Here is a 57,202-nt window from a genome sequence, read left to right as displayed (position 1 = left end):
AATGACGCGGGGTGGAGCAGTCCGGTAGCTCGTCGGGCTCATAACCCGAAGGTCACAGGTTCAAATCCTGTCCCCGCAATTAATCTGGAACCGTGGTGTAGGGGTTAACATGCCTGCCTGTCACGCAGGAGATCGCGGGTTCAAATCCCGTCGGTTCCGCCATTAATTGCTTAATAACTAGTATCAACTCACTACATTAATAGATGGTTCTCATCATGATTGAGTAGAAGAGTCGACACACAGCAATACATTAGACTACGGCTCGGTAGCTCAGTCGGTAGAGCAGAGGACTGAAAATCCTCGTGTCGGCGGTTCGATTCCGTCCCGAGCCACCATTTAGATTAATGTATAACACTTGCCGGTGTAGCTCAGTTGGTAGAGCAACTGACTTGTAATCAGTAGGTCGGGGGTTCAAATCCTCTCGCCGGCACCATCTTTTTTTTGTTTAATGTGGAGGCTTAGCGAAGTGGCCAAACGCAGCAGACTGTAAATCTGTTCTCTCCGAGTTCGGTGGTTCGAATCCATCAGCCTCCACCAGTTTTGAAGGGGCATAGTTTAAAGGTAGAACAACGGTCTCCAAAACCGTTAGTGTGGGTTCAATTCCTGCTGCCCCTGCCAATATAACATTAATGATTCATTTTATAGCATGGCGATCGTGGCGAAGGGGTTAACGCACCGGACTGTGACTCCGGCATTCGTGGGTTCAAGTCCCATCGGTCGCCCTTTTTATTGGGGATTAGCCAAGCGGTAAGGCAACGGACTTTGACTCCGTCATGCATAGGTTCAAATCCTATATCCCCAGCCATTATTTACTTCTACTTCAATCAAGTGTAAGCGGACGTGGCTCAGCGGTAGAGCATCGCCTTGCCAAGGCGAGGGTCGTGGGTTCGATTCCCATCGTCCGCTCCATCTTTCATAATATAATATGGCGCCATAGCCAAGTGGTAAGGCACAGCTCTGCAAAAGCTCTATCCCCAGTTCGAATCTGGGTGGCGCCTCCAGTTATTTTTTAAAATTCTTGCGCCCTTAGCTCAGCTGGATAGAGCGTTTGACTACGAATCAAAAGGCCAGGAGTTCGAATCTCTTAGGGCGCGCCATTTTAGCTCTTATGTTCTAAATGGAAGCAACAAAAAAATAGTATCATTTTTAATTAGCCGGTGTGGCGGAATTGGCAGACGCGCGCGACTCAAAATCGTGAGGGAAACCGTGGGGGTTCGAGTCCCTTCACCGGCATACACAAAGAAAAGCACTAGATCATTTGATCTAGTGCTTTTTTTATTGTCTTTTAAAATAGATCCTCACAATTAGTATGAAGTATGTGCTTAATTCCTATTACATTGATTTATTTGTAGGTTAATTCGATAATGCACAAGTAGTCCCCGTCTAAGGTCTAGGATAAAAAACCACCTGTAGTCCATTTTGCAGAATCAATTTCTACTTTACAATGTGTATATAAGGCAAACACAACATTTGCTACAGCCAGATATGAAAGTAACATGTTAGATGCTTTGCAGTCTTGAGGTATTGAACATCTCGTCACGTATGAACATCTAAGAATATGGATATTAAAAATGCTGAATACAAATATCTAAGTAAAGGAGGTGGAGCATTTGCGCATGAATCGTAAAAGTATAGCTGCTTTTGCATTGATTATCATTGGTGTATTAATGGTTTTCGGCAAATTTGTACCGGTGTTACATAGTCTGCTCGGTTATCTCATTGGACTATTAATCCCAATCGCATTACTTGTACTTGGTTATTATGCATTACAAAGTGGACGTCGATTTTTGGGGATTACATTATCGGTTATAGGTGCTTGTATCCTATTTGCTAAGTTATCTTGGATTATTGGCCCTGTAATTGGAATTGCGTTGGTATGGTGGGGTTATTCGATGCTGAAGAATCGTCATCATCAGCAACGACAAGATCGAATGTTCTAAATATAGATACATTCTTTATTTAAATCATCGAATCTTGTTGGTGTAGAGGTTGTGAATGGGTAACATTCTAATAAAGCAGTTGGAATGTTACGATATAAATATAGTAAGACATTATTATAAAGTAGTGTGGTTCATTACAAGTATAGTCATCTATTACACTACAAAATAATAGGATATCGTTGATCTTCGATTTCATCTGTTAAGCATACTTTTTCGATAGAATGAAAGTAAGATATACGTAGATATCAAAAAAGATCACTTGTGATCAAGCAAGGGAGGGAGCAATTATTCATGAACGTTTTTAAACGTGTACGTGATATTACAGTGGCTACTTTAAATGAAAGATTAGAACAGAGTCAAGACCCTGTGAGAATGATTGACCAATTTCTTTTAGAGACACGGCGTGCTATTACAGAAGCTGAGCAATTACAGCATCATGTGACTCAACACACACGTCAATTGAAACAACATGTAGATCAAGCATCAGCAATGCGTCAAAAACGTGAAGAACAAGCGATGTTAGCTCTACAAGCAGAAGAGGAAGAATTGGCTCGCATGGCTTTGCAAGAAAAAGTAATGTATGAAGAAAAAGAAAATCAGTATACTGAATTGTTGGATCAAAATACTGAAGCTTTACGAGAAGTACAGCTTCAACTCAATACATTAAAATCCGAGTACCAAGCAGTCTACAGTAAACGTGAGTATTATTATGCTCGTATGGAGACACTTCGTCTGCAACAACAAATGAATCGCCGTTTTGGTAATGCTGTTCAAGGTACACCGCAAGCATTTGGACGTTTGGAAGATAAAATCTCCGATTGGGAGATTGAAGCCAAAGCTTTACGGGATTTGAGAAACGGTGATTCTTATTCGTCTTCTTCACATACAACTAATGGTGTATCGTTAGATGAAGAATTAGAGCGTTTAAGACGTAAGCTTGATCCAGATCGTAAGGAGGAGTAGTATGCGCCCGAAGTTATATCGTTCCAATCATGATCGGATTCTGAGTGGGCTGAGTGGAGGTCTTGCTGAGTATTTTCAGATCAATCCAACGTTGTTACGGGTTCTGTTAATATTAAGTATTCCTTTTACAGGAACAACTACAGTGCTAATCTATCTTATTGCAGCACTCATTGTACCTAAGCAACCGCCAGTTTATCGTCCTTTTGAACAGAATCCTTTTCATGAGGAACATCAAGAAGATCGTTATGGCCCACGCCAAACCTATGGTGGATATTGGGGAACATCGCAAAATGCGTATGAACCTAATACGTATGATGCTCCACATCAAAGCAATTCTCGTTACTTTGGTAAAAATCGCCCTCCACAACAAGCACCTGATCAGACATCCAAATCAAAAGGTGATCTCGATTCAATGATGGAAGGTATTGAAAATAAAGCACTACGTAAAGAAGTAGAACAATTAAGAAAAAAAGTCGCTCAATATGAGAAGGGAGATTTATAATATGGGAGTTTTTAAAAGATTGAAAGATATGACTAAGGCATCGGTGAATGATTTACTAGATAAGGTAGAAGATCCAATTGTAATGCTTAACCAGTATCTACGTGATATGGAAGCAGAGATTCATCAAGCAGAGGTTACTGTTGCTAAACAAATGGCAAATGAACGTCGTATGAAGCAACGTTTTGATGAAGCTGCACGTGTAGGTATGCAACGTGAAAGCCAAGCAACAGCTGCACTTAAAAATGGTCAAGAAGAAGTGGCTCGTAAATTGCTAGAAGAAAAGTTGTATTTTGACCAAAAATTCACTGAGTATTCTGAAATGCACAGCCAAGCTAAAGAACAAGTAACTGATATGATGAACCAATTGCACGAAATGAAAGACGAGTTCTATAAAATGCGTAACAAACGTAATGAACTGGTGTCTCGTGCTCAAATGGCAAAAGCTAAAAAACAAATGGCTCAAGTGAGTTCTGTGAATTCCATCGATAAAGGTGGCGCTTCTCTAGGATTTAACCGCATGGAAGAAAAAATCATGCAAATGGAAGCAGAAGCAGATGTAATGCGTGCTCCTTACCGTTCTGGATATGGATCTAATGCTTATATCAGTGGAGAAGATGCAGAAAAACAACTTAGAGTGGATGAGCAATTGAATTTATTGAAAAGCAAATTAGCACCTAAAACGATCGAATCTAATTCGTCTGAAGGTCCATCTCTTTCTAAAGATGAAGGTCCACAACACTAATTGATTTTAGTAGATAAGTGTAGATTAATACAATATAGCTAATCATCGATGTAAATTATAGTTATTAAAATGACAATATGATATGCTAGAACAGGCGAAGCCATACAGCGTATGTGTCATCATGCGGGTATGGCTTTTCTCTTATTAGAAATAAAGGAGGTGCGGTTATGGGAAGAAAACGAAAAGTGTTTGCTGTGTTATTGATCGGAATTGGATTACAAGTTTTATTAGGACCGTTGTTTGGCTTCTTTACGATTGCCGCACTTCTTTTGTTGCTAATCGGAATGATGCGTTTACGTAGTGGTGCTATGAGGCAAGGGTATATTTTGGGTGGTATCGGATTAGGCTTGTTGCTGTTAGATCACTTGATGATTGTGATTGGAATTACTTTGATATCATTAGGATGGTTTTATGTACGTGCTAATAAAGCACATCGGGGGCAGCCATATCGTCTGAAACAAGGATTTATCACAAATGTTCGTTATGATCGGGAACCGTGGATGATGCAAAGTTCCAGTTCATGGCATGCTATCGGAGATATTGATTGTGATCTTGCGCTAGCGATACCGGATGAAACAGAAACTGTTCTGTATTTTCAAGGGATATTAGGAGACTTAGACTTCTCTATACCGGAAGATTACGGAGTAGAGATTGAAGCTTATTTATTAGTTGGTCAGATTGGCTTCGAATCGAATGGCTATCCTGTTGCTGAACGTCAACAAGGCATACAGAATCGTTTGCAATGGAGATCCGCTAATTATCTTACAAGTACGCAAAAAGTGAAGTTGGTTATTTCGTATATTGCTGGTGATCTGAATGTTCGTTTATCTTCTTAGTACAGGTGTGTATACATTAAAGTCAGATAAGCAGGAGGACTTGATACGTGAAAAAGAGAAAACCTGCTGACTTGATTGTCCGCAGTATGGGTGAAGGTATTTTATTAGCCTTCTTATTACTGGTTATTATTATCTATGTACTCTATACGTCGGGTCACTTGAGTGTAGAATTATCATGGCCTTCTTTATTACAGACTGGAGCAGCATTATGTGTTCCGGTTATTGTTGTAGGTAGTCTATATGGGTTGTACCATGCACTCCGGCTCAAAATGCGTTTGGATAAATTGCGAGATACGTTATTAATGTGGGAAAAAGGGAATTGGTCACAAGCTGCTCCGCAATGGGGAAGTGATGAATGGTCAAGGCTAGGTGAACAAATTGATCGAATCGGTAAAAAATGGGAAGATCAGATTAGTAGTCTTCAACGATTATCCACTAATAATGCGCAGTTAGCAGAGCAGGCTAGAATTACAGCTATTATTGAAGAACGTCAGCGGTTAGCTCGTGAACTGCATGATGCCGTTTCTCAGCAATTGTTTGCCATCTCAATGACTGCAACAGCTATTGGACGTACATTTGATAATAATCCTGCACGTGCCAAACGTCAGGTGGAGTTAATTGAAGAAATGTCATCTGTTGCTCAATCAGAGATGAGAGCGCTACTATTACATCTTCGTCCTGTTTATCTGGAAGGAAAACGCTTGTCTCAAGGATTGCGAGAATTGATTCGTGAATTACAAGCCAAAATCCCGATGGAAATTACGCTAGATATGGATGATGATCTCAGATTATTAAAGGGTGTCGAAAATCATATTTTCCGGATTGTACAAGAGTCGTTATCCAATACACTTCGTCATGCCAAAGCAGAACGGATGGAAATTCGTATTATTCAAAAAATAGATTCTGTGCGTGTGACATTAAAAGATGATGGCATCGGGTTCGAATTAAATGAAACGAAACAAGCTTCTTATGGCTTATCTACGATGAGAGAACGAACGAATGAATTGGGAGGTACGATTCAATACATAACAGCTCCTGGAAAAGGAACACGTATTGAGATTGTCATTCCGATTGTGACTTTAAATACGGAAGAAAGCAGGTGGGCATAATACAATGGAAAACGATGAACAATCAATCAAAGTATTATTAGTCGATGATCATGAGATGGTCCGGATTGGACTTGCAGCTGTATTAGATACAGAAGATGGGATTGAGGTTGTTGGTGAAGCAAGTAACGGAGAAGAAGGTATTCGTCTGGCTCAAGAATATAAGCCTGATGTGATCTTAATGGATCTGGTCATGGACGGTATGGATGGTATTGAGACCACAAGGCGTGTATTGCAGATTAATTCCGACTGTAAAGTGATTGTATTGACTAGCTATTTAGATGACGAAAAAATGTATCCTGTGATTGAAGCAGGTGCGTTTAGTTATTTGCTCAAAACATCCCGTGCTAGTGAAATAGCAGATGCTATTCGTGCGGCTGCCAGAGGACAATCGGTATTAGAATCGCAAGTGGCTTCTAAAATGATGAGTCGTTTTCGTGAACCTCTTGAACGTGCATTACACGAAGAATTAACAGATCGTGAAATGGATGTACTACGTCTATTAGCCAAAGGGAAATCCAATCAGGATATTGCGGATGAATTGATTATTGGGATCAAAACGGTGAAGTTTCATGTGACTAATTTGCTAGCCAAGTTAGGCGTAGAAGATCGTACACAAGCGGCAATCTATGCTTATAAAAATGGACTAGCCGAGTAATTCACCTGTGGATTTAACGTATCAATTTTATTTGGCAAAGATATAAGTACTTCTTATAGTGGTCAGATAGCGATAGATAGGGTAATTATGGTAGAATACGTTTACCACATTACAGATTTTACATAGAAAGTTGAGGAGCTATGACTGAAAAACAAAATCTTGAGACATTGCAGACACCAAGTGCGGTATTTTTCATTTTTGGAGCAACCGGGGATTTGGCAAGACGTAAATTGTTTCCTGCTATTTATAGTTTGTATCGTGAAGGTAAACTTGCAGAGGATTTTGCAGTCATTGGTGTCGCGCGTCGACCGCGTACCAATGAAGAATTTCGGGAAGATCTCCATCAGTCTATCATAGAGTTTTGTCGCTACAAGATCGGAGCCGAAGAAGATTGGAACCGTTTTGCAGAACATTTTGAATATAAATCGTTAGATATTAATAATGTTGCAGGTTTTCAAGAGTTGAAAGAGCAAACTGAAGTGATTGAGACCAAGTATGGTATTCCGGGCAACCGCTTCTTTTTCCTAGCGCTCGCACCTGAGTTATTCGGTAGTGTATCCCTTAACTTACGTGCAGGCGGCATGATGGATGGAACAGGCTGGAATCGTCTTGTGATCGAGAAGCCTTTCGGTTATGATCTTGAATCTGCTCGTAAGCTCAATGCAGAGATTAATGAAGTATTTAAAGAAGATGAAATTTACCGCATCGATCATTATTTAGGTAAAGAAATGGTGCAAAATATCGAAGTGATTCGATTTGCTAATGCGTTCTTTGAGCCGTTATGGAATAATCAACACATTTCTAACATTCAAATTACACTTAGTGAAACGGTTGGTGTAGAAGAACGTGGTGGATATTATGATCATTCAGGGGCTTTACGCGATATGGGACAGAATCATATGCTACAAATGTTAGCGATGATTGCTATGGAACCGCCAAGTCGTCTGCTTCCTGAAGATATTCATGATGAGAAAGTAAAAGTACTTCGTTCACTACGTGCTTATATGACACCTGAAGAAGTGGATAAAAATGTAGTACGTGCTCAATATGGTGAAGGTGAATCCAAAGGTAAAACATTACCGGGTTACCGTCAGGAAGACAAAGTAGATCCTGCGTCTAATACTGAAACGTATTTTGCTGCAAGACTATTTGTAGATAACTTCCGCTGGTCAGGTGTACCTTTCTATATTCGTACGGGTAAACGTCTACCTGTGAAAACGACTGAAATCATTGTCGAATTCAAGCGTACCCCTACGAATGTGTATCTAGGGCAACGTCATAATCTAGAACCTAATCTATTGGTTATTCGTGTAAATCCAATGGAAGGTATCTATATCAAAATTAATGCTAAAAAACCAGGTTCTGATTCTGAAATCCAGCCTTTGGCAATGGACTTCTGTCAAAGTTGTATGATCGGAATTAACTCCCCTGAAGCTTATGAAAGTTTGATCGAAGACGCTGCACAAGGAGATTCAACCTACTTTACCCGTTGGGATGAAGTATCAGCAGCTTGGAGCTTTATTGATCATATTGCGGATGCTTGGGCACAGAATCCTACGGATGTTAAATCATATCCTGCGGGTTCGTGGGGACCTGATGAAACTCATTTATTACTTCAACAAGATGGATATCATTGGTGGCCGGTAAATGGTCAGGATGAAGATGATGTGATCTGGCAGGTTGGAAGTAGCAATTAAATATCATTATTGAGCAGAAAACACTCTTATGAGAGCATTACATAAGAGTGTTTTTGTCGTGAATATGATACAATGGATAAAGCCTATTTTAAGTGATGAAGGGAAAATGATAATGAGTAAAACGATAGATCAAGCTTTACAAAATGAAGTGGACAAACGCAGAACATTTGCGATTATATCTCACCCGGATGCCGGGAAAACAACGTTAACAGAAAAGCTATTGTTATTCGGGGGCGCTATCCGTGAAGCAGGTTCGGTTAAAGCTCGTAAAGCGAACAAACACGCGACAAGTGACTGGATGGCGATTGAGAAGCAACGGGGAATTTCGGTAACTTCTTCAGTAATGCAATTTGATTATAATGGACATCGTATTAATATACTGGATACACCGGGTCACCAAGATTTTAGTGAAGATACGTATCGTACGTTAACTGCAGCAGATGCAGCAGTCATGTTGATTGACGTCGCTAAAGGTGTAGAAGCACAGACGATTAAACTATTTAAAGTATGTGCTCAACGTGGAATTCCGATTTTTACTTTTATTAATAAATTAGACCGTGAAGGACAAAGTCCATTCGAATTGATGGAAGAATTGGAGCAAGTGTTAGGTATTCGTTCTGTACCTATGAACTGGCCGATCGGAATGGGACGCGAACTATCCGGTGTCTATGATCGGATGAAAACACAGGTTGAATTATTTAATGGTAAAGATCATTCTACGATTCAAGTGCAAAAAGTAGAAGATTATCGTGATCCAATTATCAAAGAAATGGCAGGCGAATTTTTATATGATCAGCTTTGTCAGGATATTGAGTTGTTGGATGTAGCGGGTGATCCTTTTGATTATGACAAAGTATTACGTGGTGAATTAACACCGATCTTCTTCGGTAGTGCAGTCAATAACTTTGGTGTACAGACGTTCTTGGAAAACTTCTTAGAACTTGCGCCAAAACCTGAACCACGCCGCAGTACAGTCGGTATGATTGATCCGATGAATGATAAGTTCAGTGGATATGTATTTAAAATTCAAGCGAATATGAATCCTGCTCACCGTGATCGGATTGCCTTTTTACGTGTAGTATCAGGTAAGTTCGAACGTGGGATGAGTGTACGCCATGTACGTGCAGGTAAAGAGATCAAATTAGCACAACCACAGCAATTTTTGGCACAGGATCGTGATATTGTACAAACCGCTTATCCTGGCGATATTGTCGGATTGTTCGATCCGGGTATTTTCCGTATTGGTGATTCTTTAAGTCAGGGTTCTGATATTGTCTTTGACGAATTGCCTACCTTCTCACCTGAAATATTTGCTAAAGTTACCGTGAAAAATGCGCTTAAACACAAGCAATATCAAAAAGGAATCGATCAATTAACTGAAGAAGGTACGATTCAAGTATTTAATACAGTAAGCTTTGATGAAACGATTCTGGGTGTAGTTGGACAACTGCAATTTGAAGTATTTGAATATCGGATGAAAAATGAGTATGGTGTAGATGTACAGCTTCAACGGATGCCATATCAATTTGCGCGTTGGATTGTCACTGATAAAGTGGATGCTTCCAAATTCCGTATTAACTCTACACTGGTTAAAGATAAAAAAGAAAACCATGTGGTTCTGTTTGAAAATGAGTATGCGATGCGTACAGCAATCGATAAAAATCCAGATGCTCAATTTTTGGAAATGGCTCCTTAATATCAAATACAGTATATGCTTATGAAAAGCTTGGAGGTTACAATATGCCTAGAAAGCAGTATGCCATTATCGGCATCGGACGCTTTGGTTCTAGCATTGCCAAAACATTGAGTGAAATGGGCTTTGACGTATTAGCTATTGACTCAGATGAACACCGTATTCAAGAAGTATCCAAAATTGTAACTCAAGCCGTAACAGCTGATTCAACAGATGAAGAAGCTTTGCGCTCACTGGGATTACGTAACTTTGATGTAGTAGTTGTAGCGATTGGAGAAGATATTCAATCGAGTATTCTGACCACATTGATTCTCAAAGAAATGGATATTCCAACGATTCTGGTTAAAGCACAAAATGAACTGCACGGTAAAGTATTAACACGGATCGGTGCAGATAAAGTCATTTTCCCTGAACGTGATATGGGGGTACGGGTAGCTCATCATTTAACATCACCTAATGTACTGGATTATATTGAAATTTCAGAGGAATACAGTATTGTGGAAATGAAAGCATCCGAAGCTATGATCGGCTCTAACTTAAAAGAACTTGATATTCGTGTTCGATATAGCTGTAATGTGATGGCTATCAAACGAGGAAATCAAATGAATATTGCGCCTTCACCGGATGAACGTCTCAAACCGGATGATATTCTTGTGATTGTTGGACAAAAGAATGATCTGCTTAAAATGGAATTAGGTCTGGAAGAATGACCGAAATTCTATCGACCCAGAATGCGAAAGTCAAGGAATGGGCGCAGTTGCTTGAGAAAAAGCATCGGGATAAGCAAGGGAAATTTATAGTAGAAGGTATTCATCTGGTCAGTGAAGTTCTTCGTAGTGATTGGGATATCGACTGTATTGTCTACGATACAGAAAAAGGGATTCCTGCTGAATTGCGTGAAGATATTGATCATTATTCAGGTGGAGCACAGTATATCGCTGTATCCGAAGCAGTACTGTCTAAATGTACCGATACAAAGACACCACAATCTGTTTTTGCAATTGTATACAAACGAAATTCACTTACTGAGCGTTTACTTGAAATCAATCACAGTCTGGTTATGGTATTGGACAATGTTCAAGATCCGGGCAATGTAGGAACGATTATTCGTAGTAGTGATGCGGCAGGAGCAACCGGTATTGTACTCGGTAAAGGTTGTGCGGATCTATATAATCCCAAAACGATTCGTTCGACGATGGGTTCGTTATTTCATTTGCCTGTGATTGAAAGTGATCTCAGTGAACTATTACCTGTTGCCAAGCAAAAAGGGCATCTAGTGCTAAGTACATCGTTACAAGCGAGTCAATCTTGTTATGAGTTTGATTTTACAGCAGGAGCTTGGATCGTGATTGGTAACGAAGGTAAAGGGATATCGGCAGAAGTAGCAGAATTAGTGGATCAGCATATTTTGATTCCGATGCAAGGGCAAGCAGAGTCGCTTAATGCGGCAATGGCATCGACGATCCTTTTATTTGAAGCGATGCGTCAGCGGATATCTTAGTAATCAGATATATAGGCTATAACAAAAAGGAACTTCTCTTATACGATGAAGTTCCTTTTTGTTATAACTATGTTTTCGTATTAGATATGATGGAGCTAATTCTAGTAAAGACTGTGTAAGCCTAACAACTATACTTTTGCAGGTTTTCTCACCAAGCCGATAAAGCACAGCACAGCGAACACTTCTGCGGCCAAAATAACCACACTCATCGGAACAGCAGTGAGTCCACTACCAAGTCCTACTAATGGAGAAGCGGCACCACCTAACAGAAGCGGAAGTAAGCCGAGTAGAGCTGAAGCACTTCCTGCGGCATTACCTTGGCTTTGCATCGCCAGAGAAGTCGACGTAGCGCCTACAGAGCCTACACAAGATACAACAAAGAACAACATCATCGCAATCGGTAACAATCCACCGCCTGCTAGAGCAATAATTAATAACAATAGAGCCGCGGTAAAAGCAATTCCTAGACTGATTTTCAATATAGCCAATTCGCCGTATTTGCCAGATAAACGACCTGCCAATTGAGCGAAAATAATAATGCCCAGACCATTCAAAGCAAAAAATAAACTAAAGCCTTGGGCAGATACACCGAATATCGTCTGCACGACAAAAGGAGAACCTGCAATATAAGCAAACATCGCCGCAGTGATAAATGCTTGGGATAAAGCGAAACCGATAAAATGACGATCTTTTATCAATCGTCCAAATGTACGTAATGTTGAACTCAGTCCACCAGAAGCTTTGCGTTCATTGGATAATGTCTCTGGTAAACCAAACAACACCATAAATAACATGATAGCGCCGATTACCGCAAGTACGACAAAGATGCCTTGCCACGGTACAAATTTGAGTAAAGCACCACCGATAATCGGAGCAGCAATCGGAGCCACTCCATTAATCAACATCAGCAGCGAGAAAAATTTGGTTAATTCATGCCCCGAGTAGAGGTCACGTACGACAGCACGCGAAATTACGATACCAGCGGCTCCTGTAACCCCTTGTATAAAGCGTAGAACAATAAGTAGCCCGATACTTTGAGTTAAAGCACAACACAGCGATGCCACCGTATATAAAATCAATGAAATGATAAGCGGTGTACGTCTACCTTTGACATCACTAAGAGGTCCGACAACTAACTGTCCGAATGCTAGACCTAGCAGACAAGCGGTTAGACTAAGCTGTGCAAGAGAAGCATTGGTATGTAGATGCTCTGCTAGCGTAGGCAGTGCAGGTAAATACATATCGATCGATAATGGAGCAAATGCAGATAATGAACCTAAAATTAAAGCGATCCATAACCGTTTAGAACGAGTTAGAGAATCCGCAGTTAAAGGTGCATGAGATGAAGATTTGTTCATGAATACGTTCATTCCTTTCTGGTAGATCGTTAAGCTGTATACGTGACTTTATTTGGATCTTACTTGATTGATGTTCAGACAACTATGTCTCTTCAATCAGCACAACCGTATTTAGTGTAACCGAATAAAGTACAGCTGGAAAGCCTAATATTTCGGTCTGCACCAATTCGTGTTATAATAAATCCCAAAAGATTGTAACAATCCTGGAATCTAATTACACCCGAGGAAGGAAGGTCAACTATCTTGTCCACTAAAGCCAAACAACCGAAACCTGAATGGATCAAAATCAAGATGACCAATGACAGTAACTATCAGGAAATTAAAAGTATGATGCGTTCCAAAACTCTTCATACCGTCTGTGAGGAAGCGCGTTGTCCCAATATTTATGAGTGCTGGGCAAATCGTACAGCGACTTTTATGATTTTGGGAGATATTTGTACACGTGCTTGCCGTTTTTGCGCAGTCAATACGGGGATGCCTACGGAGCTTGATTTACAAGAACCAGATCGGGTTGCGGAAGCGGCTGAAAATATGGGGCTTCAACATTGTGTAATTACCAGTGTAGCTCGTGATGATTTGAAAGATGGTGGAGCAAATATTTTTGCGGAGACGATTCGTGCGGTTCGCAAGCGTTTGCCACTTTGTAGTGTCGAAGTATTGATCCCTGACTTTATGGGAGATATCGATTCACTAAAAATTGTAATGGATGCTAAACCAGATATTCTGAATCATAATATTGAAACAGTGGAACGGATGTCTGACCGTGTTCGAGCCAGAGCCAAATATCCTCGTTCTATGGAATTGTTACGTAACTCTAAAATACTACAACCTTCGATTCCAACCAAGTCTAGTATTATGCTAGGTGTAGGGGAAGAATGGGATGAAATTTTAAAAACAATGGATGACCTTCGTGCCATGGATTGCGATATTATGACGATTGGACAATATTTACAACCTTCTCCAAAACATTTGGATGTGGCTAAATATTATACTCCTGATGAATTCGCTATTTTAAAAGAAGAAGGATTAAAGCGTGGATTCAGTCATGTTGAGTCTGGTCCGCTTGTCCGTAGTTCCTATCATGCGCATGAACAGGTTCAATCCGCATCGAAGTCGAAGGAAACCTCGACGGTCTAAATGCTGAAAGGCGGGAGAACCTTGATTCAAATCGGCGGTAAAACATACGAGATTATTAAACAGCATCGTGATGGTTGGAATGCAGAAATATTCCGTGAACGATATAGTGAAGTGTTGGATCGGTATGATTATATTCTAGGTGACTGGGGTTATAATCAATTGCGTCTCAAAGGATTTTATCGTGATGGACATCCCAAAGCAGGTAAAGATACTTCTTTATCCAGCTTGACTGAATATATTAATGAATACTGTAACTTTGGCTGTGCTTATTTTGTATTACAAAAAACAAAAGAAGTCGCAGAACCACCCAAGCCAGCGAATGGAGAAAAAGCAGAAAAGCCTGAGAAATCCGAGAAATCGTCAAGAGGGCAAGGAAATCATTCCAAAAAAGACAAACAGGATAAAACAGCAGCTTCCAAAGCAGTTCCTGCGTCTGCTCCAACGCCTGTAGCTCCAGTAGTCCCTGTTGTACAACCTACAGAAGCACCAACGACAATAAGTCCGGTAGAGCCTTCTATAGAGCCTGTTCAACCTTCACCTGTAGAACCACATCCGACAGAGGTTGAAGTGAAACCAAGTGAAGAAAGTTCCAAGTCTTAACTCTTTTATGTATATCAAAAAGCTTCCAAGTCCACTATCACAGTGGCATTTGGAAGCTTTTTTTGATATGGCTAAGTGGTTAGACTTCTGATTGCATCCGTTATCCCAAAAACGATTGACGTACTCGATTCCAAAATGGATAAGGGCGATAACGGGCAAAACTAACTTGATGTTTGGACACCTGACAACGAATCGAAATCAGATCATCAAATGACATATTCAAATGATCCATTGTCAATTGTAGTTTTTGCGGTTTGCGTGAATGAATATCACAATGATGATGTTTTGGTAACATTAAAGAAGATCCAAGTGTACGATAAATCCGGTTATTGATCGAAGCAATCTCAGCGATCTGAAGAGCTTCAATCGTCGGATGTACCATAGCCCCACCAAGCGCTTTGTTATACGCAGTACTTCCTGAAGGGGTCGATACACAAATTCCATCTCCACGGAACATTTCAAAAATCTCATCATTGATATCCACTTGAACCACGACAGTTGTACCATCGGTTCCTTTTAAAGTGAATTCGTTAAGCACGGTATGGTGAGTGGTGCCGCTTTTGGTCTGAATATCCAATTCAATTAATGGATATTTTACAATTTTGGGATGACGATCTGATGTAGAAGACTCGCCTGCCATAAATTTAACCAAATCTGCAAGTTCATCTGCTTTCCAGTCTGCATAAAATCCTAAATGTCCGGTATGAATACCGACAAACGCTACATCTGGAATATGATCAATAAATGTGTGAAAAGCATGAAGCATGGTTCCGTCTCCACCAATAGATACAACGATCTCTGGTGATTCAGCATCTAGCTGAAATCCGCGTTCGGCAGCAAGCTTATGAAATTGCTCACTAAGTTCGATAGATAATTGATCTCCACGATCAAGCACATAGTATCTCAAGTTTGGAAAGCTCCTTTGTCCTTTATCGTTAAATCCTTTGTAAATATACTCACCTTCGATGATAATCAATTCTTGAGCGGAACACAATGTTTAAAGGTAAATCTATTTTAAAATAAATAGCGTTTGGTCATCTTACTGATACATAACCGACATAATGTAGGGTTCTGTAAAGAGTTTGTAATCTAATTGTTAAAGTAAGCGCTTGCAAAAAGGGTTATATTCTCGGAAAAGGTGTGCTAAAATAAAGATATAAATGGTCGTCGGAATTGTCAATGATTGTTAGTACACAATTAGAATGGAGTGATGAACATGACTACAAGCATTCTTGCCGGTATTCTCGTATGTCTATTCGTGTACGTCATTCGTGCTTCCTTTGTTCAATCTGGTGAAGAGGATCGAAGCATGTATTGACTTAGACCGCATGTATTTTTACATTACTTTTTTTATACTATATACATTGATTAGAGACGCTAAAGAAATCTTTAGCGTCTTTTTTATGATATAATTTGAGGCATGACGTATCGAAAGAAAGTTGGCGAGCGATAGTGAAATTTGATCAATCTTTGTATGTATTGCTAGGCGAAGCAGATGGAGTTAGACGCTTAGTTGAAGCCTTTTATCCAAAAGTACAGCGTGATCCGTTAATTGGTCCGCTTTTTCCAGAAGATATCAATCCTGTGATGGAGAAACAATATATGTTTCTTTCGCAATTTTTTGGAGGCCCAGCGCTTTTCTCTGAAGCTTATGGTCATCCGATGATGCGAGCACGTCATATGGGTTTTGAGATTACCGACGAAAAAGCAGATGCCTGGTTAGCCTGTATGAATGAAGCTTTGAAAGAGCTTGAGATTGAAGACGAATTGCGTGTGTTTGTAGTAGATCGTTTATCAGGACCGGCTCATCATTTTGTAAATACGCATTAATTTGATTTGGGGGAAGTGGGTTAGATGGAGGGGACAACAGAGTTAGAGCCGTTATATACGATAAAAATCACCTGTCCGCAGTGTGATGCAGAATTTAAAACCAGTCGTGTACGTCCGAGTATGAAAAGAGCTTCACGGCGTGACTCTGACTTTTGTGCTTATTATCAACAGGAGAATCCTGACTTTTACGTTGTACGCATGTGTCCACATTGCGGGTTTGCTTCAACTGAGAATTCGCAGGCTACACTGACAGATCGTCAACGTGATCTCTATATGGAGCAGATTGGCAATCGGTTAATCAAACGTGATATGGGTGGACATCGTACGAGAGAACAAGCACTGGAAGCTTACAAATTTGCTTTGATGTGTGCACAAGCGATTGGAGATCGGGAACGTATTATTGCTAGCTTTCTTCAGCATATTGCCTGGATTCACCGGTATGGTGGTGAAACCGAGCAAGAACTTCGCTTTCTTCGCTATTGTCTGGATTCTTACATCAAAGTGTATCAGATTGAAAGTGTGAGTGGTGGGGATGCCAAATTGCTATATCTGATTGGTGAACTTCATCGCCGACTTGGGGAATTTAATGAAGCGGTGAAATGGTTCTCGCGTGTTATTCATGATAAACGCATTACAGATTCAGCTATGATCCGAGCTTCTCGTGAACAGTGGGCACTGCTTCGGGAACAAATGTTATCTAAAAATATGGCGCTACCAGACGAAATGAAAGAATCTTAATATAAAAAATAGCGGGCACTCTAAGTAGATATAGAGTGATCCGCTATTATTATATTATTGAGCATACTGCCGATAAGCAGTAATCAATGACGAAGAATCGTGTCTGCTAGCAAATAATCTGAATCGGTATCTAATAAAGTGACTCGATTACTGCAACAAGGGAACACCAGTAATTTTTTTTTGCCTTCTCGAATCGAAATTAATTCTTTCGGTTTGAGCGGTAAAATTATATTTTCTGCCTGACAAAACGGACATTCATGAACATAAATATCATTCATAATAATGTCGTATGGCCAGGTCTGATTAAAAGGAATCATAATTATTCGTTGCCGCCTTTGTCGTCTTCTTTTGCCAGTTCAGCAATTTTTTGAAGCAGGATATGCTTGGGCATATGCATCAGTTGTTCTAATGGTACATTTAGCTTTTCCGCTAGCTTAACTGCGGTATCTGCCGAGATCTGTAGTGGTTGCATAAAGCTTCCCTCCTATCTTGGAATATGATGATTTAGAGTATACTATACTTATACCCACTTGACGATGGGGGAGCTAATCATGAATGGGACAATGGAACGAAAATTCATGATTGTTGATGCATCCATTTGAAATTATAATCAATAATCGGCATACTTGTAGCTACAAGCAAAATAATTAATCATTCCAACATATGTCTATTTACAGGCAGATACAGAAAGGTGTGCTATGATGAACCATCCTATTCAACCTACATGGAATTTAGAAACGATTTTTGCTGGAGGTTCCAGTTCTGAAGAACTGCAATCTTTTTTACAAACGTTATCCCAAGATATTCAAACACTATCTCAACAATTGAATACGATGGAAGCACCTCAACATGTTACTGAAACGGAACGATATGATGCATTACTGGATCAATTGCAAGATACACGTATTCGTTTGCGCGAAGCGTCTTCTTTTGTCGGTTGTCTGAGTGCGCAAGATCAAAGTGATAAAGAAGCGAATCGTCTAGGGTCATTGATTTCAACAATGTCTGCTAATTTACAAGGATTATTTGTACGTTTCCATAGCCTATTGGCGACTACAGCAGATGATATATTTGAGCAATGGATAAGCCGTTCTGAGATTGTTCCGATCGCATTCTATCTGACTGAAAATCGTTCACTGGCCCGTGAGAAAATGACTCCTGAACTGGAAGGATTAGCTCTAGACCTTGGTGTCGATGGTTATCACGGTTGGAGTAAAATGTATGATACGATTGTAAGCCATATCCAGATTCCTTTTGAACAAGATGGTGAAACGATCCTTTTATCCGCAGGACAAGCAGCTAATAAAATGAATGATACGAATCGTGAAGTACGTGAAGAGATGTTCCGTAAATGGGAAGAAGCGTGGGGCAATGCTGAAGATTATTGCGCAGACACTCTTAACCACCTTGCAGGATTCCGTCTCAAATTGTATGAACGTCGTGGCTGGGATCAAGTCTTAAAAGAACCTCTTGCTATTAACCGCATGTCTGATCAAACATTGAATGCAATGTGGGATGTTATTGTTAAAAATAAACCGGTATTCGTCGATTATTTGAAACGAAAAGCACAAATTCTAGGTGTTGATCAATTAAGCTGGAATGATGTCGATGCACCGATCAGTACAGTAGATAGTCATGTTGATTATGATGATGCTGCCAAAATTATCGTGGATCAATTCCGCAAATTTAATCCTGAGATGGCTGACTTTGCAGAACATGCTTTTGAACAGCGCTGGATCGAAGCTGAGGATCGTGCTGGTAAGCGTCCAGGTGGATTCTGTACGTCGTTACCTATGAGTAAAGAAACACGTATCTTTATGACTTACAGTGGCACAGCATCCAACGTATCCACGTTAGCGCATGAGCTAGGACATGGATATCATCAACATGTGATGAATGATTTGCCTGCTTTTAGTCAAGGATATGCGATGAATGTGGCAGAGACAGCATCTACATTTGCTGAAATGATCGTAGCGGATTCTTTAGTCAAACAAGCCCAAAATGACGAAGAAAAAGTTTCTTTGTTAGAAGATAAGATTCAGCGTAGTATTGCATTCTTTATGAATATTCATTCTCGCTTCTTATTTGAAACTCGTTTTTATGAGCAACGTCGGACAGGAACGGTAGGCACAGACGAGCTTAACCGCCTTATGGAAGAAGCGCAACGTGAAGCCTATTGCGATACACTATCTTCATACCACCCGCATTTCTGGGCGTCTAAGCTACATTTTTATATTACAGGTGTTCCTTTCTATAACTATCCGTACACATTCGGTTATATGTTCAGTACAGGTATCTATGCGTTAGCACAACAAGAAGGTGCAAGCTTTGCTGCAAAATATGATGCGTTGTTGCAAGATACCGGACGGATGTCTGTAGAAAAATTGGCTCAAAAACATCTAGGTGTCGATTTGACTCAGCCTGATTTCTGGCAAAATGCTATGAATGTAAGTATTGCGGATGTCGAATTATTTATGAATATGACTGTAGAACAAGTGAAAAAATAATTGGTTAACAATATATACGTAATCGATCCTCATTGATCTATTAAAAACGATATTCATTTTGTATTCTTACTCTCAGAATGCAAGTGGATATCGTTTTTTTAAATTTTTAAATAAACCTAGTAAAATCCAATTATTCTATTAAATAGCGAATGAAAGCGTAGGTAAATATAGGAATAATAATCGAAATTTGTCGAATAGTAGTAAAAAGTACCTAATTGTTAAAAATAGTATTGATCAGACACTAAATAGGTTCTATAATGAGTCAGAAGTCCTAATTTAATATGTTTTTTAGAGAGAGGAAGGGGAAAAAATGCCTAAGAACGATCTAGTTTCTCTTACGAGACAACTCGACATTGTGTTCAAGGAGCTTGAAAACGAGTTAACCCATTTGGATTCTGGAACAGTATTTATTCAGATTCGTAACAACACAGTGGGGAAATTTGGTATTAAACACAATCCAATCGCAGGAAGAAATGGGGAGTGGAACGGTCCAGAAGAAGGATTGAACATGATTCAGATCAAATCGTTTCGACAAATGGCAATTGAATCGCTAAAATTCAAAAACCATTGGACGCATGGGGAAATCAGTTACGAATTTGCTATTCGTAAAGGAATGATTGCGGTCGATACCACGATTGAATCGAACTATAATATGGCTAACCATATGATTCGCTATCCAAGAGCTACATACAGCGAAGTACAATCAGAGTTATCCTAAGTATAGACAAAGCAAGATTACAGCAACATATTCCCATTTTTATGTAGATCATCTGTTTACTGCACTCATACCTTATATTTTTATATCGAACTCTTAAGCACCACGACGTGAATCTGCACGTCACTATATATACGATGAATCTTAAGTAAGAAGGAATAGCAATCTAATAGCAAAACGAAAAAAGATGACTCCGATAAGAGTCACCTAGGCGTGTAGATGTGTATCTCAGGATATGACATCTGCACGTTTTTTCGTTATTACAAAGTTGTTGTGAAGTGGTTAATGTCATCCAAATATTTGCCTTTATTTCAGTTGGGTATATTTTTCGATCACATCGATTTGTAGACTGAATTCAACAGGTTGTTCTGGAGCAACATCAATCAGACCTGTGAAATCTTGTGAATGCGTAGAATTAGCTGCATCCGGTAGCGTCGTATACGGTTCAATACATAGATACTGATCACTTTCACCTTTGGTATACAGTACCCAATATTTGAAATAATCCGGATCAGCTGAATAACGAATACCATAACCATCATCACGTGTTAATTCTGCACTTACCGGACGCTTATCTCCGATTCGAAGCAGATTATCCCAGTTACGATTTGCCATATTCATACCCGTATTGAGTTCTTCCCATTCTTCTAAAGGAACCACTTCGCCAGTAGGAATCTGTTCTGCATCTTGAAGCAGTTGATCGCTCACTGGAATATTTAAGGTCCATCGTTGTGGTTCACCATCTAATAAGAACCACGTATGTAACCCGAATCCAAAGGGAGCAGATGTATCTCCTAGATTGGTAATTTTCATACGTTGCATCAGTGAAGTACCTTGTAATTGTAATGTCATTTCTAATTGAAGTGGAATCGGATATTGACGCATCCAGTTCGGATCATCTGCTGTTAATAATTCGGTCGTAATCGTGCAACCTTCATCATTTTCATCAATATCAGATACACGCCATGCTTGCGTACGATGTAATCCATGAATATGATTATCGTTGGCTGTATTTTGATCGAATTGATAGGTCGTTCCACTGTATTCGAAATGTCCACGACGAATTCGTCCAGGCGGCATCAACATAGGCATCCCAAAGTGATAAGGTTTTTGCAAATAAAAATCAAGATCGCTTTCTTCTGGACGACGCAAAATCTCACGATCTTCTTGTAAGTCGCGAATGCCGATCACATTGTTACCGAGTCTTGGCAGCAACGTAACTTCTAACTGCTGACTTTTCAAAATATATGTGTCATAACCGTTCCATGTTCCTTTGGTTACTTTCATGGCGCTGCTCCCTCTTTCTGCATCGAAATATACATCCATGATAACAGATTTTGAGTCCAATTGGGATTTGACAATGTTACATTTGCCAATTATGATGAGATTCAAGAATACGATGACAGAGAGTAGTAAGCAAAAAGAGCTTCTTCAGAAAGCTGATGGATGATGAGAATCAGCGTAGAACTTTTGCCGAATGGACTTTGGAGTGCTGTGCCCAACCAGACATCTGTGATATGTAGGATGCGTCTGTAGTAGGTAGGTCGGTGGTTCGCCGTTATCCGAACACATTCAAGATTGGAATAAGGAAAATAGAGTGTACGAAGATGCTCTATGTTATTTCGATGAATAAGGGTGGCACCACGGTCACACGTCCCTTGCAGGATGTGGGCTTTTTTTGTTTTCTAAAAAAAGGAGGAACAATAGATGAAAACAGTATTATCGGGTATTCAACCCAGTGGTTCATTAACAATTGGTAACTATATTGGTGCGATGAAAAATTTTGTTGCCCTACAAGAAGATTACAACAGTTACTTTATGGTGGTTGATCTACATGCGATTACAGTAGCGCAAGAACCAGCTGCACTACGTGAAGCTTCAGAATCTGTAGCCGCATTATATTTAGCCGCAGGACTTGATCCGGCAAAAGCTAATATTTTCTTACAATCTCATGTTCCTCAACATGCTGAATTGGGATGGATTATGACTACGCTTGTAGCGATGGGCGAATTAGAGCGAATGACTCAATTCAAAGATAAATCCGAAGGTAAAGATTCAGTGGGCGCAGGATTATTTGTATATCCAGCACTGATGGCGGCTGATATTTTGCTATATAACGCAGATTTAGTTCCTGTGGGTGACGATCAGAAGCAACATTTGGAATTAACACGTGATTTAGCAGGACGATTTAATCACCGATTTGGTGAATATTTTACAGTGCCAGAACCGTTTATTCCTAAAGTGGGTGCACGGATCATGTCACTGGATGATGGTACGAAAAAAATGAGTAAAAGTAATCCCAATGCAGGTAGCTTTATTGCTTTGCTTGATCCACCGGATGTGATTCGCAAAAAGCTCAGTCGGGCCACAACCGATTCGGGTCGTGAAGTGATGTATGATCCGCAGAATAAACCGGAGATCAGCAATCTAATGAGTATTTATTCTCAATTCTCGGGACTTAGTCTGGATGAAATAACAGCTAAATATGAAGGACAAATGTATGGCGGATTCAAAAAAGAATTAGCAGAGGTCGTGGTTGCAGGTCTAGAACCGTTGCAACAACGTTATCATGATATTCGTGAGTCAGGAGAAGTTCATCAAGTTCTCCGCCAGGGTGCAGAAAATGCACAAGCCGCAGCGGAGAAAACATTGATAGCTGTAAAAGAACGCATGGGCTTTTTACCAGCTCAGCGTTAATATACAGGCACATCTGAGGATGCTTTATAGATCAGCTAAATAGTAGGTGTTCCTGATTGACGTTGACGTTTGGCTTTGGTAACAAATCCCCAGCCGATATTACCGATAGCGACAACACCAAGCAATATCGCTAACCATGCTGAATAAGAGATAGCGATTGCACAAAACATTAACAAAACAATAGAAGAGACGGCAAACCACAGCGAAAGACCTTTACTCATGATGGATAGCCTCCTGAATGATATGGTCCGATCAAGCGGACATATGCTTAAATAATTACTACTTTCTATTGTGCCTGAGCATACTATAAGGGTCAAGTCTCATTCTGAAATGAAATACAATATATTACCAATAGTCAGATAAAGTCATACTTGTAAAAGCCTGTGTTTCGATAGAAATGTCGAACAACAGGCTTTTTTAATTTCTAATTGATTATTATTCTCAATTGTGTTGAAATAAGAAAGTGTTATGGAGGATAAACCAATGATTTATGCCGTATAGGAGGTTTGTGCAGATACGATTATGAATAACATGAAAAGCGTACGTGCCAGTTTCTCGTTTCTACTCGCACTGATTGTGTTGGTGCTATCGATATTTATCGCTGTCTCTTATGGAGCTAAAGAATTAACGATGGGAACAGTCTGGGATGCTGTATTTCATTATGATACAACCGTTACTGCTCACCAAATTGTGTATGATATCCGATTGCCACGTGTATTGGGCGCTGTGTTTGTAGGGATAGCTTTTGCTGTTGCTGGTGCTTTGATGCAAGGGGTCACACGTAATCCGATGGCCGATACGGGGATACTGGGAGTAAATGCTGGTGCAGCGTTTGTAGTGGCATTATGTTTTGCTTTTTTACCTCAATTATCGTATTCGTATCTGATGTTATTTTCGTTTGTAGGAGCAGCAATAACTACCCTACTGATTGTAGTGTTGGCTTCATTTACACCAGGGGGACTGAACTCATTAAAGCTTACGGTTGCAGGTGCAGTGATAGCGGCGATGCTGCATTCATTAAGTACAGGGATTGCGCTTTATTTTGGATTGAGTCAAGATCTGGCTTTCTGGTATGCAGGGGGTGTGTCCGGTGTAACATGGGAACATCTTCATCTATTGATTCCGATTGTATTGATTATGATGATCTGGAGTATCACAATGGGACGTTCGATTAGCTTTCTAGCACTTGGGGATGAGACCGCTACGAATCTAGGGGTACGTACGACATCTGTAAAAGTCATGGCGATGATCGCAGCTGTTATATTAGCGGGTTCTTCTGTAGCTGTTGCAGGGTCGATTAGTTTTGTAGGATTAGTGATTCCTCATATAGCACGGCGCTGGATAGGGGTAGATTACCGATTGGTGATTCCGTTATCTGCTTTGTTAGGAGCGATTTTGCTAGTATGGGCAGATTTTGCTTCACGAATGGTAAGTCCTCCACAAGAATTTGCGATTGGTGCTATGGTGGCTTTGGTTGGTGTGCCGTTCTTTCTTTATTTAGCACGTAAAGAAGGAAGGGGGTTATAAGGATGGATATTCAGCAGTTAAATGTTCGCAAACAACGTCGTGCGATCTGGATCACAGGTTTGATGGTGGTCATAGCGATCGTAATCGTCTTAATTAGTCTCAATACAGGCTCTATTAGATTATCCCCGTTACGTGTGATGTGGACATGGCTAGGACAAGGATCAACCGTCGAAAATTTGATTATGTTTCAGTATCGTCTGCCACGTATTCTGATTACGATTTTAGCAGGTATTGGTCTTGGTGTTGCTGGAGCTGTTCTTCAAGGAGTCTCTCGTAATTCTCTGGCTGATCCCGGGATATTAGGCATTAATGCAGGAGCAGGATTTGGATTGATCATTTTTGTGTCTTTTTTTCGTACGATGGAAGGGCCAATAGCTTTATTGATTCCTCTGTTCACATTTGGCGGAGGTGTATTGATTGCGCTAGTGATCTTTATGTTATCGTATGACAGACAGCGAGGATTACTTCCGATTCGCTTAATTTTAGTAGGAATAGCTGTTGCCGCTGGCGTAAGTGCGATTACATTATTATTGTCTTTGAAATTAGATCCAGATACCTATGCTTTTGCAGCAACATGGTTAGCTGGAAGTGTATGGGGCAGAGAATGGGTGAATGTGTGGGCGTTACTTCCATGGATCGCATTATTTGTCCCATGGGTGTATCTACGATCCAGAACATTAGATATGTTCGTTTTGGGTGATGAGATTGCAGCCAGTCTAGGGAACTCTACCACCAGAAGCCGAATAGTCCTTCTATTATTGGCTGTTGGGTTGGCTAGTTCCAGTGTTGCTATGGTAGGTTCGATTGGATTTATCGGATTAATTGCTCCGCATATTGCAAGACAGTTAGTAGGTGCTCGTCATCAACACTTTGTTCCGGTAGCGGCAATGATCGGGATGATCATGTTGCTTAGTGCCGATACGATAGGGCGCTCGATTTTCCAACCGAACTTTGTACCCGCGGGTGTGGTGGTAGCATTGATTGGTGGACCTTATTTTATTTATATTTTATTTAAAAAAACAGTCTGAATGATATAACGGAGGCAATACAGTATGAAAATAAAAAATAGTCTAGTTATGATGAGCTTAGTATTTATGATCGTTTTATTAGTAGCATGTGGACAACCTGCGGCTTCAATAACGTCTACATTATCTACATCATCTTCCTCAGGTATGGTCAAAGAAGAAAATGGTGTGATTATACATGATGCCAAAGCCAAAGTCGCTTCGATGTCGATTCATATTACCAATAACTTGCTGGCTTTGGGGATTCAACCTGTAGGTTCAGTAATCGGTGGAGATGTGAAAGACTTTTTACCGCATGTTGCTGATCAATTAAAAGGAACGCAAAAGTTAGGTGTAGTGACTGATCCGGATATGGAAGCACTGCTTGCGCTTCAACCGGATGTAATCTATATTGATAAAGAATATTCAAGTAAAGACCTTGCCAAATTTGAACAAATAGCACCGACTATTGTGATCGATATGGATCAAGGAACATGGCAAGATCAATTGAAAGAAATAGCTACTCATATAGGGCTTGAGAAAAAAGCAGATACGTTTATTGCAGACTACGATACAAAAGCAGCACAAGTCAGCACATTGATTCATAGCCGATTAGGAGCAGATGCAAAAGTGATGGCGATTCGAATGACTCCTAAAGAATTGCGTGTGATGAGTACAGCACGTCCACTAGGACCGATTATGTTCGAAGATCTAAAGCTTCAGATGGCAGATGGTATCGATAAAATCTCCAAAGACGAGCCATATCAAGTCATTTCCAAAGAAGTATTACCTGATTTCAATGCTGATGCGATCTTCGTTATTATTAGTAAAGGTAATGATGCTCAGACGAACTTTGATGAATTGGAAAAAAATCCATTGTGGCTTAATCTTAAAGCTGTGAAAAATAAACATGTCTATGTATTGGATGGACAGAAGTGGCTCGATTATTCTTCTCTCGGTCAGCAAATGGCGCTTGAAGATGCCACTCAACTATTTAGTAAATAATGAGCAGATATAGTTTATAAAAAAATATAAAAGAAACCCCTGATCGGTATAGCGTACACAGCATGTTCGGCTGATGTCGCTATACACCTGATCAAGGGTTCTTTTTGTTAAAGTGATATAGGTTTGGATTTCATTAACTGATATGAAGACCTAGACGATCATTCATTTTGTCAGGGCTTAACCAGCCTACATAAGAATCGATGGCATTGTAATGATGATCCATCACAACTACACCAACAAACGGATATTGACGACGGTGACGATAACGAACATCTGCCCAACGTACAATATAACCCGTTGCTGTTTCTTCTACTTCAGAAACGGTATACGATGAAAAATAAAGCAATGCCTTAATATCACGATGTTTGCGAGAAGCTTCAATAGCCGGGTGATCCATTGACTCAATATAGTCTGCCCAGATCAAACGGTCTGGACTGTACCATCCCATTCGATAACTGCCATCTTTTTTGGCATGAACCACATGCCAGCGACGTAAAGAAATCGTCGGAATCAATATATAATGTCCATCCGGTTCAGGAGAACGTCCATTTTCGATATCTAATTCTTCTACTTTTTTCGTTAAAATAAAATGAGTGGCAGTACGCCATACATAATAGAGTGCAATCACTACATAAAGGGTAATAAATAATGGAGCAGGTGCAACTAAACCTGTGATCCACAATAACAGAGCAAGGATATGCGTACTGAAGATAAACGGATCAAAAATATTAATAATATTCCACGATATCCACTTATCACTAAACGGTCTGACCGCTTGTGTACCATACGTATTAAATAGATCGGTAAACACATGAACCATCACCGCAATAGCCGTCCAGAGCAGAATGTGCCCGATACCTGCGGGATGAATCAGCAAGGATGTACCTACACCAATCAATAATATCCATAACGCCATAAAAGGAAGGGAGTGTGACATTCCCCGATGATTACGAATATAAGTAGCATTGTCTTTAAATCTCAAAACCGTATCAAAATCGGGTGCTTGTGAACCTACAATCGTCGCCACCATAACCGCGATAGCTAATCTTGGATCAGAAGCGACAACGGGATCAACATAAGCAAGCCCGGCAAGCCCGAATCCCATAGCAAAATGGGTAGCAGTATCCATTACAAATTCTCTCCTTTAGCGCTTGGCAATTAAAGCGCGACATCTTCTAGTGCAGTCAAACGTGATTTTTGCAAAGCAAAATATCTTACGATAAGCGCTTGGCAATTAAAGCGCGACATCTTCTAGTGCGGTAAAAAAGATCCATCTTTTATTGATATCGGCAACATTATCGAATGGATTATAGCTATTTTACATGATATACGTAATAATTGCCTGTTCAGATTATGATAAACCAATTGCAAAAAGATGAATCTTAGTTAGCTCATTTGATAACAAAATGCGCTTGCCAAAGTAAGCGCTGGGGAGGAACTTATCAACGTGGACAATCCATTCAGTCAACCTACTCCTTCAGAGGCTACAACAGTCTCTACAGAACCTGCTCTTCCAGATCAACCAGTGACCTGGAGAGACTTTGTGACATTAGCGAAGCCCGGGATTTTAAGATCTAATCTGATCGCTACATTTGGTGGGTTTTGGTTAGCGTCCGGCTGGGATGTCAATTATATTCATTTAATATGGACATTGCTGGGAACCATGTTGGTCATGGCATCTTCCTGTGTATTTAACAATTATTTTGATCGTGACCTCGATACCAAAATGACACGTACCCAAGACCGTGTGCTAGCAACACGCCGCGTCTCGCCTCATATCGTGCTTTGGTATGCGATCATATTAGGCGTACTTGGAATTGCTGTACTGACATTATTTGCAGGATTACTGGCAGTAGCATTCGGTATACTTGGAATGTTTGTCTATGTGGTGCTCTATACGTTATGGTTAAAACGTTCATCGACATGGAGCACCTCACTTGGTGGTATATCAGGAGCAATGCCACCGGTTATTGGTTATGTAGCCGTTACACATCAAGTGGATCTAGGAGCATGGTTATTATTTGCAATGTTATTCTTATGGCAACCTCCTCATTTTTGGGCACTCGGGATTCGTCGTGTAGAAGAATACCGTGCCGCAGGATTTCCACTTTTACCTGTTGTCAAAGGTATTAAACGCACAAAGTATCAAATGCTTCCTTATATTGCACTGTTGATTCCTATTCCTATCTTGATGTATGTCTACAATTATACAGGTATTATTTTTATGATCGTCTCGCTTGTTTTATCTGTACTATGGTTCGGGATGGCAGTCGCAGGATTTAAAAAACAAGATAATGATAAATGGGCGAAAACGGCTTTTATTTTTTCCATTAATTATTTGACGATTAGCTTTATTATGATGATTATAGATACCGTTCATCACTCCTAAACATGTATTAAAATCATAAAAAAGAACACCACAAGAGGAATATCTCTATGCGGTGTTCTTTTAATATAGGATGGGATAAATAATGTATTCTTCTAAGCCTGCTTTCTCTAATTGAGCCACTAGATATTCATCCGGTGTGCCTTCAACCCCTGCATAACCTCGCCGGGTATACATATGAACAGCATCCGGGAAAGTATCACGTAACACACCACGAATTTTTTTGCCTGCGGGGTCATTGTCCATAAATAAGTAAACTTCATCATGCCCGATTTGTTTGCGAAGTTTTTCTAACTTTAAGGCGTTAAGTGTTCCAAATGTGCATTCGATCTTTACATCTTCTTTTAACAATCGACGTAATCGACTACGATCATTTTTACCTTCAACAATAATATACATCGTATCGTTCTCCTTCCATTTATTATAATATATTCGAAGTGGATGTTATAAAAGTGATGATATCGGGCGTTTGCTGACATATCGTCTATACATCTTGTATAATGAACAAAGGTTATCAGGTAGGGTATGTATTATTACACAAATGGATTCATCATGAAAAATGAAAGTTGGAGGTTATATGTATGGATTGGCAAGTATGGGGCGAGTTTTTTAAACAAAATTGGCTAATCATTTTGGTTGCCTTAATTATACTCTTTCTCGTTATTAATCTGGTCAAAACGGTGATCAAATGGTTGATTGTTATTATTATTGCTGTAGCTTTATTTATATACAGCGGGATTTCAATGGATCAAATTAAAGATACGGTATCTGGAGTAACGGAACAGACGATTTCAGCATTACAACAAGAAGCAACAGAAGTGATGAAAAAAGAAGCCGCTGATGCGAAGTTTGAAAAAAATCAAGATGGCAGCTATACGATTCGTACCACTAATCTTCAAGTGCTAGGAACGCCTGGCAAAAATACAGTGGGTGTTACTTTCCGTGGTGTGTCTTTAGGGGAATGGGATGTGAAGGGAACGATGAAATCTTTTATTGATGAAGCTAAATCGAACGCTGGCACATCAGGTAACCCTTCTTAAACCGTGTGATCAAAATGTAGGGGGACCTGTATGACATTCAATGAGCTGTCCACGTTTTTCGATAGCAGTCCAGTATCGGTTTTGATTTATGTGATCGTGTTATTTTCGATTATTCAGGGAATACGTCATGGAGCTGTACGTTCAGCAGGAAGATTATTTTCGTGGGCGGGTCGTACGTTATTAACAGTACTTGCACTTGTACTAGCCGCTCCGTTTGCTTTGTGGGCATCGCCTCATGTTCAAGCATGGGCGCAAAGTGTATCTTCGGTTACACCAGAAGGTGAATTGAAATGGTGGACTGAAATGTATTATTCAGCCATTTATTTAATTTCTGAATTTTCATTATTGCGTTTTATTGTGCTATTTGTACTGAGTTATGTAGTAGCTAGTATTGCTTTTTCATTGCTAACCGTATTGCTTTTACCTGAAAAATGGCGTAGAGGAACAATCGTAGTGAATGAGGAGCGTTCTTCATGGATCAATCGTCTAGCAGGTGGAGGAATTGGGCTTCTGAATGGAGCGATTCGATCCGTAATAGTGATTTTAATTTTATTTATCGTGGTCAGCCTGTATCCAAGTACAACAGTGACTGCTTATGTAGAAGGTTCTTCCCTTTATCAAAAAAGTGTATCTACTGTGATTAAGCCGTTAACTGGTTCGTTTGTAGCAGATACTTTACCTGTGTTCACCAGTGCAGTGGAAAAAGAATTGACCGGTATTTTTCAACGTAAATATGATGTCGTTGATCGCAGTATCCCTTCTGATATCGAAGATGCGGCGGCAGCGATTGTAGCCAAAGGAACCAGTACAGAAAGTAAAGCTCGTCTGCTCTACGAATGGGTAGGATCTCGAGTAACTTATGACTATAGTAAAGTCGAAAATTATGAACAGCGTGGAATCTGGCATGAGCAGAATCCTGAAGAAACCTTTGCGACTCGTAAAGGGGTATGTATTGATTATGCCCGCTTATATGCGGTGATGGCTCGTTCTCAAGGTATAGATGTAAGAGTCGTCACAGGGCTTGGTTATAACGGACAAGGTGGTTATGGTCCGCATGCTTGGAATCAAGTGTATTTGCCAGATTCAGAGCAATGGGTTCCACTTGATCCAACATGGGCTTCAGCGGGTGATTGGTTTAATCCTCCCAAATTTGCAGAAACACATATCGAGCAAAGCGTGTTGTAAAAGAGCGAAAATATTCAACAGCAGGTTGTCTATGGTATGATAAAAAAAGTTCAAAAGTCGTCTCGTTTTATAGTTGATGTACAGAATGACAGGCCTCATGTAGTGCCGTAAGAGAAAGGGAAATGTTACAACATGAATAAATCGGGTATGGACGATCCGTCAAAGCGCGAGATTAAAAATCAGCGTCAGTTTTCGATTCGACTGAATGTATTTTTTTTCGCGACCTTTGTCATTTTTAGTGTGTTAATTGTTCGTCTGGCGGTCTTGCAGTTTGTTGAAGGTCCAACGTTGAAAGAAAAAGAAGCAAGTATTTCTAGTAAAAGTACCCCAATTCCACCGATCCGTGGCAATATTATGGATGCTTCCGGTGAAAAAATTGCTTATTCTACGTCGTCTCAGTCACTTTATTTTACATTGGAAAAAAATTATTCTTTAGCTAAAAATAAAGATGAATTGTACGGCATCGTAAGCAAACTCAAAAAAGTATTCAATCAATATGGAAGTAAAGATGAAACAATGACAGCGGATCAGATTATTGAAGCGATGGATATTACATATCGCAAAAATTTCGGTTACACTCCGCGCCGTGTCAAAAAAGATTTAACCAATGAAGAGATTGCTTATTTCCTTGAACATAAAGATCAATTTCCAGGGATTGAGATTGTAGAAGAAAGTGTTCGACATTATGATACGGATCGTGTCGCTGTGCAGACTGTCGGCTACTTGTCTTCTTTTGCCGGTGTACGTAATACGATGGATCATTATAAAAACAAAGCGAGATTAGAAGATGCTCAAGAAAAATATCTAGATACAGAGTTTGTCGGTGTCGATGGTATTGAGTATGCGTATCAAGATGATCTACGCGGTAAAAATGGTCTTAAAACAACCCCTGTTAATGCAATGAATATTGCAAGCGGGCGTACTGAATTGACTGCTCCTGAAAAAGGGAACAACGTCTGGATGACGATTGATAAAAATGTACAAAAAACAACGCAACAAGCGATTACCGATCAATTGTCATTTCTTCATTCCTACCGTAGCGGTTCATCCTATGCGCCTAATGCACAAACAGGATATGCAGTAGCGATGGAAGTCGATACAGGAAATATTGTCGCTATGGCAAGTATGCCTGATTATGATTCTAATGTATGGGAAAGTATGACAGACGATAAATATAAAGACATTCAGCATTATTATGCGAACGGAGCGATTCGTGAAGTGTATCGTGAAGGGCATGCTTCTTCAATGGTGTTGATGGGTTCTGTTATTAAGCCTTTGAGTGTTCTAGTAGGGCTTAAAGAAGGATTGTTTACACCTTATAGTGGTTATCAAGATATTGGATTTGCACAGTTTGGTAAAGCAGGATACGAGACCAAAGTACGTAATTCCAGTAATCATGTATATGGCTATTTAACTCCTTCTACAGCGATCGAACATTCATCAAATGCTTTTATGGTCGATATGGTCGGTAAAAAGTTATACACCAAATACGGTGGCGAATCGATCAATGTCTGGGATAAATATATGAAAGAATTCGGTCTGGGTGTTTCTACGAAAAGTGGGCTTCCTTACGAGAGTGATGGTTCAGGGGAGTATATGAATCTTAAAGCCGCAGGTAGTGCGCAAGCAGCGATGGCATATGCTTCTTTTGGACAACAGGGGAAATATACCACATTGCAATTAGCGCAGTATGTAGCGACGCTAGCTAATAAAGGTACACGTCTCAAACCTCAATTGGTAAGCAAAATTACAGATTCAGAAGGTAATATTGTACAGAAAACCAAAGCACAAGTAGTTAATCAAATTGATTTCCCTGATTCTTACTGGTCTGCGATCAAGTCAGGAATGAAGAGTAAAGTATCTGGATTTGATGGATTCCCGTACGACTATGCTCGTAAAACAGGTACATCTCAGCAATCAGTATATGGTCATCTTGTGGATAATGGTGTATTTATCGCTTATGCTCCACGAGATAATCCGAAATTGGCTGTTGCCGTAGTGATTCCAGAAGGTGGCTTCGGTGCGCAAAGTGCGGCTCCAGTAGCTCGTAAAATCTTTGATGCTTATGATCAAGAATATGGCTTAGATGGTATTCCGAAAAAAGTATCTGAAGCAAAAACAACAGATCAAACCGCAGCTACAAGTAATAATTAATTGTAAACGTAGATGTGTATGTTCCAAATATGTGTCAGCAGGTTCCTTTCGATAAGGAACCTGCTTTTTTGTTATCTTTTTGTAGTCTACATAGCGCTTACATATGTTAAAATGAAGAAAGAACAACATTATATGGAACAAAATACATAGGAGGTTCAACAACCCGAATGAAAAAGTGGAATGAACAATCATCAGAGGACCTCGAAGTCAGTCATCGTAAGCAATTTTCGGTGCGTTTGAATATATTCTTTTTTTCTGTATTTGTTATTTTTAGCGTGCTTATTGTACGTTTGGCTATTTTACAATTTGTAGAAGGTCCAACGTTGAAAGAAAAAGAAGCCTATGTTGCCAACGATATCACTCCGATTGTACCGACCCGTGGGAATATTTATGATGCTACAGGAACCAAAGTTGCTTATTCCCTTTCGATGCAATCGTTATATTTTACATTGAGTAAAGATTATCGCTTGGATAAAAATAAACCAGAATTATACCAAATTATTGGTGACCTCAAGCGTGTATTTAATAAATACGGTGATCCTGATCGTAAAATGACAGCCGCAGAAATTGAAAAAGAGATGGATATTAAATATATTAAAAACTATGGCTTTACACCGCGCCGAATCAAAAAAGATTTGAGTAACAGCGAGATTGCTTATTTTCTTGAACATAAAGATCAATTCCAAGGGATTGAAGTTAGAGAAGAAAGTGTGCGTGAGTACAGTAAAGATCAGTTAGCTGTACAGACGGTAGGTTATTTGAAAGCCTTTTATGGTGTGAAAACTTCAATGAATAAATATATAAATCGTGCTCGACTATCAGATGAGGAATCTCGTTATATTGATACCGAACTAGTCGGTGTCGATGGTCTTGAATATACGTATCAAGACGAACTTCGTGGAAAAAATGGTGTGAAGAAAACGCCAATCAATGCGTTAAATCGTGTGAATGGACGTGCTACTTTAACACCACCAGTTAAAGGGAACAATCTCTGGATGACGATTGATAAAAATCTACAGTTGGTTGCTCAACAAGCAATCACTGATCAGCTTTCATACTTGCATTCTTATAGTAGTGGTAATGCTTATGCACCTAATGCTCAAACGGGTTATGCAGTAGCGATGGAAGTCGAAACAGGCAATGTAGTGGCTATCGCAAGTATGCCAGATTACGATTCCAATATCTGGGGAAATGCACCTAGTCAAGACCAAATCAACGAGATCCTATCTCGCTCTGCTAATGGTACGATTCGAGAAGTATACCGGGGTAAAGGAGCTTCATCTATGGTCTTGATGGGTTCTGTTATTAAGCCTTTAAGTGTATTGATCGGAATGGAAGAAGGACTATTTACGCCGTATGCAGGATACTCTGACCGCGGATATGCTGAATTTGGTAAAGCAGGTCATGAGACTCGTGTACGTAATGCATTAGGTGAAGTTCTAGGCTATTTAACACCGACTGAAGGGATTCGAAAATCCTCCAATGCTTTTATGGTCGATATGGTCGGCAAGCGTTTGTATAACAAATATGGTGCCGAATCCGTCAACGTCTGGGACAAATACATGAAAGAATTTGGTCTAGGTGTAACTACAGGAAGCGGACTTCCTTACGAGAATGAAGGTCGGGGAGAGTATCTAAATCTGGAAGCCGCAGGTAGTGCGCAGGCAGCGATGGCTTATGCTTCTTTCGGACAGCAAGGTCGTTATACTACACTTCAATTAGCACAGTATGCAACAACACTCGCCAATCGTGGTAAACGTCTCAAACCTCAATTTGTAAGTAAAATTACAGATGCTCAAGGAAATCTAGTGAAAAAGATCGAGCCTGAAGTATTAAATACTGTAAACTTTCCAGACGAATATTGGAATACTGTTATTCAAGGGATGAGAAGTAAAGTACCTGTATTTGAAAATTATCGTTATGATGTAGCACGTAAAACAGGTACATCCCAGCAGTCGATTTATGGAAAATTAGTCGATAATGGTGTATTTATTTCTTTTGCTCCTCGTAATAATCCGAAGTTAGCTATTGCTGTAATGATTCCTGAAGGTGGCTTTGGTTCTCGAAGTGCAGCTCCAGTCGCCAAAAAAATATTTGATGCGTATGATCAATACTATGGTTTGGATGGAGTCCCTAAAGGTAAAGCTGTAACTGAAGAAACAACAACAGAATAAACACAATTGATAAAAGGTGGATATCTATGAATTTGAATAAAAGTCCTGCTCATGAAAATGAGCAGGAAAAACACCGTAAACAGTTCGCTATTCGACTCAATATTTTTTTCTTTATAACGTTTGCTGTATTTTCAGTGATTGTTGTTAGATTAGCTATTATTCAATTTGTTGAAGGGCCAGAATTACGTAAAGTAGCAGAAGGCGATATTGTTAAAGAAGTCCCTCTTTTACCGACACGAGGAACGATTTACGATTCAAGTATGCATCCGATTGCTTATTCAGAACCTACGCAGTCTTTATATTTGACCCTAGATAAAGATTATAATCGAGCAGATCGTATTCAAGAAGCGAAGCAGTTAGCAAGAAAGTTACAGAAGATATTTGATCAATATGGCGATCCAAATACTAAGAAGTTAACAACAGTCGATATTTTTAAAGCGATGGATACTACATATGCTAAAGGAAATGGCTACACACCTCGACGTATCAAAACAGGATTATCTGATAAAGAAATTGCCTATTTTTTAGAGCGTAGAGATGAATTCGAAGGTATAGAAATTGTAGAAGAAAATATACGACATTATGATACAGATACGGTTGCTGTTCAGACGGTAGGATATTTGCGTCCTTTCGTATCTTCTATGAGTCGAAATAAATATAAAAATATTCAACGCAATTCAAGTGAAGATCCAGCTATGAAATATTCGGCTATCGAAAATGTAGGCTTTGATGGATTAGAACTGTTATATCAAGATGAATTAAGAGGGAAAAGCGGTTATCGTAGAGTGCCGATCAATCCCAAAAATATGGCTTCTGGACCGACAGAACTTATTCCACCTGTTAAAGGGTCTGATCTGGTATTAACAATCAACAAAGAGATACAAGTAGCGACGGAGAAAGCAATCACAGAGCATACGGCTAAAATACGCTATTCAGGCACACGTGGAGTTAGTGCTCCTAATGCTGTAACAGGGTATGCAGTAGCAATGGAAATAGATACAGGTAAAGTCATTACCATGGCTAGCATGCCTGATTATGACAGTAACATTTGGAGTAAAGACACACGTACTCAAAGTGAATGGAAGAATATAGAGCCTTATTACATGAACGGAGCTATTCGTTCGGTGAATCGTCCGGGTGGTGGAGATCATCCTTCTTCGGTTGTCTTGCTAGGTTCAACGATGAAACCTTTATCTGTATTGCTCGGCTTAAATGAACATCTATTTACAAGATATGATTATTATAATGATCGTGGTGTGACTACACTTGGTAAAGAAGGATATGGCACTAAAGTAAGAAATGCGAGTAGTCATGCTTATGGAATGCTTAATCCGGTTGACGCTATTTCTCATTCATCGAATACCTTTATGGTGGATATGGTTGGTAAACGGTTATATCAGAAGTATGAAGGTAAACCTGGTGTAGATGTATGGGATAAATATATGGAGCAATTTGGATTAGGAGTATCTACAGAAAGTGGACTTGCCGCAGAATATATAGGATACAAAGAGTATATACATGAAATGGAATCAGGAAGTGCTCAATCTGCTCTAGCATATGCTTCTTTTGGACAACAAGGGAAATATACAACTCTACAACTAGCACAATATACAACGATGTTAGCGAATCGTGGAGAACGTTTGAAGCCACAATTTGTGAATGAGATTCGTAATGCAGATGGACAAGTAACCAAGAAATTTAAAAAAGAAGTGCTGAATAAAGTAGATTTTCCTTCAGAGTATTGGGATGCTGTACAACAAGGAATGCAAAGTGATGTGGATGCGTTCAAAGGATTCCCTTATGATTATCGTCGCAAAACAGGAACTTCACAACAGCGCATGGCTACAGGTAAAACGATTGAGAATGCTGTCTTTATCGCGTATGCTCCTGCACAAAATCCTAAACTAGCTGTGGCTGTTGTTGTACCTGAAGGTGGATATGGTGCTCAAGGTGCCGCTCCAATTGCACGTCAGATTTTTGAAGCTTATGATCAGCAATATGGATTAGATGGTGTACCCAAAAAGAAACCCACTACTGAAAATAGTGCAGAGTAATATACAGTAAATGATTAAATAAATGAGTCTAAATATAACATCAAGCAAGGGGTAAAATAGCCTCTTGCTTTTTTTTGCCTTCTACTTTAAAATTTGCACTAGGGAAACATTATTTCCTAATATAAAAATATAGTCATATGAGAAAAATAATTGCTTCAATGTAATATTTAAAGTGTAGATTATTGGTATATAGAAACAGACTATTTTGAAAGTACAGGAGGATCATATATGTCGATTTATCGTTTCAAATCAACATGGGCAAAAGCATATCTTATTAATAAACATAACCGTAAACCTGCAACATCGTCTCCGTTATATCAACGCATGCTGTATAGCATTAGTATCGCTGTGATTGTTCTTATTCTTAGTGGATGTACAACTATTCAAGGGGCAACCGACGAATCGCCTTCGTTTGCAGAAGGGGGAGCATTACGAATAACGGCAACTACCGGTATGATTGCTGATGCCGCTCAGGAAGTCGGTGGAGAGCATGTATCCGTTGTAGGATTAATGGGTCCTGGTGTTGATCCTCATATGTATAAAGCTTCGCAAGGAGATATTCGTAAGTTAGACGATGCGGATCTAGTGTTGTATAACGGACTGCATTTGGAAGGTAGTATGACCAAGATTATGGAGAAAATGAGCAAATCTCGCCATGTGGTGGCTGTAGCTGAAAATATTGATCCTAACAAGCTTCGTTACAGTGAAGATGGAGCAACCGAATATGATCCTCATATCTGGTTCGATGTGAGTCTTTGGGTGAATGTGACTCAAACGATTGAAGCGGCACTGATAGAAGCTGATCCTGCACACGCAGCAGATTATCGCCAAAATGCTTCTGTTTATATAGCAGAGCTGAATACGTTACATCAAGAAGTACAGAGTAAAATAACGAGCATTCCAGAGTCGGGTCGAGTGTTGATTACAGCTCATGATGCTTTTGGATACTATGGTGATGCTTATAATATTGAAGTTAAAGGGTTACAAGGGATCAGCACAGCCGCAGAATACGGTTCTAAAGACGTAAGTGATCTACGGAATGAATTAGTCGAGCGGGGAATCAAAGCGGTATTTGTAGAGTCTAGTGTGCCTTCCAGATCGATGGAAGCTATTATCGCAGGTGCTCGGTCAATGGGACACACGGTTCGTATTGGTGGAGAATTGTTCTCGGATGCTATGGGTGAAGCAGGAACAACAGAGGGAACGTATATCGGAATGGTACGTCACAATACAGATACGATTGTAGAAGCGCTGAAATAATAAATGATTGCATACACTTGTTCATCATACATTATACAAGGAGGTTTATTTATGACCCATTTATCTTCATCTGATCCTATAGCCGTTACAGACAACAACGCGAGGGCTATGCCTCTGCAAGTATCAGGGCTGACTGTAGCCTATCATAAAAAACCAGTTGTACAGGACGTATCATTCACTTTAGCTCCTGGAAGACTGATTGGATTAATCGGTCCGAATGGTGCAGGGAAATCCACTTTACTTAAAGCTTCACTTGGATTAGTCCCTTCGATCGCAGGGGATGTCAAAGTCTATGGAAAAACCTATCAACAACACCGTAAAAAAATAGGGTATGTGCCACAGCGAGAATCAGTAGATTGGGATTTCCCTACGAATGCTTTAGACGTGGTATTAATGGGCACCTATGGACGATTAGGCTGGTTCCGTCGCCCTGGCAAACATGAACATGAAACAGCGATGGAATGTCTACGCAAAGTAGGGATGGCAGATTATGCACAACGGCAGATTAGCCAATTGTCTGGTGGACAACAACAACGTATTTTTTTAGCTAGAGCGCTAGCGCAACAAGCTCAATTGTATTTGATGGATGAACCTTTTGCAGGGGTCGATGCGACGACAGAGAAAGCCATTATTTCATTGCTTGAACAACTCAAAGCAGAAGGTAAAACAGTTCTGGTCGTTCACCATGATCTGTCTACCGTAGAAGCGTATTTTGATGATGTATTACTGCTAAATCGTACACTGATCGGTGCAGGGGCAGTCAAAGATATATTTAATGCTGACATGTTACAGCAGACATATGGTGGCAAAATGGCGGTGTTACAAGGTAAAGAAGGCATTGTACTTGCAGGGAAATAAGCACTTATAGTACCAAGTACTGATAGAAGAAATCGCACTTATAGTGCCAAGTGCTGAACGTAAGATATTTTGCTAAGCAAAAATCATGCTGGATTGAAATAGAAGAAATCGCACTTATAGTGCCAAGTGCTGGGGGTGAGGAGAGTATATGTGGAATACGATAGGGGCTTTGATACTTGATCCGAATGTACGCTGGATTATTATCGGTTGTATGTTACTCGGATTAAGTAGTGGAGTGATTGGTTCATTTATGGTTTTGCGGAAGCAAAGTTTGATAGGAGATGCACTGGCTCATGCGGCATTACCGGGGATTTGTATTGCTTTTATGTTGAGTGGTGTCAAATCAACAGGTGGATTTTTTATTGGAGCTTTAGTTGCAGGGGTACTCGCGACCTTTGGAATTCGATGGATTACACAATATTCACGAATCAAACAAGATGCAGCAATGGGCATTATTTTATCTTTCTTTTTCGGAGTAGGCGTATTGTTACTGACTCATATTCAACATAGCGGAGACGGTGGACAAAGTGGGTTAGACAAGTACCTATTTGGACAAGCGGCTTCTATGATGCAAAGTGATGTCTATGTTCTTGCCGGTATTAGCCTATTGATGATCGTTATCTGTGTGGCTTTATTCCGATTATTTAAACTAATCAGTTTTGATCCTGGATTTGCCAAAGGTATGGGCTTGCCTGTCGCCTTTTTGGAGCAACTTCTTCTACTATTGACGGTTATTATTGTGGTTGCAGGAATTCAAGCAGTAGGCGTAGTATTGATGTCTGCATTACTGATTACACCTGCTATTGCAGCACGTTTCTGGACAGATCGTCTGCATATTATGGTGATGGTATCCGGTATATTTGGAGCGTTAAGTGGTCTGATCGGAACATTGTGGAGTGGAATGGTGTCTCAATTGCCAACAGGTCCGGTGACAGTACTTGCGGCTACTGTATTCTTTGCAATCTCGGCACTATGTGCTCCGCGTCGTGGATGGTTAGCCAAGTTATGGTCGCGTAAGCAGACCAAAGAGCAGTGGCAGCGTCAAGGAGGAATAAGCCATGAGTAGTGATTTTTGGATTATTTTAACGGCTTGTCTGATGTCAGCCGCTTGTGGATTACTGGGTTGTTTTCTTATTTTGCGCAAAATGGCACTGATTGGGGACGCGATTAGTCATGCCGTATTACCCGGCATTGCGATTGCTTTTCTACTGAGTGGCACACGAGATTCGTTAGCGATGATGATTGGAGCAACTGCTCTTGGATTGCTTGCTGTATTTCTAATTCAATGGTTACAAAATTCAGGTATCCAATCGGATGCATCAATCGGCATTATTTTTACAGCATTATTTGCGATTGGCGTTATTATTATCAGTCTCAATGCTCGTAATATTGATCTGGATCTCGACTGTGTATTGTTCGGTGAGATTGCTTATGTACAGTGGGATACATGGACAGCGAACGGAATAGATATGGGACCACGTTCGGTCTGGATGTTAGGATCGGCATTATTGATTATTTTACTGTTACTTGCATTATTTTATAAACAATTCAAAATTTCAGCATTTGATCCAGCGATGGCAGTAGCTTGTGGGATTCCAGTGATGTTATTCCATTATTTATTAATGGGAATGGTGTCGATGACTTCGGTGGCTTCTTTTGAAAGTGTAGGAGCTATTCTAGTGGTCGGTATGTTGATTATTCCAGCATCTACTGCTTACTTGTTAACAGATCGTCTAGGCAGAATGCTAATGTATAGCGTACTAACAGGAGTCGTTAGTTCTATTATTGGTTATTATACAGCATATATACTTAATGCTTCGATTGCAGGCAGTATTGTTACAGTAGCAGGTATATTGTTTGGAATTGCTTTTGTATTTTCTCCAAAGCATGGTGTGTTGATTCGTCGTCTGCGTCAACGCCGTTCTCAAGGAACAGCAATCGCTGAATAAGAATCCTACCAGAATATATACTTTCTAAACATCTTGTCTTTGTTGAAAGTGAAACAACATGATAGGTCTACACATGAATGTAAACCATTTGCAAAACATCCTGTAATCTTTCAGGGTGTTTTGATTATTTTTCACATGTAATTTACAAAAGCTTTTGTGACCGATGTAACAACTATGATAAAATGAGCCTGTTATCGCAATAAGCTCACTGACTGGCTACAGTAGATTCAATAAACACCACTATAGAAATAGGAACAGGAAAGGAACGATACGACAAGATGACAATACGTAAATATAAGTTATTAGCTTTAGATATGGATGGAACATTATTAAACGATAATCATGAGATTACACTCGAAACGATTAAATGGATTAATAAAGCGATGGATGAGGGTATTCATGTGTGTTTGTCTACAGGACGTGCAGCTCATAGTGCAATGCCTTATGCCGAGCAATTAGGCTTAGATACTCCTATGGTCACTGTAAATGGTAGTGAGGTCTGGAAAGCCCCTCATGAGCTACATCGACGTACACTGGTTGATCCTGATCTCATTCGTCAAATGTACGAATTGGCAATCGAAAAAGATGTCTGGTTCTGGGCATATACAGTGAACGGTTTACACAATCGTGATAACTGGCTAGAAGAAGGTACAGACCTTACGAGTATTGAATGGCTCAAATTTGGCTATAATACCGAAAACGATGAATTGCGTTACCAGATTCTTATGGCATTACAAGATATGGGTGGACTTGAGATTTCCAATTCGTCTCCACATAATCTAGAGATCAATCCACTTGGAATTAACAAAGCAGCAGGGATCAACGAAGTATGCCAATTGCTTAATATTGACATGTCTGAAGTGGTTGCTGTAGGCGATAGCTTAAACGATCTCGCTGTCATTCAAGCTGTTGGATTAGGTGTAGCGATGGGTAATGCTCAAGAACCTGTGAAAGAATCGGCAGATTTGGTTGTAGGCTCTAATAATGATGATGGAATTGTTGAAGTCATTCGCGATTATATTCTGATCTAAAAAAAGTTGCAACGGATCAGGCGCTCTTCGAGTATATAGGTATAGAAAGATTACTGGGAGGAGTGAACCATACCGATGGAAATTCTCGGTTGGAGTTTAGTCATTATTTTATTTTTAGTCGGGATCGCAGGAGCGGTTTATCCTGTATTACCTGGCGCATTAGCTATTTATTTCGGATTTTTCGTGTACGGATGGTTTTTCTCATTCGCTGAATATAATGTCTGGTTCTGGATTATTCAGACGTTAATTGTGATTGTGCTGTTTGTAGCCGATTACGTCGTCGGTGCTTATGGAACTAAGAAGTTTGGAGGAACCAAGCTCACCGTCATTTTATCAACGATTGGATTGATTGTTGGACCGTTTGTTATTCCTGCTTTTGGTCTGATTTTGGGTCCATTGATCGGTGCAATTCTCGGTGAGTTGATTTCAGGTAAAGATTTTCAGCAATCGCTCAAAGCTGCATGGGGCACGATGCTTGGATTATTCACTAGCATGGTTGTGAAGATTATTTTACAAGTAGCGATGATCGTTATCTTCTTTCTCTGGATTTTTGTATTTTAAAAAAATAACCCGCATTGCTTAGATGACTATAGGTTGTCTATAATAGAGGTTGTTGAAAAAGCCCAAGACCGGAAGGCCTTTCAGCCTTCCGGTTTTTTGGTATGGTTGAGATCGGGCGTGAGAAAAGGGGAGCCGTTTTGTCTAAAACAGAGTCATTTGTCAGAGGAACCGTGATTTTGGCAGCAGCTGCTTTAATTGCACGTGTACTGGGTTTGGTACAACGTGTACCGTTAGAGCATATGTTAGGTGTAACAGGTAATGCATCATTTACGGTAGCTAACAATTTATACTTGATGTTACTTGCTGTAGCAACAGCAGGTATTCCAAGTACACTGAGTAAAATGGTATCTGAGCGTTATGCGCTAGGTAGACCTGCGGAAGCACAACGCATTTACTTTGCAGCGTTGTTATTTGCAGGTGTGATTGGTGTCATTATGACAGTAGGATTGTATATTTTCGCACCATTTTTTGCTGTGTACAGCTCTAAAGTACCTGAAGCGATTTTAGCTATTCGAGCCATTGCTCCATCATTATTATTATTCCCAATGATTGCAATGATGCGCGGATATTTTCAGGGACGTAACTTAATGATTGCAGGCGGTATTTCTCAAATTGTTGAGCAGATCGCGCGCGTGTTTACAGCCATTTTGTTAGCCTATATTATTTTACAATTAGGGTATGGTGGTGTAGAAGCTTCTGCCGGTGCTTCTTTTGGTAGTGTGCTCGGGAGTATAGGTGCGTTTGCAGTAATGATCTATTATGCTTTCAAAATGCGTAAACAAGATAAATTAGAAGGTATCGATGCTAGATCAGATAAAGATCATGCTGTTATTCCATTAACACAAATCTATGGTGATATTTTCAAATTATCGATTCCTATCGTTCTATCTTCATTGACGATTCCAGCCGTTTATTTTATCGATAGTATATTAGTAAAACCTTTATTGATTGGACAATTAGGAGATGCTATGGCTACCAATGTGCTGGCGATTTTGGGAGCTAGAGCACAAAGTGTAGCAGGTATTCCACCGATTCTAGCGATTGCACTGAGTCAATCGCTGATCCCTATTATTTCAGCTGCGTTTGCTAGTCGCAAAATGGAACATTTGAAAAATCAAATTACATTAGCATTACGAATTTCTGTACTTACAGGTGTGCCAATTGTGTTAATTTTTAGTACAGCAGCGTATTCGGTAAATGGATTATTATTTAGTACTCAAGAAGGAGCAGGCATTATTGCTGCTTTGACAATGGGGACAATTTTCCAGATTACGATGATGACGACCAATTCAATGTTAATCGGTATTAATAAAGCAAATCAATCAATGGTACATGTCATGATCGGTATTGTTGTCAAATTAATTGTTAGTTTTGCATTGGCTCCGTTTATTGGAATCTACGGTATTATTGCAGGAACAGCATTATGTTTTATTACGATTACATGGATGAATATTCGTTCATTACGCCAAATTGTGACTTTCTCTGTATTAGGCAACCGTTGGATCGGATTTATCGTCACTGTAGTAGTGCTTGGCGGAATCGGTCTATTGCTTAACCAAGTAGGTATTTTATTAACAGGTTATATGAATGATCGAGTTGCATTTTTTATCGGTTGTTGTATGGTAGGAATAGCGATACTATTGGTATATCCAGTCATGCTTGTTTTACTAAGAGTGGTTAAAGCCAATGAATTGGATTCATACCCTAAAGTATTACGAAAAGTTTTCCGTCCATTAATGCGTCTACAAAAGAATTAGGAGGAATATCATTATGCAAATGATTAATAGCAAAGAAGATTTTATAACTGTCACTCATTCTTCTCAATTAACTGTTGCTGTATTTAAAGCAGACTGGTGTGGAGATTGCCGATATATTGATCCATTTATGCCTGAAGTAGAAAGTAAATATGCGGATCGTCTAACGCTTGTTGAAGTGGATGTAGAAGCAACAGGTGATGTGAGCCAAGAACAGAATATCCTTGGTATCCCTAGCTTTGTCGCGTATGCGAATGGCAAAGAACTAGTCCGTTTCGTTAACAAAGCACGCAAATCTCGTGAGGAAATTGAACAATTTCTAGATCGTGCTGTCGCTGTGTATGAGACATTGGCTACAACAACAGCAGAATAAAAAGATTTTGTTGAAATAGAAATATATAATAACTATATGTTGCTATAAGTACATCTATATTTATAAGTAAAGACGTACAAAGATATGCTTTGAACAGCTATCGTTGTACGTCTTTTTATTTTGACTGTATATTGATTTTTAGTGCGAACTGGTTTATAAATTATGTCAATATTTGCTTACCTGACTTTTCATTTGTTACGATACATTCAGGAGGTGGATATCATGTCAAAAAAAGGAATGATTATTACCAGTTTTTTAATAGTAATTGTTATTGTTGGAGTAGCCGCTGTTTATTTAGGTTTACATGGCAATCCTTTTACAAAAAAAGAAGCAGGACAAAAAATTGAAGCTTATTTAGTTTATGATAAAGGATACAACATTGAAAAAGTTGAAGGTACATATTCATTTACATCATCCAATGCGCCTTATGGTGCTAATGTAGTTTTTAAAGATGAACCTAACACCACATATTCTTATGCTATTTTTAAAGATGGGCATATTGCTCAAGAAGGATATAGTGGAAATACTTCCAAGCATCTCATCAAGTAAAATAACATGAATAGTCTATAATTCTATCTTAGATAGAACACATTATATCTATAAAAGTTAGTTACATAGTATTGTGTAGATATTGATCATTTTTTGTCACAAAGGATGCGGTAGTAATTACTGGTGATTCGTTATAATAGATAGTGACTATAAACAATGTCACTATTATAAAATAGCGGGTGATTCTCTAAATGGCAAGAAAGTTCAGAATAACAACTACACATCTAAAATGGTTGAGCTTTGTCACCTGTGTTGTTATGTTTTTAGCAACAATGGGGGGACTTGTAGTAACGAAATCAGGTTCAGGGCTCGGTTGCGGAACAGAATGGCCGCTATGTCATGGCAAATTTGTACCAGCGTATACGATTTCTTCACTTATCGAGTATTCGCATCGGGCAATTAGTGCTTTGGCGGGCTTAACAGCATTATTTTCTTTTATCGGATTTATCTTTTTTAATAAGCATCGTGAGCTTAAAGTATATGCATCATTAACATTACTATTTGTGTTAGTTCAAGCAGTAATGGGCGCATTGGCTGTTGTATTCTCACAATCTGCTCCTATTATGGCGCTCCACTTTGGATTTGCGATGATTGCTTTTGCAAGTTCGTCGATGATGGCACTTGGAGCAAGACGGATGGATCAGCAAAAAGGAGATTTACCGATTCCTGATGAACCACCGGTGAGTAAAGGGATGCGTAATCTGACGTGGTTTGCTACGATCTATACGTATATGGTAGTGTATACAGGCGCTTTTGTAACTCATACCGATTCTAGAGGTGGTTGTTCAGGAGTACTACTGTGTAACGGTTCAATCTTACCGGAATTATCCGGCGGGGTAGCTGTAGCCTTTTTCCATCGTGTAGCAGCATATAGTCTGTTAATCGTAATTGCGGTTCTAGCACACTATGCTTACCGTCGTCATCCGTATAATCCGGGTATTCGTAAGCTAGGTGTAACAGCTATCGTCTTTATTATTATGCAGATTCTAAGCGGAATGTTGAATATTGTAACGATGAAAGTACCTGAATGGTATTTCTTCTCCAGTATGTTGCATACGCTATTGATTCAGATTTTGTTCGGTGTGTTATGTTATATGAGTGTACGGGTGTGGCAATTAAGCCGTGGTACACGTGGTAAAATAGGACAGGATCTATAAAAGCAACACTATTAATATGCTTCTGGATACTTTAAAATCAATACTGATTGTGTATAACGACTTTATTAAATAATAAAATATTTCTAATTTCCTTAGGAAATGTTTATTTTTGCTTTGACAAAGCGTGTGAAGTTCAATATACTGAGAAAAGATTTTCATTTTCATTCGAATTTTTCATATTTTCTTATCGAGAGTGGTGGAGGGACTGGCCCGATGAAACCCGGCAACCGATTTTAGAAAATAGATTGCAGTGAATGTAGCAATCTATTTTCCAAAATGTCATGGTGCTAATTCCTTCAAAATGGCATGTGCAGTCAATGCAATGTGATTTTGGCAGATGAGAAGGAAGTATCTCTAATAATAGAGAACCCTTTTCTGCGAAAGGGTTCTTTTTTTGTATAAAGAAGAGAGAAGCGAATACCGACATATATTATAATGAAAATATATCCGACTTATTCGATGGTTTATATATGATTAATGTAATATCGCTTGAGGAATGAAGAGATAGAAGGAAGGAGCACCCATCTGTGATTGAGTTAAAAAATATAACTAAAACGTATGGCAAAGGTAAAAATCTAAGTCCTGCGTTAAGCGGTATCGATTTGAAGATCGAAAAAGGTGAGATTTTCGGTGTGATTGGACATTCGGGTGCAGGTAAAAGTACGTTAATCCGATGTATCAACTTACTCGAACGTCCAACTTCCGGTGAAGTATGGATCGATGGCGTTGATATGACCAAGCTTAACAAAGCACGGTTGCAAGTGAGACGACGTAAAATAGGAATGATTTTTCAGCATTTCAATCTATTATCTTCGGCAACGGTGTATGAGAATATCGCTTTTCCTTTACGCTTGGTCAAAACACCAGAACGTAAAATTAAAGAAAAAGTGAAAGAATTATTAGCTCTGGTTGGACTTGAGAATCATGCAAATAAATATCCTGCGCAATTATCTGGCGGACAGAAACAACGTGTAGGAATTGCCCGTTCACTAGCAAGTGACCCTGATGTATTACTTTGTGATGAAGCTACTTCGGCACTTGATCCTCAGACCACCAATTCGATTCTCAAATTGTTAGTTGATATCAATGAGCGGTTTAATTTAACAATCATTTTGATTACACATGAAATGCATGTGATTCAGAGCATCTGCGATAAAGTAGCTGTTATTCATCGTGGTGGGATTGTAGAACAGGGTCCTGTCACTGACGTTTTTTTGAAGCCACAGCATGAAGTGACACGTGATTTTATTTTAAATGAATCCAATAATGCTGAACTATTGAACACATCTTGGACAGCACCAAATGTTCCCAATTCTTTAACTGTTAAAGTTTCATTTTTAGGTGACAAAACGTATCAATCGATTCTTTCGCAAACGGTACGTCACACAGGTGTCGATTTTGCTATTTTGCAAGGAACGATTTCAACATTAAAAAATGTACCTTATGGACAACTGATTGTTCGCTTTGAAGGAACAGAAGGAGACATTAAGCGTACACTCGATGGATTGACTGCTGAAGGTCTGGATGTGGAGGTGATCAACTGATGGGTGAATTGGATTTTTCACAAATCGATTGGAATGAATTCGGTACAGCAACGCTAGATACACTCAAAATGGTAGGTGCTTCCGGGTTATTTACTTTAATTTTAGGATTGCCTCTAGGTATATTACTATTTATTACAGGACGTTCTACGGTAGCATGGGTACGTTATTTCTATGCGGTGATTGCATTTATCGTTAATATTTTGCGCTCGGTTCCGTTTATCATTTTGATCGTAGCCATATTACCATTAACGCAAATTCTAGTAGGTACAACAATCGGAGTACTGGGAACGATTCCACCGTTAGTCATTGCCGCTGCCCCGTTTTTTGCCAGATTGGTGGAGACAGCACTGCGCGAAGTAGATCGTGGCGTGATTGAAGCAGCCAATGCTATGGGAGCTTCTCTCTGGCAGATCGTCACACGTGTACTTGTACGCGAAGCTATGCCAGGACTACTTGCTGGATTGACAGTGACTGTTGTTGCTCTAGTATCAAATACAGCGATGGCAGGAATGATTGGTGCTGGAGGACTCGGAACACTTGCGATCAACTATGGTTATTATCGCTATGATACGGCGATTATGTTAGTGGCTGTAGTCATCATGGTCATTATTGTTCAGATTCTACAAATGCTTGGCGATCGTCTAGTGGTTCATTTCTCTAGAAGATAAACGTAGATAAAGAATCGTCTATATGTGGTAATTCTGCTGAATATTCAGATAGTCAGATCGACAACAATAAGATATTCAGCATATCAATAGCATGAATTAAAATACCAAACCAATAAAGGGGTAGAGAAGATGAAAAAATGGACTCTAATTGTACTAAGTATTATGTTGGTAGCTATTATATCGGCTTGTGGTAATAAAGCCGCTGATAACACAGCAGCTACAGGAACCACTGAAGGTGGAGCAGAGGCAGTGACATTGAAAGTCGGTGCTACAGCTGTACCTCATGCTGAAATCTTAAAGCATATTCAACCTGCACTTGCTAAAGAAGGCGTTAATTTACAAGTTGTTGAATTTACAGATTATATCCAACCTAACGTTCAATTGAACGGTAAACAACTAGATGCTAACTATTTTCAAACATTGCCTTACCTTGAAGAACAAAATAAATCACGTGGTATGACACTTAAAGCAGTACAACCTGTACACATCGAACCTTTTGGTGCCTATTCTACAAAGTATAAATCTATCGATGAATTGCCAGATGGCGCAAATATCGCTATTCCTAACGAAGTATCCAATGGAGCACGTGCTTTGATTTTGCTTGCGAACAACGGATTGATTGAATTGAAAGACAAAACAAACATCACTTCTTCTGTCAAAGATATCACATCGAATCCAAAAAACTTTAAATTCACACCGATGGATGCAGCTTTTATCACTCGACAATTGGGTCAAGTGGACTTGGGTATGATCAACATGAACTATGTATTAGAAGCTAAAATCGATCCTAAAACAGCATTGTTGACAGAAACAAGTAGCGCACCTTATGCTAACTACTTGGTAACTCGTGAAGATAACCAAAACGATGCGGCTATCGAAAAATTGAAAAAAGCTTTAACATCTGATGATACAAAAAAATTCATTGAAGATACGTACAACGGTGCTGTTATTCCAGCATTTTAAGTCCATATCCTCACTGAAAGTATACAGAAAGAGCTTAACTTCACTCCAGAAGTTAGGCTCTTTTTTGTATTTTTAGAAATGTATATTTATTGTAAAAAAAACTTATATCGTATCTCCATGATCGTCTACGTTCTCCGTATCATGAACTAAAGATGTAGATATCGCACGTGTCACTTCCACAAGTTGTGATGGAGAAAGCTCTACTTGCATGCCTATTTTGCCTGCGCTAACGATCATCGTTTCAAGTGACATCGCATCTTGATCGATAAAGGTAGGATACAATTTCTTCATACCTACTGGAGAACAGCCTCCTCGAATATAACCTGTCCATTTCTGCAACTCATTCACAGGCAATAACTCTAATTTCTTTTCTCCAGCTGCTTTGGCTGCCTTTTTAAGATCTAATTCAGCGCCAACCGGAATAACAAAAATAAATAAGTTATCTTTACTTTGAGTCACTAAGGTTTTAAACACCATTTCAGGTGGCTTATTGATTTTGACGGCAACCGCATTACCGTGAATTTTGCCGTCTTTATTATCATATTCAATAATGGTGTATGGAATATGGGCTTTGTCTAAAATGCGCATCGCATTGGTCTTACTTGTATTCATTCAAATACCTCCTACTTCATAAGCTGAATACTACTATTATAAACGATCTTTTGAGATTTCGTAGAGTGGGGCAAAGCTTGATGTACTGAACCTTTTGACATCTATAGGTTAGGGTCTGTACACTATATAAGAATGGGTATCATCCAAAAGCTATGATTCCAACGTATACCATTATAAAAGATCATAACAATCGAAAAGATGTAATAGATGTTCTAGAGGAGGAACTTTTTTGGATCGTAAAATTGCCCTGATTACAGGCAGTGCCAAAGGATTAGGTAAAATGACGGCGCTTACGCTAGCGGGTCAAGGCTGTGATATCGCTCTAAATTATATGAATAGTCATGAAGAAGCTATACATTTACAGTCTCGTATTGAAAAAATGGGAGTACGCTGTATTGTTGTACAAGCTGATATTTCGCTTGAAGCCGATATAGATCGCCTTGTAGACGAAGTGGAACAACAGCTGGGCGGTATTGATATTTTAGTCAATAACGCAGGCCCTTTTATCCGGGAACGCCGTCTATTTGCTGATTATGAGCGTGCAGAAATCATGTCGTTAATGCAAGGAAATCTGATCGGTGCGATGTTGCTAGATCACCGTGTATTACCTCATATGCGTCAGCAGAAATGGGGACGCATTATTCATTTTGGTTTTGGACATGCGGCTGAATCGAGATCATGGCCTCATCGTGCTGTATATGCCGCAGCCAAAGTAGGATTGGTTTCGTTTACCAAAACATTGGCTGTAGAAGAAGCAGAAAATGCGATTACTGTTAATATGATCTGTCCGGGTGATATTCGTGGGGATAACAAAGAAAAACGGATCGCCGATGTCCTACATCTTGTTGATGAAGAAACGCCGCGAGGTCGACCGGGTAGTGGAGAAGACATTTCGCGTGTTATTTCTTATCTATGTCATTCCGATTCTGACTTTATTACAGGTAATATCATGGATATCTCGGGTGGACTTGATCCGATTCGTCCATATATCAAAGGATGAACCGAATAGATAGGGCTTACAGTAAAAAGTGAATACATGTATAAGCACAAAAAAAGCGTCCTGCTTCCCAAAGGAAGACAAGACGCTTTTTGTTATGAAGCGAAGGCAATCAATCGTTGCCTCTGTATAAAAAAGTCTGAATTAGAATACTTGGACAACCTCTTGCACACCTTCAACTTCTTCGAAAAGGGCGCGCTCGATACCCGCTTTTAGCGTGATTGTCGAACTTGGGCAACTACCGCAAGCTCCCATCAACTTAAGCTTAACGATACCATCCTCAACGTCTACCAACTCAACGTCGCCGCCATCGCGTTGCAAGAATGGACGCAATTTGTCCAGAACTTCCAATACTTCATCGTACATTTCAACCTGTACACTTTCACTCATATTGTTCAACTCCTTTCGTAACTATATTATAGTATAAATACACCAAAATTTCAGCATTTACGCAATGATTTTTATACTCATTTCAAATTTCTTTATAAAAATGACAATATAGGTGCATATTCAGACACATTTTAGTGTATGATGTTCAAGGTACAACGATTGGAGGAATACACATATGAGACCGATTATAGAGTTTTGCCAGAGTAATATGCATACCGGTACAGATCAGGTAATGAAGAAATTAGAAGCAGATCCTGATTATGATATTATAGAATACGGTTGTCTGGGCAATTGTGGTCAATGTTATGCAATGCCTTATGCTTTAGTCAACGGAGAAATCGTTGCATCGAAAGATGCGGATACACTATATACGTTAATTTTAGAAAAGGTTAATGAAGCTGATGCTTGGGCTGATCTCGATTTAGACTGAGATCAGCTTTTTTTTATGCTCAAGCACCAATGAATAGTTCATTATCACAAAGGAAATCACGAAGATAGGATTCTAACCGAAATGATGTTTGGACATCCAGAGCACGCCACTTTTCAGTAGACGAGGCACTTTACCGGTAACAGAGCTTTTACCACCGAATCCAAATCCTGTACCAAAACCGGATTTTTTACCTAATGCTCCTAAAGTTCCTTTAAGTTTCAGTGGTTGCACTTTCGGTTGTTCCCCTTTCCAACCGGCTACAATCACATTAGCAATCTGTTCTGCTTGAGCTTCTGCTGCTTGTGCACTAGCTGCGAAAGGGAGGGAAGCACAATCTCCACATACAAATACTTCCGGGCGACCTGGAATACGATACAGCTCGTCCAAAATGACACGTCCAGAGTTATCCTGATTGACATTTAACTCATCGATTAATGGTACAGGGCGAATACCTGCTGTCCAGACCGTTACATCTGCTGAAATGCGCTCAGACTCACCGTTATAGACACAATGTCCTTCTACACGGCTAATATTGATATGGTTACGTACTTCTACATTATGCTCACGGAACCATTCTTCTACATATTTAGATAGGCGTGGAGGAGATGAAGACAATAGACGCTCACCACGATCCAGAATGCGCACATTCAAATCTTCACGACTTTCACGAATTTCAGCCGCGATCTCTATTCCGCTTAATCCTCCGCCAACAATATTCACTGTAGCTTGAGGAGGTAAATTATTTATTTTTAAGTACGTATCACGAGTAGCTGTGAATGATTGAATAGTACTTGTGTATTCAGCAGCACCGGGTACACCATGGAAATTATCGGTACAACCTAAAGCGATTACCATTTGATCGTAATTCAACGGTTCGCCATCTTCAAATGAAATCACTTTATCTTCTAAATTAATGCCTGTTACATCACCATATCTAGTGGTCATTTTGGCATGTGTAGGAAATTTAACGCGCAACTCAAGATCAGAAGCTGTTCCTGCTGCTAAAGCATAATATTCTGTTTTAAGTCCCTGGAAAGGCATACGATCTACTAAAATAATCTGTGTGTCTGCTGGAATCTTATGATCCAATAATTCGTGGGCTAATGTAACGCCACCGTAACCTGCACCGAGTATAACTAAATTTTTCATGATATCTTCTCCTTCTGGTAGATAATAAATAGATGAGAATCGTACATGATCCCCGTAGTCATAATGATTTCAAAAATCATAAACATAGAGGCAAGTCATCCGGCGCAGAGAAGGCAAAGCGGTGAGCCGGGTGATGCCTTTTTTGCCCAAAAAGCCACATATTGCCAGCTTACAGGCGTATAAACGGGCTTTACTTCTAAGATACAGCGATAGGATATCTAAAACGAATCCACTGTATGATTAAGTAAAGCCCGGGGTATGATGAGATGTTGAATAGATCTAAAGACTATTCGTATACTTTAATTTCGTTGTAGAATGTATCGCGTTCTACAGGAATACGACCTGCGCCTTTAATCAACCAGATCAACTCTTTACGAGTCAAACCTTCTGGAGTCAAAGCACCTGCTGCATGACTGATACGTTCTTTGATAATCGTACCGTGAGCATCAGAAGCACCAAAAGTTAGAGCCATTTGAGTCAATTGAGTACCAATATTGATAAAGTACGCTTTAATATGATCGATATTGTCAAGCATCAGACGACTGATTGCGATTGTTTTCAAATCTTCATAAGCCGAGTTACGACGCATAATACTTGCATTTTTACTTTTCGGTTGCATAGACAATGGAATAAATACAAGGAATCCATTCGTTTCGTCTTGCAACTCACGAATTTGTACCATATGACGTACACGGTCTTCGTAACTTTCAATCGAACCGTACAACATGGTGGTGTGTGTACGCATACCCATATTATGAGCAGTACGATGCACTTCTAGATAACGGTCAACGTTTGCTTTGTCGACACGCATTTTTTTACGATACTCATCAGATAAGATCTCTGCGCCACCACCGGTCAACGATTGCAAACCTGCTTCACGTAGCTTTGTGAGTACTTGTTCAATATTCAATCCGCTGATCCGAGTAAAGAAGTCAATCTCAGCTGCTGTATATGCTTTGAGTACCACTTCTGGAAAAGCTTCTTTGAGCGCTTGAAGAGAATCAACATAATATTGGAAAGGTACGTTGTTGTTATGTCCACCTACAATATGGAATTCACGAACGCCAGGATGGTAATGTTGTTGTACATAATCAACCATTTCCTGACCACTTAATGTGTATGAACCTTCTTCGCCTTCGTCTTTACGGAAGTTACAAAATGCGCAATGAGCTTCACATACATTGGTAAAATACAGACTCATATTTTCGATAAAATAAACCTTTTTACCATTTTTGCGTAAGTTCACTTCATTTGCCATTTGTCCGATGGTGAGGATATCATCACTCTCATATAGATATACCCCATCTTCAATAGATAAACGCTCACCTGTACGTACTTTATGGAAAATTTCTGCCATACGGGTATCGGTTTGTGGTGTAATAATAGTAGACATGCTAGGTTCCTCCTGTTCTCCTTAAAACTTCTGTCTATCTTCTGTGATGTCCGAATCTTGTAAGACGTGCTTGTCATTGTCTTACACCAATAAGGAGTCAATGAATAATAGCAATTAAAAAAAGCACACCATATATGCTGTCAATCCTAACAATAAAAATGCCAAAATAACTTCATCTTTGAACGCATACTATATAATATACAACAAATTACATAACATAGTCACCTGATTTGAAGAATTAATGTGAAAAAAGTTACAACGACACATAAGGTGTAACGATGTTTGGTTTTTGACAGAATTTCGACATTTCCTGTCATCCTTCACTTACCCATTATAAACCTCTCATGTAACGCGGGCAATACAATTACTTAAAAAATGAGAGATTGTGCATAATGAATAAGCCTTGAGTGCAATGGAACAGAAGAGTATAATGAAAAAGAAAAGGAGGGGATATCATTGATTACAATTAGTGATTCAGCAGCTTCACGTATGAAAGGCATTATGGAAGATCAAGACATACCCGGTCTATTCGTACGTATTGGCGTAAACCCTGGTGGTTGCAGTGGATTCTCTTATGCCATGGGCTTTGATAGCGAAGAAACGGATAAAGATATATATATGACTATTCAAGAGATGAAAGTCGTTGTGGATAAAGAAGACCTGAAATACTTGAACGGTTTGGAAGTGGATTTTGAAGAATCCGGTATGAGTGGTGGATTTACCATTCATAATCCAAATGCTGTAGCAACTTGTGGTTGCGGATCAAGTTTCCGTACACGCGAAGAAGACGAAGTATTGGCTCAACCTTGCGAAGATTAAGATCATTTCGTAAATAATCATTAAATGAGAAGACCTTGAAAGCGTACATTTACGTATTTCAGGGTCTTTTTTTGTATACAAGATGTATAGCTAGCAATAGATACAAAAAAAGCGAAACCTAATCTTCATAGGCTTCGCTTTTGTTATTTACATTTTCACTTTTCGTTTACGGTACTTCTGAATCATCAAGAAAATTATTCCTGCTATCATTACATAAATACTCACAAGCAATACAGTTCTGCCATAAGGATGTTCAGCAATGATCATGATATTGCCAATGATCGATAAAAACGTTCCAATCAGTGCAATACTTCCGTCTTTACTCCACATATGCAACAGCTCCTTGATGTGTGTATAGATATCTTTATTGATCTTATAATTGATCTTCGATTGACTTGGTTAACGGAGATTCTACATCGCCAGTATGCTTGGTACTTACCGACTCGATTAAGACTAATCCACATTCTTCTTCAGCGAACGGGTTATGCATCGTTCCTTTGGGAACAACATAAAATTCTCCTTTTTCTAAAGTGATATCTTCAGCATCTTGTAGACGAATAATAACCTTTCCATAAACAACTAGAAATAATTCATCTTCATGATCATGTTGATGCCAGACCAGTTCTCCTTTAACTTTTGCCACTTTGACATATTGATCGTTTACTTGCCCGATCACTCGTGGCGACCAGTGTTCTGTAATTTTGGCTAATTCTTCTGCAATATTGGTAGGGCTCAATACGTTTAACATCGTTAACACTCCATTCTGCATCGTTATGTATAGAATTGATAGATCGTATATAAATTATACATGAAAAGAAACGTTAACATCTATTTAGCAACTATTCATAAGAAGTTCACATGCCTCTTTTACAATAGTTTTACAGCCTACACATCATGATCAGATGGCAGGCTACACACAAGGAGGCAATTCAGATGAAGACATGGACATTCCTTTTAGGAACCACGCTGACGATCGCTCTGTTAGCGGGATGCAGT

General features: G+C 39.5%; 58 protein-coding genes, 12 tRNA genes, 1 riboswitch and 1 other annotated feature (1 of these 72 running past the window's edge). Of the genes, 56 read left to right on the top strand and 14 right to left on the bottom strand.

What is annotated here, in order from left to right:
• Window positions 1-5 precede the first annotated feature (5 nt).
• The 23 genes from PO903_RS01215 (at window position 6) to PO903_RS01105 (ending at window position 11,638) form a co-directional block, all read left to right on the top strand.
• Window positions 6-79: transfer RNA gene (locus PO903_RS01215), tRNA-Met, on the top strand.
• A 7-nt stretch (window positions 80-86) separates the two neighbouring features.
• Window positions 87-162, top strand: a tRNA-Asp gene (locus PO903_RS01210).
• Between the two features lie 97 nt (window positions 163-259).
• Window positions 260-335, top strand: a tRNA-Phe gene (locus PO903_RS01205).
• 22 nt (window positions 336-357) lie between these two features.
• Window positions 358-433: transfer RNA gene (locus PO903_RS01200), tRNA-Thr, on the top strand.
• A gap of 19 nt (window positions 434-452) precedes the next feature.
• Window positions 453-537 (top strand) — tRNA-Tyr (locus PO903_RS01195).
• Between the two features lie 7 nt (window positions 538-544).
• Window positions 545-618: transfer RNA gene (locus tag PO903_RS01190), tRNA-Trp, on the top strand.
• A gap of 31 nt (window positions 619-649) precedes the next feature.
• A tRNA-His gene (locus tag PO903_RS01185) sits at window positions 650-722 on the top strand.
• 8 nt (window positions 723-730) lie between these two features.
• Window positions 731-805: transfer RNA gene (locus tag PO903_RS01180), tRNA-Gln, on the top strand.
• A 29-nt stretch (window positions 806-834) separates the two neighbouring features.
• Window positions 835-909, top strand: a tRNA-Gly gene (locus tag PO903_RS01175).
• 18 nt (window positions 910-927) lie between these two features.
• A tRNA-Cys gene (locus tag PO903_RS01170) sits at window positions 928-1,001 on the top strand.
• A gap of 19 nt (window positions 1,002-1,020) precedes the next feature.
• Window positions 1,021-1,097: transfer RNA gene (locus PO903_RS01165), tRNA-Arg, on the top strand.
• Between the two features lie 56 nt (window positions 1,098-1,153).
• A tRNA-Leu gene (locus tag PO903_RS01160) sits at window positions 1,154-1,233 on the top strand.
• A gap of 383 nt (window positions 1,234-1,616) precedes the next feature.
• On the top strand, window positions 1,617-1,940 hold the full coding sequence (locus PO903_RS01155; protein WP_241669382.1) for a hypothetical protein: 324 nt from the start codon (window positions 1,617-1,619) through the stop codon (window positions 1,938-1,940).
• Between the two features lie 291 nt (window positions 1,941-2,231).
• The gene (locus PO903_RS01150) at window positions 2,232-2,903 is read left to right on the top strand and encodes a PspA/IM30 family protein (RefSeq protein ID WP_137223823.1); all 672 of its coding nucleotides are present in this window, start codon (window positions 2,232-2,234) and stop codon (window positions 2,901-2,903) included.
• 1 nt (window position 2,904) lies between these two features.
• On the top strand, window positions 2,905-3,405 hold the full coding sequence (locus PO903_RS01145; RefSeq protein ID WP_069328882.1) for a PspC domain-containing protein: 501 nt from the start codon (window positions 2,905-2,907) through the stop codon (window positions 3,403-3,405).
• Window position 3,406: 1 nt separating this feature from the next.
• Window positions 3,407-4,147, top strand: coding sequence for a PspA/IM30 family protein (locus tag PO903_RS01140; RefSeq protein WP_069328883.1), 741 nt, complete (start codon window positions 3,407-3,409; stop codon window positions 4,145-4,147).
• A gap of 167 nt (window positions 4,148-4,314) precedes the next feature.
• Window positions 4,315-4,983, top strand: coding sequence for a cell wall-active antibiotics response protein LiaF (liaF, locus tag PO903_RS01135; RefSeq protein ID WP_069328884.1), 669 nt, complete (start codon window positions 4,315-4,317; stop codon window positions 4,981-4,983).
• A 47-nt stretch (window positions 4,984-5,030) separates the two neighbouring features.
• On the top strand, window positions 5,031-6,092 hold the full coding sequence (locus PO903_RS01130; protein WP_069328885.1) for a sensor histidine kinase: 1,062 nt from the start codon (window positions 5,031-5,033) through the stop codon (window positions 6,090-6,092).
• 4 nt (window positions 6,093-6,096) lie between these two features.
• Entirely contained in the window at window positions 6,097-6,747 is a 651-nt protein-coding gene (locus PO903_RS01125) for a response regulator (protein ID WP_069328886.1), read from the top strand.
• 140 nt (window positions 6,748-6,887) lie between these two features.
• Entirely contained in the window at window positions 6,888-8,444 is a 1,557-nt protein-coding gene (gene zwf, locus PO903_RS01120; RefSeq protein WP_069328887.1) for a glucose-6-phosphate dehydrogenase, read from the top strand.
• Between the two features lie 112 nt (window positions 8,445-8,556).
• The gene (locus PO903_RS01115) at window positions 8,557-10,140 is read left to right on the top strand and encodes a peptide chain release factor 3 (protein WP_069328888.1); all 1,584 of its coding nucleotides are present in this window, start codon (window positions 8,557-8,559) and stop codon (window positions 10,138-10,140) included.
• Window positions 10,140-10,847 (top strand): potassium channel family protein, encoded by a 708-nt coding sequence (locus PO903_RS01110; RefSeq protein WP_273594607.1) that lies wholly within the window; start codon window positions 10,140-10,142, stop codon window positions 10,845-10,847. The genes PO903_RS01115 and PO903_RS01110 overlap by 1 nt, the downstream gene beginning before the upstream one ends.
• Complete coding sequence (locus PO903_RS01105) at window positions 10,844-11,638, top strand: TrmH family RNA methyltransferase (protein WP_273592406.1); 795 nt, start codon at window positions 10,844-10,846, stop codon at window positions 11,636-11,638. The genes PO903_RS01110 and PO903_RS01105 overlap by 4 nt, the downstream gene beginning before the upstream one ends.
• A 128-nt stretch (window positions 11,639-11,766) precedes the next feature.
• Here the strand turns inward: PO903_RS01105 and PO903_RS01100 are convergent, their stop codons facing one another.
• Window positions 11,767-12,996: a multidrug effflux MFS transporter gene (locus PO903_RS01100; protein WP_273592405.1), complete on the bottom strand. Its 1,230-nt coding sequence runs from the start codon at window positions 12,994-12,996 to the stop codon at window positions 11,767-11,769.
• Between the two features lie 243 nt (window positions 12,997-13,239).
• Here PO903_RS01100 and lipA point away from each other — a divergent pair, with 243 nt between their 5' ends.
• Window positions 13,240-14,133, top strand: a complete 894-nt coding sequence (gene lipA / locus PO903_RS01095; protein WP_083243598.1) for a lipoyl synthase — start codon at window positions 13,240-13,242, stop codon at window positions 14,131-14,133.
• Between the two features lie 21 nt (window positions 14,134-14,154).
• Window positions 14,155-14,733, top strand: a complete 579-nt coding sequence (locus PO903_RS01090; protein ID WP_273592404.1) for a YutD family protein — start codon at window positions 14,155-14,157, stop codon at window positions 14,731-14,733.
• Between the two features lie 100 nt (window positions 14,734-14,833).
• Here the strand turns inward: PO903_RS01090 and PO903_RS01085 are convergent, their stop codons facing one another.
• Complete coding sequence (locus PO903_RS01085) at window positions 14,834-15,640, bottom strand: NAD kinase (RefSeq protein WP_137223811.1); 807 nt, start codon at window positions 15,638-15,640, stop codon at window positions 14,834-14,836.
• Between the two features lie 545 nt (window positions 15,641-16,185).
• On the opposite strand from PO903_RS01085, the gene PO903_RS01080 reads away from it, so the two are divergent.
• Together PO903_RS01080 and PO903_RS01075 are read left to right on the top strand one after the other, a co-directional pair.
• A complete protein-coding gene (locus tag PO903_RS01080) occupies window positions 16,186-16,563 on the top strand; it encodes a globin domain-containing protein (protein WP_069328893.1) in 378 nt (125 codons plus the stop codon).
• A 24-nt stretch (window positions 16,564-16,587) separates the two neighbouring features.
• Window positions 16,588-17,301, top strand: coding sequence for a DUF2225 domain-containing protein (locus PO903_RS01075; RefSeq protein WP_069328894.1), 714 nt, complete (start codon window positions 16,588-16,590; stop codon window positions 17,299-17,301).
• Window positions 17,302-17,384: 83 nt separating this feature from the next.
• Here PO903_RS01075 and PO903_RS01070 read toward each other — a convergent pair whose 3' ends face one another.
• On the bottom strand, window positions 17,385-17,618 hold the full coding sequence (locus PO903_RS01070) for a hypothetical protein (protein WP_069328895.1): 234 nt from the start codon (window positions 17,616-17,618) through the stop codon (window positions 17,385-17,387).
• Between the two features lie 2 nt (window positions 17,619-17,620).
• Entirely contained in the window at window positions 17,621-17,773 is a 153-nt protein-coding gene (locus PO903_RS01065) for a YycC family protein (RefSeq protein WP_069328896.1), read from the bottom strand.
• Window positions 17,774-18,002: 229 nt separating this feature from the next.
• On the opposite strand from PO903_RS01065, the gene PO903_RS01060 reads away from it, so the two are divergent.
• Both PO903_RS01060 and PO903_RS01055 read left to right on the top strand, forming a co-directional pair.
• Entirely contained in the window at window positions 18,003-19,808 is a 1,806-nt protein-coding gene (locus tag PO903_RS01060; RefSeq protein WP_273592403.1) for a M3 family oligoendopeptidase, read from the top strand.
• A 310-nt stretch (window positions 19,809-20,118) separates the two neighbouring features.
• Entirely contained in the window at window positions 20,119-20,526 is a 408-nt protein-coding gene (locus tag PO903_RS01055; RefSeq protein ID WP_069328898.1) for an O-methyltransferase, read from the top strand.
• A gap of 303 nt (window positions 20,527-20,829) precedes the next feature.
• On the opposite strand, the gene PO903_RS01050 is transcribed toward PO903_RS01055, so the two are convergent.
• Entirely contained in the window at window positions 20,830-21,810 is a 981-nt protein-coding gene (locus PO903_RS01050) for an aldose 1-epimerase (RefSeq protein ID WP_137223807.1), read from the bottom strand.
• Between the two features lie 103 nt (window positions 21,811-21,913).
• Window positions 21,914-22,185: a binding site (T-box leader), on the top strand.
• 45 nt (window positions 22,186-22,230) lie between these two features.
• On the opposite strand from PO903_RS01050, the gene trpS reads away from it, so the two are divergent.
• The gene (trpS, locus tag PO903_RS01045; protein ID WP_069328900.1) at window positions 22,231-23,220 is read left to right on the top strand and encodes a tryptophan--tRNA ligase; all 990 of its coding nucleotides are present in this window, start codon (window positions 22,231-22,233) and stop codon (window positions 23,218-23,220) included.
• A 35-nt stretch (window positions 23,221-23,255) separates the two neighbouring features.
• Here the strand turns inward: trpS and PO903_RS01040 are convergent, their stop codons facing one another.
• Complete coding sequence (locus PO903_RS01040; RefSeq protein ID WP_069328901.1) at window positions 23,256-23,441, bottom strand: hypothetical protein; 186 nt, start codon at window positions 23,439-23,441, stop codon at window positions 23,256-23,258.
• A gap of 301 nt (window positions 23,442-23,742) precedes the next feature.
• On the opposite strand from PO903_RS01040, the gene PO903_RS01035 reads away from it, so the two are divergent.
• Genes PO903_RS01035 through PO903_RS01025 form a run of 3 tightly spaced genes read left to right on the top strand, consistent with a single transcriptional unit; the run spans window position 23,743 to window position 26,756 of the window.
• Window positions 23,743-24,747: a FecCD family ABC transporter permease gene (locus PO903_RS01035; protein ID WP_273592402.1), complete on the top strand. Its 1,005-nt coding sequence runs from the start codon at window positions 23,743-23,745 to the stop codon at window positions 24,745-24,747.
• A gap of 2 nt (window positions 24,748-24,749) precedes the next feature.
• The gene (locus PO903_RS01030) at window positions 24,750-25,775 is read left to right on the top strand and encodes a FecCD family ABC transporter permease (RefSeq protein WP_137223803.1); all 1,026 of its coding nucleotides are present in this window, start codon (window positions 24,750-24,752) and stop codon (window positions 25,773-25,775) included.
• A gap of 30 nt (window positions 25,776-25,805) precedes the next feature.
• Entirely contained in the window at window positions 25,806-26,756 is a 951-nt protein-coding gene (locus tag PO903_RS01025) for an ABC transporter substrate-binding protein (RefSeq protein ID WP_502921678.1), read from the top strand.
• Between the two features lie 133 nt (window positions 26,757-26,889).
• Here PO903_RS01025 and PO903_RS01020 read toward each other — a convergent pair whose 3' ends face one another.
• Complete coding sequence (locus tag PO903_RS01020; RefSeq protein ID WP_273592400.1) at window positions 26,890-27,885, bottom strand: metal-dependent hydrolase; 996 nt, start codon at window positions 27,883-27,885, stop codon at window positions 26,890-26,892.
• 318 nt (window positions 27,886-28,203) lie between these two features.
• On the opposite strand from PO903_RS01020, the gene cyoE reads away from it, so the two are divergent.
• On the top strand, window positions 28,204-29,145 hold the full coding sequence (gene cyoE, locus PO903_RS01015; RefSeq protein WP_273592399.1) for a heme o synthase: 942 nt from the start codon (window positions 28,204-28,206) through the stop codon (window positions 29,143-29,145).
• A 60-nt stretch (window positions 29,146-29,205) separates the two neighbouring features.
• Here the strand turns inward: cyoE and PO903_RS01010 are convergent, their stop codons facing one another.
• Window positions 29,206-29,541: a toprim domain-containing protein gene (locus PO903_RS01010; RefSeq protein WP_273592398.1), complete on the bottom strand. Its 336-nt coding sequence runs from the start codon at window positions 29,539-29,541 to the stop codon at window positions 29,206-29,208.
• Between the two features lie 182 nt (window positions 29,542-29,723).
• Between PO903_RS01010 and PO903_RS01005 the strand changes: the two genes are divergently transcribed.
• From PO903_RS01005 to PO903_RS00920, 18 genes are all read left to right on the top strand, one after another.
• The gene (locus PO903_RS01005) at window positions 29,724-30,182 is read left to right on the top strand and encodes an ATPase (protein ID WP_069326199.1); all 459 of its coding nucleotides are present in this window, start codon (window positions 29,724-29,726) and stop codon (window positions 30,180-30,182) included.
• A 30-nt stretch (window positions 30,183-30,212) separates the two neighbouring features.
• Window positions 30,213-31,367, top strand: coding sequence for a transglutaminase domain-containing protein (locus PO903_RS01000; protein WP_273592397.1), 1,155 nt, complete (start codon window positions 30,213-30,215; stop codon window positions 31,365-31,367).
• A 132-nt stretch (window positions 31,368-31,499) separates the two neighbouring features.
• Window positions 31,500-33,521, top strand: a complete 2,022-nt coding sequence (locus PO903_RS00995; RefSeq protein ID WP_069326201.1) for a peptidoglycan D,D-transpeptidase FtsI family protein — start codon at window positions 31,500-31,502, stop codon at window positions 33,519-33,521.
• Between the two features lie 167 nt (window positions 33,522-33,688).
• Window positions 33,689-35,695, top strand: a complete 2,007-nt coding sequence (locus tag PO903_RS00990) for a peptidoglycan D,D-transpeptidase FtsI family protein (RefSeq protein WP_069326202.1) — start codon at window positions 33,689-33,691, stop codon at window positions 35,693-35,695.
• Between the two features lie 26 nt (window positions 35,696-35,721).
• Window positions 35,722-37,749, top strand: a complete 2,028-nt coding sequence (locus PO903_RS00985; protein WP_273592396.1) for a peptidoglycan D,D-transpeptidase FtsI family protein — start codon at window positions 35,722-35,724, stop codon at window positions 37,747-37,749.
• 228 nt (window positions 37,750-37,977) lie between these two features.
• Window positions 37,978-39,009: a metal ABC transporter solute-binding protein, Zn/Mn family gene (locus tag PO903_RS00980; RefSeq protein ID WP_273592395.1), complete on the top strand. Its 1,032-nt coding sequence runs from the start codon at window positions 37,978-37,980 to the stop codon at window positions 39,007-39,009.
• 51 nt (window positions 39,010-39,060) lie between these two features.
• On the top strand, window positions 39,061-39,867 hold the full coding sequence (locus PO903_RS00975; protein ID WP_273592394.1) for a metal ABC transporter ATP-binding protein: 807 nt from the start codon (window positions 39,061-39,063) through the stop codon (window positions 39,865-39,867).
• A gap of 148 nt (window positions 39,868-40,015) precedes the next feature.
• Complete coding sequence (locus PO903_RS00970; protein WP_137223789.1) at window positions 40,016-40,933, top strand: metal ABC transporter permease; 918 nt, start codon at window positions 40,016-40,018, stop codon at window positions 40,931-40,933.
• The gene (locus PO903_RS00965; RefSeq protein ID WP_069326205.1) at window positions 40,926-41,816 is read left to right on the top strand and encodes a metal ABC transporter permease; all 891 of its coding nucleotides are present in this window, start codon (window positions 40,926-40,928) and stop codon (window positions 41,814-41,816) included. Before PO903_RS00970 ends, PO903_RS00965 begins: the two co-directional genes overlap by 8 nt.
• 278 nt (window positions 41,817-42,094) lie before the next feature.
• The gene (locus PO903_RS00960) at window positions 42,095-42,847 is read left to right on the top strand and encodes a Cof-type HAD-IIB family hydrolase (RefSeq protein WP_273592393.1); all 753 of its coding nucleotides are present in this window, start codon (window positions 42,095-42,097) and stop codon (window positions 42,845-42,847) included.
• A 75-nt stretch (window positions 42,848-42,922) separates the two neighbouring features.
• Window positions 42,923-43,408 carry a DUF456 domain-containing protein gene (locus PO903_RS00955; protein ID WP_069326207.1) on the top strand — a complete coding sequence of 162 codons (486 nt, stop codon included), beginning with the start codon at window positions 42,923-42,925 and terminating at the stop codon, window positions 43,406-43,408.
• 137 nt (window positions 43,409-43,545) lie between these two features.
• Entirely contained in the window at window positions 43,546-45,165 is a 1,620-nt protein-coding gene (locus PO903_RS00950) for a putative polysaccharide biosynthesis protein (RefSeq protein WP_273592392.1), read from the top strand.
• 13 nt (window positions 45,166-45,178) lie between these two features.
• On the top strand, window positions 45,179-45,535 hold the full coding sequence (locus tag PO903_RS00945) for a thioredoxin family protein (RefSeq protein WP_273592391.1): 357 nt from the start codon (window positions 45,179-45,181) through the stop codon (window positions 45,533-45,535).
• Between the two features lie 222 nt (window positions 45,536-45,757).
• Complete coding sequence (locus PO903_RS00940; protein ID WP_069326210.1) at window positions 45,758-46,084, top strand: DUF3139 domain-containing protein; 327 nt, start codon at window positions 45,758-45,760, stop codon at window positions 46,082-46,084.
• A gap of 191 nt (window positions 46,085-46,275) precedes the next feature.
• Window positions 46,276-47,241, top strand: a complete 966-nt coding sequence (locus tag PO903_RS00935) for a COX15/CtaA family protein (protein ID WP_069326211.1) — start codon at window positions 46,276-46,278, stop codon at window positions 47,239-47,241.
• 181 nt (window positions 47,242-47,422) lie between these two features.
• Window positions 47,423-47,585, top strand: a riboswitch (SAM riboswitch).
• A gap of 183 nt (window positions 47,586-47,768) precedes the next feature.
• On the top strand, window positions 47,769-48,785 hold the full coding sequence (locus PO903_RS00930; protein ID WP_069326212.1) for a methionine ABC transporter ATP-binding protein: 1,017 nt from the start codon (window positions 47,769-47,771) through the stop codon (window positions 48,783-48,785).
• Window positions 48,785-49,453 (top strand): methionine ABC transporter permease, encoded by a 669-nt coding sequence (locus PO903_RS00925; RefSeq protein ID WP_069326213.1) that lies wholly within the window; start codon window positions 48,785-48,787, stop codon window positions 49,451-49,453. The genes PO903_RS00930 and PO903_RS00925 overlap by 1 nt, the downstream gene beginning before the upstream one ends.
• Before the next feature lie 129 nt (window positions 49,454-49,582).
• A complete protein-coding gene (locus PO903_RS00920) occupies window positions 49,583-50,416 on the top strand; it encodes a MetQ/NlpA family ABC transporter substrate-binding protein (protein WP_069326214.1) in 834 nt (277 codons plus the stop codon).
• Between the two features lie 102 nt (window positions 50,417-50,518).
• Here the strand turns inward: PO903_RS00920 and ybaK are convergent, their stop codons facing one another.
• Complete coding sequence (gene ybaK, locus PO903_RS00915) at window positions 50,519-51,028, bottom strand: Cys-tRNA(Pro) deacylase (RefSeq protein WP_273592390.1); 510 nt, start codon at window positions 51,026-51,028, stop codon at window positions 50,519-50,521.
• Window positions 51,029-51,257: 229 nt separating this feature from the next.
• On the opposite strand from ybaK, the gene PO903_RS00910 reads away from it, so the two are divergent.
• Window positions 51,258-52,028 carry an SDR family oxidoreductase gene (locus tag PO903_RS00910; RefSeq protein WP_137223763.1) on the top strand — a complete coding sequence of 257 codons (771 nt, stop codon included), beginning with the start codon at window positions 51,258-51,260 and terminating at the stop codon, window positions 52,026-52,028.
• A 141-nt stretch (window positions 52,029-52,169) separates the two neighbouring features.
• On the opposite strand, the gene PO903_RS00905 is transcribed toward PO903_RS00910, so the two are convergent.
• Window positions 52,170-52,415 (bottom strand): NifU family protein, encoded by a 246-nt coding sequence (locus PO903_RS00905; protein ID WP_069326216.1) that lies wholly within the window; start codon window positions 52,413-52,415, stop codon window positions 52,170-52,172.
• Window positions 52,416-52,590: 175 nt separating this feature from the next.
• Here PO903_RS00905 and PO903_RS00900 point away from each other — a divergent pair, with 175 nt between their 5' ends.
• Window positions 52,591-52,845: a YuzB family protein gene (locus PO903_RS00900; RefSeq protein ID WP_273592389.1), complete on the top strand. Its 255-nt coding sequence runs from the start codon at window positions 52,591-52,593 to the stop codon at window positions 52,843-52,845.
• 72 nt (window positions 52,846-52,917) lie between these two features.
• Here the strand turns inward: PO903_RS00900 and PO903_RS00895 are convergent, their stop codons facing one another.
• On the bottom strand, window positions 52,918-53,994 hold the full coding sequence (locus PO903_RS00895; protein ID WP_069326218.1) for an NAD(P)/FAD-dependent oxidoreductase: 1,077 nt from the start codon (window positions 53,992-53,994) through the stop codon (window positions 52,918-52,920).
• A 286-nt stretch (window positions 53,995-54,280) separates the two neighbouring features.
• Window positions 54,281-55,387, bottom strand: a complete 1,107-nt coding sequence (gene mqnE / locus PO903_RS00890; protein ID WP_069326219.1) for an aminofutalosine synthase MqnE — start codon at window positions 55,385-55,387, stop codon at window positions 54,281-54,283.
• A 456-nt stretch (window positions 55,388-55,843) separates the two neighbouring features.
• On the opposite strand from mqnE, the gene PO903_RS00885 reads away from it, so the two are divergent.
• Entirely contained in the window at window positions 55,844-56,206 is a 363-nt protein-coding gene (locus PO903_RS00885) for a HesB/IscA family protein (protein WP_137223761.1), read from the top strand.
• Window positions 56,207-56,353: 147 nt separating this feature from the next.
• Here PO903_RS00885 and PO903_RS00880 read toward each other — a convergent pair whose 3' ends face one another.
• Window positions 56,354-56,536, bottom strand: coding sequence for a hypothetical protein (locus PO903_RS00880; protein WP_273592388.1), 183 nt, complete (start codon window positions 56,534-56,536; stop codon window positions 56,354-56,356).
• 43 nt (window positions 56,537-56,579) lie between these two features.
• Window positions 56,580-56,954 carry a cupin domain-containing protein gene (locus PO903_RS00875; protein WP_069326222.1) on the bottom strand — a complete coding sequence of 125 codons (375 nt, stop codon included), beginning with the start codon at window positions 56,952-56,954 and terminating at the stop codon, window positions 56,580-56,582.
• Between the two features lie 185 nt (window positions 56,955-57,139).
• Here PO903_RS00875 and PO903_RS00870 point away from each other — a divergent pair, with 185 nt between their 5' ends.
• Window positions 57,140-57,202, top strand: partial view of a hypothetical protein gene (locus tag PO903_RS00870; protein ID WP_273592387.1) — the 5' end (the start) only. The gene runs 666 nt beyond the window's last position; 63 of the gene's 729 nt are visible here — the first part of the coding sequence; its start codon is at window positions 57,140-57,142; its stop codon lies beyond the right edge, outside the window.

Origin of the sequence: Paenibacillus sp. PK4536, assembly GCF_028594455.2 — a bacterium.
GTDB classification, from domain to species: Bacteria; Bacillota; Bacilli; order Paenibacillales; family Paenibacillaceae; genus Saccharibacillus; species Saccharibacillus nuruki.
This window is presented reverse-complemented; position numbering and strand designations above follow the sequence as displayed.

Bases quoted from the DNA above. Each gene is read 5' to 3' on its own strand.
- PO903_RS01105 (WP_273592406.1), top strand. From the start codon at position 10,844: ATGACCGAAATTCTATCGACCCAGAATGCGAAAGTCAAGGAATGGGCG.
- PO903_RS01060 (WP_273592403.1), top strand. From the start codon at position 18,003: ATGAACCATCCTATTCAACCTACATGGAATTTAGAAACGATTTTTGCT.
- PO903_RS00945 (WP_273592391.1), top strand. From the start codon at position 45,179: ATGCAAATGATTAATAGCAAAGAAGATTTTATAACTGTCACTCATTCT.
- zwf (WP_069328887.1), top strand. From the start codon at position 6,888: ATGACTGAAAAACAAAATCTTGAGACATTGCAGACACCAAGTGCGGTA.
- liaF (WP_069328884.1), top strand. From the start codon at position 4,315: ATGGGAAGAAAACGAAAAGTGTTTGCTGTGTTATTGATCGGAATTGGA.
- PO903_RS01070 (WP_069328895.1), bottom strand. From the start codon at position 17,618: ATGATTCCTTTTAATCAGACCTGGCCATACGACATTATTATGAATGAT.
- PO903_RS01115 (WP_069328888.1), top strand. From the start codon at position 8,557: ATGAGTAAAACGATAGATCAAGCTTTACAAAATGAAGTGGACAAACGC.
- PO903_RS01145 (WP_069328882.1), top strand. From the start codon at position 2,905: ATGCGCCCGAAGTTATATCGTTCCAATCATGATCGGATTCTGAGTGGG.
- PO903_RS01030 (WP_137223803.1), top strand. From the start codon at position 24,750: ATGGATATTCAGCAGTTAAATGTTCGCAAACAACGTCGTGCGATCTGG.
- PO903_RS00925 (WP_069326213.1), top strand. From the start codon at position 48,785: ATGGGTGAATTGGATTTTTCACAAATCGATTGGAATGAATTCGGTACA.
- PO903_RS01000 (WP_273592397.1), top strand. From the start codon at position 30,213: ATGACATTCAATGAGCTGTCCACGTTTTTCGATAGCAGTCCAGTATCG.
- PO903_RS00905 (WP_069326216.1), bottom strand. From the start codon at position 52,415: ATGAGTGAAAGTGTACAGGTTGAAATGTACGATGAAGTATTGGAAGTT.
- PO903_RS00940 (WP_069326210.1), top strand. From the start codon at position 45,758: ATGTCAAAAAAAGGAATGATTATTACCAGTTTTTTAATAGTAATTGTT.
- trpS (WP_069328900.1), top strand. From the start codon at position 22,231: ATGAAAACAGTATTATCGGGTATTCAACCCAGTGGTTCATTAACAATT.
- PO903_RS00895 (WP_069326218.1), bottom strand. From the start codon at position 53,994: ATGAAAAATTTAGTTATACTCGGTGCAGGTTACGGTGGCGTTACATTA.
- PO903_RS01040 (WP_069328901.1), bottom strand. From the start codon at position 23,441: ATGAGTAAAGGTCTTTCGCTGTGGTTTGCCGTCTCTTCTATTGTTTTG.
- PO903_RS01055 (WP_069328898.1), top strand. From the start codon at position 20,119: ATGCCTAAGAACGATCTAGTTTCTCTTACGAGACAACTCGACATTGTG.
- PO903_RS01020 (WP_273592400.1), bottom strand. From the start codon at position 27,885: ATGGATACTGCTACCCATTTTGCTATGGGATTCGGGCTTGCCGGGCTT.
- PO903_RS01035 (WP_273592402.1), top strand. From the start codon at position 23,743: ATGAATAACATGAAAAGCGTACGTGCCAGTTTCTCGTTTCTACTCGCA.
- PO903_RS00975 (WP_273592394.1), top strand. From the start codon at position 39,061: ATGACCCATTTATCTTCATCTGATCCTATAGCCGTTACAGACAACAAC.
- PO903_RS00960 (WP_273592393.1), top strand. From the start codon at position 42,095: ATGACAATACGTAAATATAAGTTATTAGCTTTAGATATGGATGGAACA.
- PO903_RS01065 (WP_069328896.1), bottom strand. From the start codon at position 17,773: ATGCAACCACTACAGATCTCGGCAGATACCGCAGTTAAGCTAGCGGAA.
- PO903_RS01075 (WP_069328894.1), top strand. From the start codon at position 16,588: ATGGAGGGGACAACAGAGTTAGAGCCGTTATATACGATAAAAATCACC.
- PO903_RS01140 (WP_069328883.1), top strand. From the start codon at position 3,407: ATGGGAGTTTTTAAAAGATTGAAAGATATGACTAAGGCATCGGTGAAT.
- PO903_RS01125 (WP_069328886.1), top strand. From the start codon at position 6,097: ATGGAAAACGATGAACAATCAATCAAAGTATTATTAGTCGATGATCAT.
- PO903_RS00970 (WP_137223789.1), top strand. From the start codon at position 40,016: ATGTGGAATACGATAGGGGCTTTGATACTTGATCCGAATGTACGCTGG.
- PO903_RS00880 (WP_273592388.1), bottom strand. From the start codon at position 56,536: ATGTGGAGTAAAGACGGAAGTATTGCACTGATTGGAACGTTTTTATCG.
- PO903_RS00875 (WP_069326222.1), bottom strand. From the start codon at position 56,954: ATGTTAAACGTATTGAGCCCTACCAATATTGCAGAAGAATTAGCCAAA.
- PO903_RS00955 (WP_069326207.1), top strand. From the start codon at position 42,923: ATGGAAATTCTCGGTTGGAGTTTAGTCATTATTTTATTTTTAGTCGGG.
- PO903_RS00920 (WP_069326214.1), top strand. From the start codon at position 49,583: ATGAAAAAATGGACTCTAATTGTACTAAGTATTATGTTGGTAGCTATT.
- PO903_RS01005 (WP_069326199.1), top strand. From the start codon at position 29,724: ATGGATTGGCAAGTATGGGGCGAGTTTTTTAAACAAAATTGGCTAATC.
- PO903_RS00990 (WP_069326202.1), top strand. From the start codon at position 33,689: ATGAAAAAGTGGAATGAACAATCATCAGAGGACCTCGAAGTCAGTCAT.
- PO903_RS01100 (WP_273592405.1), bottom strand. From the start codon at position 12,996: ATGAACAAATCTTCATCTCATGCACCTTTAACTGCGGATTCTCTAACT.
- ybaK (WP_273592390.1), bottom strand. From the start codon at position 51,028: ATGAATACAAGTAAGACCAATGCGATGCGCATTTTAGACAAAGCCCAT.
- PO903_RS01150 (WP_137223823.1), top strand. From the start codon at position 2,232: ATGAACGTTTTTAAACGTGTACGTGATATTACAGTGGCTACTTTAAAT.
- PO903_RS01010 (WP_273592398.1), bottom strand. From the start codon at position 29,541: ATGTATATTATTGTTGAAGGTAAAAATGATCGTAGTCGATTACGTCGA.
- PO903_RS01050 (WP_137223807.1), bottom strand. From the start codon at position 21,810: ATGAAAGTAACCAAAGGAACATGGAACGGTTATGACACATATATTTTG.
- PO903_RS00985 (WP_273592396.1), top strand. From the start codon at position 35,722: ATGAATTTGAATAAAAGTCCTGCTCATGAAAATGAGCAGGAAAAACAC.
- PO903_RS00995 (WP_069326201.1), top strand. From the start codon at position 31,500: ATGAATAAATCGGGTATGGACGATCCGTCAAAGCGCGAGATTAAAAAT.
- PO903_RS00900 (WP_273592389.1), top strand. From the start codon at position 52,591: ATGAGACCGATTATAGAGTTTTGCCAGAGTAATATGCATACCGGTACA.
- PO903_RS01155 (WP_241669382.1), top strand. From the start codon at position 1,617: ATGAATCGTAAAAGTATAGCTGCTTTTGCATTGATTATCATTGGTGTA.
- PO903_RS00935 (WP_069326211.1), top strand. From the start codon at position 46,276: ATGGCAAGAAAGTTCAGAATAACAACTACACATCTAAAATGGTTGAGC.
- PO903_RS00965 (WP_069326205.1), top strand. From the start codon at position 40,926: ATGAGTAGTGATTTTTGGATTATTTTAACGGCTTGTCTGATGTCAGCC.
- PO903_RS00980 (WP_273592395.1), top strand. From the start codon at position 37,978: ATGTCGATTTATCGTTTCAAATCAACATGGGCAAAAGCATATCTTATT.
- mqnE (WP_069326219.1), bottom strand. From the start codon at position 55,387: ATGTCTACTATTATTACACCACAAACCGATACCCGTATGGCAGAAATT.